This window comes from Mesorhizobium sp. M0340 (assembly GCF_040321535.1).
Classification (GTDB): Bacteria; Pseudomonadota; Alphaproteobacteria; order Rhizobiales; family Rhizobiaceae; genus Mesorhizobium.
The window spans coordinates 113899-169274 of record NZ_JAMYRR010000013.1 but is presented as its reverse complement, the minus strand read 5'-3'; the positions used below and the strand labels follow the sequence as shown (position 1 = coordinate 169274).

The following is a 55376-nucleotide window of genomic DNA, read 5'->3' as shown; positions in this document are numbered from 1 at the left end:
GCCGCCCGGTGACTGGCCGAGATCGCCGCGCAACATCGACACCACCGAATCCGGGAAGGCGATGTCCCGCGCCGGATTCTCGACATCGGCGACGGTCAGGTCCTGGCTGACCATCATCAGCGCCATGTCGCCGACGACCTTGGACGACGGCGTCACCTTGACGATGTCGCCGAACATCAGATTGACGTCGTGATAGGTCTGCGCCACTTCATGCCAGCGTGTCTCCAGCCCGAGCGAGCGCGCCTGTTCCTTGAGGTTGGTGAACTGACCGCCCGGCATTTCGTGCAGATAGACCTCCGATGCCGGCCCCTTCAGGTCGCTTTCGAAGGCTGCATATTGGTTGCGCACCGCCTCCCAGTAGAACGAGATGTGCCTGATCCATTGCGGGTCGAGACCCGGGTCGCGCTCGGTGCCTTTCAGCGCCTCGACGATCGAACCCAGGCATGGCTGCGAGGTGTTGCCCGATAGCGAATCCATCGCCGCGTCGATGGCGTCGACGCCGCTCTCCACCGCCGCCAGCACGGTTGCCGCCGACAGGCCGGATGTATCGTGGGTGTGGAAGTGGATCGGCAGGTCCGTCGCCTCGCGCAGCGCCTTGAACAGCACGCGGGCCGCCGCCGGTTTCAAAAGCCCGGCCATATCCTTGACGGCGATGATATGGGCGCCCGCCGCGTGCAATTCCCTGGCCAGGCCGACATAGTATTTCAGATCGTATTTGGCCCGCGCCGGATCGAGTATGTCGCCGGTATAACAGATCGCCGCTTCGATCAGCTTGCCCTCGGCGCCGACCGCATCCATGGCGACGCGCATGTTCTCGACCCAGTTCAGGCAGTCGAAGACGCGAAACAGGTCGATGCCGCCGGCAGCGGCCTGGCGGACGAAATGCTGGACGACGTTGTCGGGATAGTTGGTATAGCCAACGCCATTGGCGCCGCGCAGAAGCATCTGCAGAAGAAGGTTGGGTGCCGCCTCGCGCACTTTGCTCAGCCGCTCCCATGGGTCCTCGGTGAGAAAGCGCATGGCGACGTCGAATGTGGCGCCGCCCCAGCATTCGAGCGACAAAAGCTGCGGCAGAGCACGCGCATAGGTGCCGGCAATTCCGGCGATGTCATAGGTGCGCACACGCGTCGCGAGCAAGGATTGGTGCCCGTCGCGCATTGTCGTGTCGGTGACCAGCACCTCTTTTTGCTCGCGCATCCAGGCGGCGAATTTCTCCGGCCCGAGCACGTCGAACTTCTGCTTGCTGCCTTGAGGCACATTGCCGTTGAGATATGGCACCACCGGCGGCGCCGCATCGGCCTTTGGCTGCGGCCGGCCGCGCGTCTCGGGATGGCCATTGACCGAAACATCGGCAAGATAGTTGAGCAGCTTGGTCGCGCGGTCCTGCCGTTTCACGCTGGCGAACAGTTCCGGCGTCGTGTCGATGAACTTGGTGGTGTAGGAATTGTCGGCGAAGCTCCGGTGATTGATGATCGCCTCGAGGAAGGTGAGATTGGTCGCCACGCCGCGGATGCGGAATTCGCGCAGGGCCCGGTTCATGCGGGCGATGGTCTCGGCCGGCGTCGGCGCCCACGCTGTTACCTTTTCCAGCAGCGGATCGTAGAAGCGGGTGATCACCGCGCCCGAATAGGCGGTGCCCCCATCAAGGCGGATGCCGAAGCCGGTGGCACCGCGATAGGCGGTGATGCGGCCATAATCGGGGATGAAATTATGTTCGGGATCTTCCGTGGTGATGCGGCACTGCAGGGCGTGACCGTTGAGCCTGATGTCCTTTTGCGCCGGCACGCCCGATTCCGCCGTGCCGATGGCAAAGCCGTCGAGAATATGGATCTGCGCCTTGACGATGTCGATGCCGGTCACCTGTTCGGTGACGGTGTGCTCGACCTGGATGCGCGGATTGACCTCGATGAAATAGAATTTTCCGGTGTCGGCATCCTGCAGGAACTCGACCGTGCCGGCGCCGATATAGCCGGTTTGGCGCGCAATTCTCAGCGCGTAGCCGCAAAGCTCTTCGCGTTGTGACATTTCGAGATACGGCGCCGGCGCCCGCTCGACGACCTTCTGGTTGCGGCGCTGGATCGAACAATCGCGCTCGAACAGGTGCACGGCGTTGCCTTGGCGGTCGCCCAGCACCTGCACCTCGACATGGCGGGCGCGCTCGATCAGCTTCTCGAGATAGACCTCGTCCTTGCCGAAAGCCGCCTTCGCCTCACGCTTGCCCTCCATGACCTCGCGGGCGAGATCGGCCTCGGAGCGGATGGCGCGCATGCCGCGGCCGCCGCCGCCCCAGGATGCCTTGAGCATCACCGGGTAGCCGATCGTCCTGGCGAGTTCCCTTACCGCCGCCATGTCGTCCGGCAAGGGATCGGTAGCGGGAATTACCGGCACGCCGACTTCGATCGCGAGATTGCGCGCGGCGACCTTGTTGCCCAGCCTGCGCATCGTGTCGGGCTTTGGCCCGATGAAGATGATGCCGGCCTTGGCGCAGGCCTCGGCGAATTCCGGGCTCTCCGAGAGCAGCCCGTAACCCGGATGGATGGCGTCGGCGCCCGAAAGCCTGGCGACGCGGATAACCTCCTCGATCGACAGATAGCTTTCGATCGGCCCCATATCCCTGGCCAGATGCGGCCCGCGCCCGACCTGGTAACTTTCGTCGGCCTTGAAGCGATGCAGGGAGTATTTGTCCTCCTCTGCCCAGATCGCCACGGTTTTAAGGCCGAGCTCATTGGCCGCGCGGAAGACGCGGATGGCTATTTCGGAGCGGTTGGCGACAAGGATCTTCGAGATTGCCAAGGACAGGGCTCCGGACGCCGGGAAGGGAACTGCCGGACATGATTAGCGCGAAAATGCTGCAGTGCAAACAAAATCGAAAAGAGCATTAAACCGATTTAGTTTGATCTATCGCGTTGACGCATTGCGTGTCGATCCGGACAACGCCTGGGCAGTTCCGATCCAGGCTTTCGGGAACTCTCATAAAAAATGCCCGGCGCGAGGCGCCGGGCATTCTCATGTAGCAACGTCCGGTTATTTGCCGGGTTCGTTCTCGACATAGGTGTACTTGCCGTCGTCACCCTTCTTCCAGGTGTACATGACGTAGTCCGGACGGGTGATATCGCCCTTTGCGTCGTAGCCGATCTCGCCGATCGCAGTCTTCCAGGGGCCGGCCGACTTGATGGTCTCGGCTACCTTCTGAGCGTCATCGGCTGAGCCGGTCTTGGTGATGGCGGCCGCGATGATTTCCATCGCTGCGTAGGAGTAGAGCGTATAAGCCTCAGGCTCGAAGCCGGCCGCACGGAACTTCTCGACGAGTTCCTTGGCGTTCGGATTCTTGCGCGGATCCGGAGCGAACGTCATCAGCGTGCCCTCGACGGCGTCGCCGGCGATCGAGGCCAATTCGTTCGAGACGATGCCGTCGCCGGACATGAAGGTTGCCTTGAGGCCCTGGTCGGCGAGCTGGCGTATGATCAGGCCGGCTTCGGTGTGCAGGCCACCATAGTAGACGACCGAGACGCCCGCATCCTTCATCTTGGCGATGAGGGCCGAGAAATCCTTGTCGCCGACATTGATGCCTTCATACATGGCCTCAGTCACGCCGTTGGCTGCGAGCGCCTTCTTGGTTTCGTCGGCGAGGCCCTGGCCATAAGGCGTCTTGTCATGGATGACAGCGATCTTGGCATCCTTGAAGTTCGCGGCGAGATAGTCGCCAGCGACCTTGCCCTGCTGATCGTCGCGTCCGCAGGTGCGGAAGGTGTTCCACATGCCACGTTCGGTGAACTTCGGATTGGTCGCGGCCGGCGTGATCTCGAGGATGCCGTTCTCGGCGTAGACTTCCGATGCCGGGATGGAGACGCCGGAGTTGAAGTGGCCATCGACGTACTTGACGCCGTCGGCGACGAACTTGTTGGCGACCGAGATGCCTTGCTTGGGATCGGAGACGTCGTCGCCGACTTCAAGCTTGAGCTGCTGGCCAAGAACGCCGCCCGCCGCATTGATATCGGCGACCGCCTGTTCGGCACCCTTCTGAAGCTGGGCACCGAACGCTGCATTCGGACCGGTGATCGGACCGGCAACGCCGATTAGGATGTCAGCCCACGCGTTGCCGCTGAACGCGACAAGCGCGGTCAGTGCGACGGCGGACAAAAGTGACTTTTTCATTGAAACGCTCCCATTTACCGAGTGGGCGTGGATGTTGCTTTCATGCGATGCCCACTCTTGCTCGCAGAAAGAGTACTTTGCCGATTTTCAGGCACTTGTCACGCCGATTCATCCCTGAAACGCCGTTAATGATAAATGTCAACCTTTCGGTTTCCAGCTCAAAAGAGAGGCTCTTTCGTAAAGCCAATTATACTGCGTTACCATCTGGTTCGTGCGCGTGTATTGGTAGCCAATGAAGCCCAATATCATCAGCACGATGGTATCGACCACGTAGTAATGCAGCGAAAACATCGTTCCGCCGAACAGCGCATGATGGATGAATCTTACGCCGATGCCGAGCCCCAGCATATAGGCGAATAGCTGGGCGAAGCTGCGCCATGTCTGGGCACACGCCTTGCCCGTCATCCAGGCCGCCCAGCCGCCGAGCAGGCAGGTGACGAAAAAGAACTGCCAAATCGAGGGTTCCTCATAAAGAATGCCCTGCATGATGAAGACTCCTGAAACTCAGTGATGGCCGCCCTCGAGATAGGCGGCGCGCACTTCCGGATTGGCGAGCAGTTCCTTGCCGGTGCCGCTCATCGTCACATTGCCGTTGACCATGACATAGCCGCGCGTGGCGAGCTTCAGTGCGCCGAAGGCGTTCTGCTCGACCAGGAACACGGTCAGTCCCTGCGTGCGGTTCAGCTCGCGAATGGCGTCGAATATCTGCTTGACGATCAGCGGCGCCAGGCCTAGCGACGGCTCATCCAGCAAGAGCAGCTTCGGCCTTGCCATCAGCGCGCGGCCGATCGATAGCATCTGCTGCTCGCCGCCCGAAAGCGTGCCGCCACGTTGGCTGACGCGTTCCTTGAGCCGCGGGAACAGCGTAAAGACCCTTTCGACATCCTCGTCGTAATGCTTGAGACCGTCGAGGCTGGCGCCCATCTGCAGGTTTTCCATCACCGTCATGCGCGGAAAGATGCGCCGGCCCTCCGGCGACTGCGCGATACGCATGCGCGCGATCTCGTGGGTTGGCATCTGGGTGATATCGGTGCCGGCGAAGGTGATGGTGCCGGCACGAGCGCGCGGAGCACCGAAGATAGTCATCATCAGTGTCGATTTGCCGGCGCCGTTGGCGCCGATCAGCGCCACGATCTCGCCCTGTTTGACGGTGACGTCGACGCCGTTCAGCGCCCTGATGTTGCCGTAGTAGGTCTGGACGCCCTTGATATCGAGCAGCGTTGTGCCGGCCATTATTTCCGCCCCCCACGCCGATTAGAGGTGCCGGGAGTTTTCGACTTCGCCGGAGCCTTGCCCGGCTCTGCCGTGGAAGATTTCGCGGCCGATTTGGCTTTGGCCGGCGATCCGGACTTTGCAGCAGCAGCGCTCGACCTTGCATCGATCTGCCCGGCCTTCGAAGCGCCCTTTGACACTGTGACGCGTTCGCCCTCGCTATGGCCGACCGTATCGGCCACCGGTCCGGCAAGATAGGAAGACGATGTGCCCGGTCCATGCGCAGCATCCGGACCCGTATCCAGTTGCTCGATGACGTCCTCGTCGCCGACTTCAGTCAGTACCGTCTCGACGTCCTCGTCTTCGACGCCGAGATAGGCGGCGATGACGCGCGGGTCGGTTCGTACCGATTGCGGGTTGCCGTCGGAGATCTTGCGCCCGTATTCGAGCACGACGACATGGTCTGAAATCTGCATGACCACCGCCATGTCGTGCTCGATCAGAAGGATCGAGGTGCCGGTGTTGTCCTTGATGTCCATCAGCAGCGCATTGAGCGCCGCCGATTCCTTCGGATTAAGGCCGGCGGCCGGCTCGTCGAGGCAGAGAAGCTCAGGGCCGGTGCACATGGCGCGAGCAATTTCGAGCCGTCGCTGCGCGCCATATGGCAGATCGCCGGCAGGATCGTCAGCGCGGTCGACGAGATCGGCCTTCTCCAGCCAGTGCTCGGCGAGTTCAACCGATTCCGCCGAAGCCTGTCTGTATCCGCTATAACCGAACAGGCCGAGAATGGTATAGCCGGACGCCTTCATCAGCTTGTTGTGCTGGGCCACCAGCAGGTTCTCCAGCAGCGTCATGCCCGAGAACAGGCGGATGTTCTGGAAGGTGCGCGCCACCTTGGCACGCGCCGGGATCTCATGGTTCGGCAGGCGTTCAAGCAGGAAGGTCGAGCCGTCGCGCCGGTTGAGCGTGATCATGCCTTCCGACGGTTTGTAGAAACCGGTGATGCAATTGAACACGGTGGTCTTGCCGGCGCCGTTGGGACCGATCAGCGCGGTGATCTCGCCACGTTTGGCCTGGAACGACAAATCGCCGATGGCGACGAGACCGCCGAACTTCATCGACAGATGCTCGACCTGCAGGATGGCATCATTCACGGAGGGGCTCGCGTTCATCAGCCGTGTCCCTCCTTGGTGAAGGACCCGGACACCGCCCTGCGCACCTTGAGGAAGGCTGTCGGCTCGCGGCTGCCGACGAAGCCACGCGGCTTCCACAGCATGACGATGACCATGGCCATGCCGAACAACAGCATGCGATAAAGCTCCGGCGTGAAGTCGGGGCCGAACCCGGGTATGACCTTGATGTTGCCCCAACTCAGGCCGGTCTTGAGGAAATCCAGTTCGCGCAGGATTTCGGTGCCGCCGATCATCACCATGGCGGCGACGGCAATGCCGACCAGCGAGCCCATGCCACCAAGCACGACGATGGCAAGGATGATCGCCGATTCCAGGAAGACGAAGGATTCCGGGCTGACGAAGCCTTGCCGCGCCGCGAAGAACGAGCCGGCGAAGCCGCCGAACATCGCACCCGTGGCAAAGGCCGTGAGCTTGGTGGTGGTGGTGTTGATGCCGAGCGAGCGGCAGGCGATCTCGTCCTCGCGCAGCGCTTCCCAGGCGCGGCCGACCGGCAGGCGCCTGAGCCTCACCGTGACGAACGCGGTCAGCAGGCAGAGTCCAAGGATCAGGTAGTAGAGGAAGATCTTGTAGTAGGCACCGGACTGCGCGATGCCGAGCACCTTGGAGATGTAGTTCGGGTCGGAGACGTTGAACGACATCAGGCCGAAGAACGAGACCTTCGGGATGCCGGAAATCCCGGCCGAGCCGTTGGTCACTTCGCGCCAGTTGATGATCACCAGCCTTATGATCTCGCCGAAAGCGAGCGTCACGATCGCCAGATAGTCACCGCGCAGGCGCAACACAGGGAAGCCCAGCATCACGCCCCAGAATGCAGCCATCAGGCCGGCGGCGGGCAGCAGGATCCAGAAGGAAAGGCCGTAATGCGTGCCGAGCAGCGCATAGGCATAGGCACCGACGGCGTAGAAGGCGACATAGCCTAGGTCCAGCAGGCCGGCCAAGCCAATAACAATATTCAACCCCCAGGCCAGCATCACGTAGATCAGGATCTGGATGCCGAAATTGTCGACATACTTCAGCGAACCCTGGAAACCGGCCGCCATGGACCCGGCATATAGCGCCAGCACCAACACCACGATAATCGGGTACAGCGCCAGTGCGGTTATGCCCAATGCCGAGAAATGAGAATGAATGAAGGCCCGGAAACGATATATCAGCCAGGCTAGCGCATAGATGATTGCAAGTGCCCGCAGGAACCGCACAAAATCGGAAAGTTCCGGCCCTAAAGCCTCGGTCAGGAAGCCGCTGAGCGCGAGCAGAAGAACGGCGACGGCGAGCGCCACGATAAACGCGGGAAGGCGGAAGAATCGCGAAGCCAGGCTGACCGGCAGCAGGCCGGTGGCGACGTCGACGATCTTCTGGTTCGCCAGGAAGGGCTGGCCATAGGCGACATAAAGGAAGCGTCCGGCCATGGTGGCGATCACGACGCCGGCGAGCAAGCCCCAGCGCTGCACCAAGATCAGTTCGTTGGAGATGTTCTGGTCGGTCTTCAGGCCGATGAACAGCACGAACAGGCCAAGCGAGATGGCGCCGGCATAGAGCGCTTCGCGAAAAGCGCGCTGGACCGGGGTGGCGACGACGGTGCTTTCCGGAGACACGGTAACCGCCATGATCTCAGACCTTTTCGACTTCTGGCCGGCCGAGAATGCCGGAAGGCAGGAAGATCAGCACGATCGCCAGGATGGAGAAGGCGGCGACGTCCTTGTAGTCGATCGAGAAGTAAGCCGACCACATGCTTTCGATGAAGCCAATCATCAGCCCGCCGAGCACGGCGCCGGGCAGTGAGCCGATGCCGCCGAGCACCGCGGCAGTAAACGCCTTCACACCGGGCGTAAAGCCGTCGGAAAACACCACCACGCCGTAATACATCAGGAACAACGTGCCGGCGACGGCGGCGAGGGCGGCGCCCATGATGAAGGTGATCGAGATGGTGCGATCGACGTCGACGCCGAGCAGTGCGGCCATCTTGCGATCCTGCTCGCAGGCGCGCTGCGCCCGGCCGAGCGAGGTCTTGTTGACCAGGTACCAGAACACCGCGAGCAGGACTATGGTGACCAGGACGATGATGATCTGCTTCAGCGAGACGCTGATGCCTTCGATGTTGTAGACCGTGGACACCATTGGCGGGACCGGCTTGTTGCGCGGCCCTTGCGTCACCTGGACGAAATTGGACAGCGCAATCGACATGCCGATCGCAGTGATCAGCGGCGCCAGCCGGAATGAACCACGCAAAGGCCGGTAGGCCACCTTCTCGATCGTCCAATTATACAGGCTGGTCAGCAGCATCGCGACGATCATCATGATCAGCAGCGCAACGACGATCGGCAGCGAATAGAACAACGCACCGAGGATAAGGAAAACGATGAGTGCGGTGAAAGCGCCGATCATGAAAATGTCGCCATGGGCGAAATTGATCATGCCGATGATGCCGTAGACCATCGTATAGCCGATCGCTATCAGCCCATAGATCGATCCCAGCGTCAGCCCGTTGATAAGCTGCTGGACAAAATATTGCATGCTGTCGTGGCTCCCCTGGAATGTCGCCCATGCAGACGCATTCCTTTTCGTATTTTCCCTAGTCGTAAAGTTTCGAGCCCGGATTGCAACGTGATTTTTCGATCATTACGCGTGTTTTCGCCGCACGTCGTCCGATTGCCCGTTTTGTTCCCGTCCGCCCCCTGGACCATCGCGGACCCTACCATTGGCCTAACGCAATGTCTTTGACGATTCAATCGCAGCATGCGCCCCATGTCGAAGAAATCGCCGTCAAAATAAGTTGATGAGCGGGATCGTTGCGCCGTCGAAGGCAATCCGTTTGCGCTCTCTTTCTTTCCCTTGCGTCAGCGTTTTCTCTATTTGACGACGAAGCCGTGTGCAAACGGGTCGCGGTCGTCGATGAAGATCGTGTTCAATCCAGTCATCCGCGCCCACCCGCCGATCGACGGAATGATTGCCGGCTTGCCGGCGACGGTGACCTCTTTCTCCACCCTGCCCTTGAACAGCGACCCGATGATCGATTCATGGACGAAGTCGTTGCCGACCCCAAGCTTGCCCTTGGCGTGAAGCTGCGCCATCCGCGCCGAGGTGCCGGTGCCGCAGGGCGAGCGGTCGATTGCCTTGTCGCCGTAGAAGACGGCGTTGCGGGCATCGGCTTGCGGGTTGGCCGGCGCGCCGGTCCACAATATGTGCGACAGCTTGTCGATGCCCGGATTCTCCGGGTGGACGAAGGAATATTTCTCGTTGAGCCGCTGCCGCACCACCGGGCTCCAGGCGATCAGCTCGCCGGCCGAATGGTCGGCCATGTCGCGATAGTTCTTTTGCGGTTCGACGATGGCGTAGAAATTGCCGCCGTAGGCGACATCGACGCTGACCTCGCCGAGCCCGGGGCATTCGACCGTCAGTCCCTCGGCATAGAGGAAGGACGGCACATTGGTGATGCGCACCTCCTCGACATAATCGCCGACTTGGCTGTACTCGGCGACGACCACGCCCGCCGGCGTATCCAACCTGAGCACGCCCGGCGTCTTCGGTTTGATCAATCCATTTTCGACGGCAAAGGTCACCGTGCCGATGGTGCCGTGGCCGCACATCGGCAGGCAGCCCGAGGTTTCGATGAACAGGATGGCGATGTCGCAATCCTCGCGCGTCGGCGGATAGAGGATCGAGCCGGACATCATGTCATGGCCGCGTGGCTCGAACATCAGGCCGGTGCGGATCCAGTCGTATTCGGCCAGGAAATGCGCTCGCCGCTCCATCATCGTCGAGCCGTTGAGCAGCGGTCCGCCGCCGGCAACCAGCCGCACCGGATTGCCGCAGGTGTGGCCGTCTATGCAGAAGAAGGAATGCTTGGCCATGCCGGCTCCCAACTGAATGTCTTCGATCTCAAAACCGTTGCGGGCTGAACGGACCGAGATCGAGCGATGGACTCTGCCCGAGAACGAGCTCGCGGATCAAGCGTCCGGTCGCCGCGGCCTGGGTCAGGCCGAGGTGACCATGGCCGAAACCGTACACCACCGACGGCGTTTTTTGCGACTGCCCGATCACCGGCAGCGAATCCGGCAGCGACGGCCGGAACCCCATCCATTCGCGCCCATTGGCCGGATCCAGTCCCGGCAGGAATTTCTGCGCCTTTTCGAGCAGCGCTTTCGAGCGCGCATAATTGGGCGGCCTTTCAAGCCCGCCGAGTTCGACCGCACCACCGACGCGCAGGCCCGTCTCGAGCGGCGTGATGACGAAGCCATGCCCGGAAAAGATCAATTGCCGCCTTACGTCGAAGGCAGTCTTCGGCAGCGTCGTGTTGTAGCCACGCTCGGTCTCCAGCGGGATTCCGTCGCCGAGATGTCTCGCCAGCAGGTGCGACCAGGCCCCGGCAGCGATGACGAGATGCTTCGCCCGTCGCCTCGTGCCGCCGGCCATGGTCAGGATCGCGCCGTCCTGTCCCGCCTCGACACGCTCGATCCGGGCCCTTTCGAACCCGGCGCCCAACCTCTCGGCATAGGCCCATAACGCCTTTCCAAGCCGCTTGGGGTCGGCGACGGTTTTCCACCCCGGCACGAACGTTCCCTTGACGAAGCGCGGCGACAGACCGGGCTGCAAGGCGGCGAGAGCGCTCCCCTCGACATGGCTGAAGCCGATGCCGAAGCGCTGCCTTGCCGCCCAGCCGGGCAGTGAGGCTTTGAACTCGGCTTCGCTTTCGTAGAGTTCGAGCGAGCCGTCCTCGTGCAGCATCGGCCGTGTGCCGGAACGGTCGAGCAAACCCATCCATTCCGCCTCCGCGAGCTTCATCATCCCGGCCTGTGCGGCAAGGCCGGCTTCATAGCGGTCGCTTCGGCCGGCGCGCCAGAAGCGGACCAGCCAGGGCAGCAGCTTCAGCAGATAGGCGGGTGGGATGCTGAGCGGGCCGAGCGGGTCGGCGAGCCATTTCGGCAGCTGCCTGATCATCCCCTTGTGGGCGAGCGGCAGCACGTCGGAGAAGGCAAAGGCGGCGGCATTGCCGGAACTGGTCTCCTCGCAGATCCCCGTCCGATCGAAGATCGTGACGTTTCGCCCCGCCTCGGCCAGAAATGCGGCAGCGCAGATGCCGATAATGCCGCCACCAATGATGGCGACATCGAGCGTAGCATTGTCATTCATTGCCATGCGCCGCGCTGCACATCTGCAAACACCCTCGAAGGCACTGGATCAGAATGCCGGCAGTTGCGGCCGCACGGCCAGCGCATCCCTGACGACCTTTTCGACTGCCTTGCGCCGCTCGCCCGACAATGGCTGGCGCGGCATGCGCACGCGGTCGTTGGTGTTGATCGCCAAAACTTCGGCGAGCTTGATGTTCTGCACCAGATAGGTCGAGACGTCGAGGTCGAGCAGCGGCCGGAACCAGCGGTAGATCTTCAACGCCTCCTCGCGGCGGCCCTGTCTCATCAGCTGGTAGATGGCGACGGTCTCGCGCGGGAACGCGGTGACCAAGCCCGCCACCCAGCCGATGGCGCCGACCGACAGCGCCTCAAAGGCGAGATTGTCGACGCCGGTGAACAGGTCGTAGCGGTCGCCGAGGCGGTTGATGATCTCGGTCGAGCGGCGGATGTCGTCCGAGGACTCTTTTATGGCGACGAAGCGCTGGTCCTTGGCCAACTCCTCCATCTGGTCAACGGTGACGTCGACGCGATAGGCAAGCCGGTTGGAGTAGATCATCACCGGCAGGTCGCCGGCCGCGGCGACGGCGCTGAGTGCCGCGACCGTCTCCTCGGCATTGGTATGGTAGATCGGGCTCGGCACCACCATCAAACCGTTGGCGCCTTCCTTGGCGGCGCGGCGTGCGATCGCCGCCGCCTCGCGTGTACCGGCCTCGTTGACCGTCAACAGCACCGGTTTTTTGCCGGCGATCTTCTGGGCGGTCTTCAGCACCGCGATCTTCTCGTCATGCGACAGCATCGGGCCTTCGCCGAGCGACCCGCAGACGATGATGCCGTCACAGCCGGCCTCCATCTGCAGCGCAAAGCAGCGCTCCATCTCGGCATGGTCGAGGCCGTCGTCCTCGGTGAATTTGGTCGTAACGGCGGGGAAGACTCCGGCCCACATGTCGATCGCTCCATCTGATATATCAGTCGTATATTTCTTAAGAAGCCGGCTGTCAACGTTGAATCCGATATGATATATCAACAATATATCAGGAGAAGCCGCATTGGTATATGACAGCCCGGGCTCCGAGTCGGCAACTGCGAAGGCCTACCGCAGGCTCGAGCACATGATCGTAACTCTCGAGCTGGCGCCGGCGAGCTTCATCACCGAGGGGGCGCTGATCGACAGGCTCGGCCTCGGCCGCACCCCGGTTCGCGAAGCGATCCAGCGGCTGGCTTGGGAGGGGCTGCTCGAGGTCCGGCCGCGCGCCGGCATTGCCATTGCCCCGCTGCACCCCGGCGACTGGCTGCGTGTCCTCGACGCCCGCCGTGGCGTCGAGGTGGTGCTTGCCCGCTCGGCCGCTCGCTTCGTCACCCGCGAGGCCGCCGACCTGTTCCATGACGCTGCCCTTGCCATGCAAAAGGCGGTGATTTCGGAAAATGTGTTTTACTTCATCCAGGCCGACAAGGCGCTCGACGAGGCGCTGGCGCTGGCTGCCGACAACCCGTTCGCCGCGCGCCTGGCGGCGCCCTTGCAAACCCACAGCCGCCGTTTCTGGTTCCGCTACAAGGCCGATACCGGCTTGGCCGAATCCGCCGAGCATCATGTCGCGCTGATCCGCTCGATTCTAGCCGGCGACGAGGAGGCCGCGGCCAAGGACGCCAAGCGCCTGATGGCACTATTGCGCGGCCATGCCGAGGCAGCTGCCACACGCTGAGCCTGTCATTTCGTCATGCGCCCTGGCCGGGCAGGGCCATCACGTTTTCCCAATTGTCGCCGGCCGCGACGATGCAGCTTCTGCCGGCGACATCGGTGACGACGATACTCCAGGTTCCGGTCTCGGCGACAAAGACTTCCATGACCGCCTCATGACCGATCAGCCCCAAAGCAAACTGCCTTTCCTGGAACTTCTCGCTCAAATGGGCGACGAGCTCGCCATGTTCAACGCAGTATTGATATTGCGCGCTTGCGGTGTTCGTACCCACCGCCAATGCGCCAGCAAGAACCAGGGTTTTCACCCATCCCAACAGCGATTTGTGTGCCATAGGCACCTCCTTTGCCATCACGTTCCGGCAAAGGAGGGGTTTGACAGCCTCACTTTGCCGGAGCGATCCAGGCCGGTTCCGACGTCATCATCATCGCGTCGTTCCTTTCTGTGTTCCGGTCTGCCATCGGTGGGAACGATTCCAGATGTTCCCATTATGTTCCAGATATATGGTATCGGCAATGGAAAAGCGCAAGCAGGCGCCCAAGCGGGCGCCTGCAGATCCGTTTTACGGTTCTCGCCGAAAGAATGGGCAGGCTGCGCGGCCATGCGAGGCCGCTGCTACGCGCGAGCGTGGAACCTCATCAGGTGCCTGGCAGCGCCGCTATCGTCATCGCGCTCTCCCAGCCTTCGCCGACTGAAATCACGCAGCTTTGGCCTTTTGTGTCGCTGGCGAGGATGGTCCATGTGCCCTTGTCGGAAACGAAGACTTCAAGCACCACATTCGGATTGACGACGCCGACCGCGCTCGGGTTTTCATGAAACTTCTCGCCGAGCGCCTTGACCATATCGGCGCGTGCCGCACATTGCTCGGCAGCCATTGCCGGGACGGCGGAAAGGGCCATCGCAGCGCAAGCTACAGTCGCCATGAGACGTGTCATCTGACACCTCCTTTGCGCCGGACGATATCCCCGGAGCCGTCACCAGCGCCGTTGGTTGATCTGCCAGCGTCTGCTTCGCGGCAGGACTGCAACCTAAGAAGATTGCTGCCTTCTTGGTTCCATCACATTAGTGTTCATGCCGATGAAGATCGCGACAAAAAAGACCCGGGTCGAGCCCAGGCCTTCTTTTGCTTTCCGCGATCTGGATCAGTTCATCGTCGGGATGATGAACTCGGCGCCATCCTTCACGCCGGCCGGCGCGCCCGAAGCCGAAGGCGAGGACGCGCAGACAGAAACCGTCCGGCTAATTCATCGTCGGGATGACGAATTCGGCGCCATCCTTCAAGCCGGCCCGCGCGCCCGAAGCCGAAGGCGAGGACGCGCAGACAGAAACCGTCCGGCTAATTCATCGTCGGAATGACGAACTCGGCGCCATCCTTCACGCCGGCCCGCGCGCCCGAAGCCGAAGGCGAGGACGCGCAGACAGAAACCGTTCGGCTAATTCATCGTCGGAATGACGAATTCGGCGCCATCCTTCACGCCGGACGGCCAGCGCGACGTCACCGTCTTGGTCTTGGTGTAGAAGCGGAACGCGTCCGGCCCGTGCTGGTTGAGGTCGCCGAAGGAGGACGCCTTCCAGCCGCCAAACGTATAGTAGGCGATCGGCACCGGGATCGGCACGTTGATGCCGACCATGCCGACCTGGACCCGCGAGGCGAAGTCGCGCGCCGCATCGCCGTCGCGGGTGAAGATAGCGACGCCATTGCCCATCTCGTGCTCGTTGGCGAGCCTGATCGCGTTCTCGTAGGTCGGTGCGCGCACCACCGACAGCACCGGCCCGAAGATCTCTTCCTTGTAGATGCGCATGTCGGCGGTCACATTGTCGAACAGGCAGCCGCCCATATAGTAGCCGTTCTCGTAACCCTGCATGGAAAAGCCGCGTCCATCGACGACCAGCTTGGCGCCTTCCTTGACGCCGGTGTCGACATAGGACTTGACCCGCTCCAGCGCCTGCGCCGTGACCAGCGGGCCGAAATCGGCGGAAGAATCCGTCGACGGACCGACCTTCAGGCTCTCGACGCGCGGCACCAGTCTTTCCATCAGCCGGTTGGCGGTGTCGTTGCCGACCGGAACGGCCACCGAGATCGCCATGCAGCGCTCGCCGGCCGAGCCGTAGCCGGCGCCGATCAGCGCGTCGACGGTCTGGTCCATGTCGGCATCCGGCATGATGATCATGTGATTCTTGGCACCGCCGAAGCACTGCACGCGCTTGCCGGCCGCGCAGCCGCGCGAGTAGATGTACTGGGCGATCGGCGTCGAGCCGACGAAACCGATGGCCTTGATGTCGGGATCGTCGAGGATGGCGTCGACCACTTCCTTGTCGCCATTGACGACATTGAGGATGCCCGCCGGCAGGCCGGCCTCGATGAACAGTTCGGCAATGCGCATCGGCACGCCCGGGTCGCGCTCGGACGGCTTGAGGATGAAGGCATTGCCGCAGGCGATGGCCGGCGCGATCTTCCACAGCGGGATCATTGCCGGAAAATTGAACGGCGTGATGCCGGCGACGACGCCGAGCGGCTGGCGCATCGAATAGACGTCGATGCCGGGGCCTGCGCCATCGGTGAACTCGCCCTTCATCATGTGCGGCGCACCGATGCAGACCTCGACCACTTCGAGGCCGCGCTGGATGTCGCCCTTGGCGTCGGCGATGGTCTTGCCGTGTTCGCGCGCCAATATCTCGGCCAGCGCGTCATACTCCTTGGCGATCAGCTCGAGGAACCGCATCAGGACGCGCACGCGCCGCTGCGGGTTGGTCGCCGCCCAGCCGGGCTGTGCCGCCTTGGCGTTTTCGACCGCCGCGCGCAATTCCGCCTGCGAAGCCAGCGCCACCGTGCCGCGCACCGTGCCGTCCATCGGCTGCATGACGTCCTGCTTGCGGCCGCTGGTTCCGGCGACGCGCTTGCCGCCGATGAAATGACCGTATTCGATCATGGTCTCTCTCCCTGGTTCGTGATTAGGCATTGTCCGCCTTTGCGAGAGCGATGGCAACGCGAGCGAAAACGCAACCGTTGTGCAGAAAATAGATAGCGGTGAATATCTGTGCATCAAATGGCGCAAATGGTAGGCTGCGCCTGATATGGTGGAACTTTCAGGTTGAGCTTCTTCACACCCCTCCTCTGTCCTGCCGGACATCTCCCATGAACTGGGATGATGCCCGCATCTTCCTTGCCGTGGCGCGGGCCGGTCAGATCCTCGGCGCCGCCAGGCGGCTGGAGCTTAACCACGCGACCGTCTCGCGCCGCATCGCCGCCCTCGAGGATGCGCTCAGGACAAAACTGTTTCGCCGGCTTACCACCGGCAGTGAGCTGACGCCGGCGGGCGAGCGTTTCCTCGAGATCGCCGAACGCATGGAGGGCGACATGATCGCCGCGCGCTCGACTGTTTCAGGCGAAGGCGACGACGTGTCGGGCACCGTGCGGATCGGCGCGCCAGACGGTTTTGGCGTCGCCTTCCTGGCCAGGCGCCTCGGCGCGCTGACCGCTCTGCACCGTGAACTCACCATCCAGCTGGTGCCGGTGCCACGCTCCTTCTCTTTGTCACGGCGCGAGGCCGACATTGCCATCACCGTCGAGCGGCCGACGGAAGGCCGCCTGGTGGCGGGAAAGCTGGTCGACTACACGCTCGGCCTGTTCGCGTCGCGTGCCTACACCGACACCCATGGCCTACCCCGAACCGCCGCCGAGCTAGGGCAGCATACGCTGATCGGCTACGTGCCGGATCTGATCGTCAGTCCCTCGCTCGACTACGCGGCCGAATTCAGCGCCGACTGGCGCACCAGCTTCGCCATTTCCTCCGCGCTCGGCCAGGCCGAAGCGGTGCGTTCCGGCGCCGGCATCGGCATACTGCACACCTTCGTTGCCCGCTCGATGCCGGAGTTGGTGCCCCTCGATATCGTCGCACCCATCCGCCGCGCCTACTGGCTGGTCTATCACGAATCGGTCAGGCCGCTGCGCCGCGTCCAGGTCGTCTCGAGCTTCATCACCAAGGCCGTCGAACGGGACAGGGGTTTGTTCGCGTGAACCCTATCGGCAGGCGGCTGCCTTAAGCTGCCGGGTCTTACTTGGCGTATCGTCCCGGCCCGAGATCGCCGACGTCGATGTCCGGCACCCGGCTGGAGATGATGTCGGCTAGAACCTTAGCCGAGCCGCAGGCCATGGTCCAACCGAGTGTGCCATGGCCGGTATTGAGATAGAGATTGGAGAAATCGGTGCGGCCGATCAGCGGCGGCCCGTCCGGTGTCATCGGCCGCAGACCGCACCAGAAGGTCGCCGATCGCATGTCGCCGCTGCCCGGGAACAGGTCGCCGACCGAATGTTCGAGCGTGCGGCGCCGCGATTCGTGCAGCCGCAGGTCGAAGCCGGAAATCTCCGCCGTGCCGCCGACCCGGATACGATCGCCGAGCCGGGTGATCGCTACTTTGTAGCTCTCGTCCATCACGGTCGAGACCGGTGCGGCGGCGGCGTCCTTGATCGGCAGGGTGATCGAATAGCCCTTGACCGGGTAGACCGGGATGGGCCGCTTCAGCGTGCGCATGAACCGCGCCGAATAGCTGCCCATCGCCATCACATAAGCATCAGCGACCATCCAGCCCTTGCTGGTGCTGATGTTGGTGATGCGATCGCGCTTCTTGACGACGCGTCGTATCTCCGTGTCGTATTCGAAGGTGACGCCGCGTGCCGCGCAAAGCTCGGCAAGCCTGTCGGTAAACATCTTGCAGTCGCCGGTTTCGTCGCGGGGCAACCGCAGGCCACCGACGAATTTTTCGCGCACGCCGGCCAGCGCGGGTTCGGCCGCAATGCAGCCGTCGGGGTCGAGGACCTCGTAGGGGACGCCATAGGTCTTCAGCACCTCGACATCGCCGCCGACGCCGTCGAGCTGCTTTTGCGTTCGGAAAAGCTGCAGCGTGCCCTTGGCGCGCTCGTCATAGGCGATGCCGGTCGCCTCGCGCAGCACCTTCAGCGTGTCGCGGCTGTACTCGGCCAGCGGCACCATGCGCGCCTTGTTCAGCGCGTAGCGTTCAGCCGTGCAATTGCGCAGTATCTTGACCAGCCATATCCACATATGCGGATCGAGGGCCGGTCGCACCACCAGTGGGCCGTGCTTCATCAAAAGCCATTTGATGGCCTTCAGCGGAACGCCGGGCCCGGCCCAGGGCGAGGCATAGCCAGGCGAGATCTCGCCGGCATTGGCAAAGCTGGTTTCCAGCGCCGGGCCTTTCTGGCGATCGATCACGGTCACCTGATGGCCGGCCTCGGCAAGAAAATAGGCGGTCGTGACCCCGATCACGCCGCCGCCCAGCACGAAGATCTTCATCGTTTGGTTCTCCGCGGCGGCATCTCGTCGGGATTCGAGACCGGGATCATCGCCGCCTTCTGTCTGCCGGATTCTGTGGCGTCAGCCAAGTGCCGATGCTCAGGGAAAAGACATGCGTGAGGACAACAAGCTTGCGCCCTAGCAATTCACATAGCGCCGGTGGAAACGGTGGCCGAGGCTGGTCAAGACCTCGTAGCCGATAGTGCCGGCCTGGCCGGCTACCTGGTCCACTGTCTGCGACGACGGCCCGATTAGTTCAACGAGGTCGCCGGCCTTCAGCTTGCCGGGCGGCAGTGCGGAAATGTCAAGGATGATCGTATCCATTGAAATCCGACCGACGAAGGGCAGCCGCACATTTTCGAACCAGGCAGCGGAAGCGGCGCGACGATGCCAGCCATCGCCGTAGCCGAGCGAAATCGTCGCCGCGGCAAGCGGGGCCTTGGCATGGAAAGTGTGGCCGTAGCCGACACCGGCGCCGGCCTCCAGCATCCGCATCTGGATGACCTTGGCCTGCAATCGCACCACCGGCAGCATCGGATTGTCCTTCGCCGGCGTCGGATTGACGCCATAGAGAGCGGCACCCGGACGAACGAGGTCGTAGTGATAGCGCTGCCCGAGAAAAATGCCTGATGAATTGGCAAGGGAAGCCGGCGCTTCCGGCAGCATTCGGCGCAGCCGTTCGAATTCCAGCCGCTGCCGCTCGTTGGCCGGTTGCTCGGGTTCGTCGGCGCAGGCGAGATGGCTCATCACGAAGGTCAGTTCGACACCGTCGAAGGCCTGTGGATCCCGCGCGACTGCCTTCACCTCGGACGGCGTCATGCCGAGCCGCGACATGCCGCTGTCAACCTGGAGGGCGGCCGGCAGCTTACGGCCCACCCGTCCGGCCATTTCGCGCCATGCCGCGAGTTGGCTGGCGCTGTTGAGTACGCTGCAAAGCCCTGCTGCAACCGCTTCCCTTTCCGCACCCGGCGGAATGCCGTTCAGCACATAAATGGCTGGGTCTGAGCCGAGCGCCTTGCGCAGCAAGATGCCGCCGGCCAAATGCGCAACAAAGAAGGTATTACAGCCCTCAGCCATCAGTGCCGCCGCCACCGGTGCCGCGCCAATCCCGTAACCGTCGGCCTTGACCACTCCAGCACAGCTGACGCCGCCCAGCCGCGCCTTCAGCCGCCGGTAATTCTCACGGATGGCGCCGAGATCGATGGTCAGGATTGCCCCCGCCGCCGCTTCGCTGATCGGCTCGCTCGGGGCGCCAGCCTGCCGTGGAGCAACGGCCTGCGGAAGAGATTTGCTGGAGATGTCGTTCATGCCGACCTGTTTTAGCGGAAGGCCAGTGGCTACGCCACCAAATGCCGGAACGCTGCCACCACGTCTTCGTAGACCTTGCGCTTGAACGGCACGATCAGGCCCGGCAATTCCAGCATCGGCCGCCACGCCCACCGGTCGAACTCGGCCTTGTGGCCACCCGGTGGCGGATTGATCGCGATCTCGCTTTCGTCACCGTGGAAGCGGAAGGCAAACCATTTCTGCGTCTGGCCGCGATACCGTCCCTTGAAGGCGACGCCGACCAGATGCGCCGGCAGGTCGTAGTTGATCCAGTGCGGCGCCTCGGCCAGCAGCGACACCGAGCGCATGCCGGTCTCTTCGTAGAGTTCGCGCGCCGCCGCGGGCAGCGGCTCCTCGCCATCGTCGATGCCGCCCTGCGGCATCTGCCAGAGCTGCGTCGTTCCAGCGAATTCGCTGTCCGGCTCGGCAATGCGACGGCCGACCCAGACCAGGCCGTCGCCATTGAGGACCATCACCCCTACGCAGGGCCGGTAGGGCAGTGTCTCGGCGTCAACGAGCTTGTTCTTTGCCATCTCAGCCTTTTTCCGGATCTATGGCCACCGCCGAAATCGGCACGATCTCGATGCCGCGCTTCTTGGCCTCGGTCACCCAGGAAGACACGGTATCCACCGTCAGGTCGAAAGCCGAGCCGATGCCGACGGCAAACCCTTTCGCCCGCGCCGTCGCTTCCAGCCCATCCAGTTTCTTCAATATGGCGCCGCGGTCCTGCACCGCGTCGATCGCCGTATCGCCGCCGACGAACGGCACGCCGTCCTTCAGCGCCAATTCGGGTGCCAGGCTGCGCGCTGAGGAACCGTCATCGACATAGGCGAGGCCACGCTTGCCAAGCTCGGCCATCAATGGCCCCATTGCCGTCGCGTCGGCCGAAAAGCGGGCGCCCATATAGTTCATGACGCCGGTGTAGTTGGTCGTTCGCGACAGCGCCCAGCGTAAATTCTTCAAATTCTCGTCCGGCGTCGCAGCCACGGTCAGCGTGTTGCGGCCGGGATTGACGTTCGGATAGTCGAACGGCTCGAGCGGCACCTGCATGATGACCTCATGGCCGCCCTGCCGCGCCACCTGCATCCAGCGGCCGATGCTGTTGCCTTGCGGCGCGAAGGCCAGCGTCACCTCCGCCGGCAGCTTGGCGATGGCTGCCTGCGTGCCGGTCTGCGACACGGCAAGACCGCCGATGACGAGCGCCACGCGTGCACCGCGTGCGCCGGACCACGGCCGTGCATAGACATCGAACGGGCGCCGGCCGTCGGCGGCGCGGATCGGCAGCGGACCGGTCTCGCTGGCCTCGATCAGTGCCTTGTCGGGAATGTGCGCGATCCTGAGGTTCTGGCCGATCGTCGAAGGGTCGCGGATGACGATGGCCGCCTCGGGTGGACCATCGCCCTCCTCGGTCGGGACATGGATGATCTGCGGACCGCCCGTCTTCGGCCCGCTTATGTTGGCCCCGCTTGCGTTGCTTGGCGCTGCCGTTTCGGGCGTCGCCTTGGCTGGCGCCGCGGCGGTATCCGCCGCCGCCGACGTCTTCGGCGTCGAGACCGCTACTTCCTGCAGCTTCCGGAACGGCTTGTCGCGCAAGGCGATCGCGCTGGAGACGCCGACCATCGACAGCACGACAAGCGCGGCCGCGACCGCACCGGCGCTGATCCCGCTGCCCGAGCGCGACGGCCGGATCGCCTGTCCGAGAGGTCGTTCTATGTCCTTGCCGATATCAGCCAAGCCCGCACCCCCGGCGTGCATCCCCGAAGTAAAACCTTCTCCGGAGGCGCAAGATCCAAAATGTCGGCGCGTCCCCTTGCTTCACTGGACGCGCAGCATGCCGGCCGCAGCCCCGAATCAAACTGCCGGAGCCTCGCGGCCCCGGCAGCATCGCATCGCTTCGCTCAGGCAGCCAGACCCGTTTGGCCCGGCTTGCCCGCCCTTACTGGTTCAACACGGCCTTTTGCGGATTCGGCGGGAACGCCGGATCGGTCTTCTGGCCGCGCAGCAGCTGCTCGGCATAGATGAGCTGCAAATCGTCCTTCGGCTCCGGCGGCACATAGGCTGCCGAACCCGAACCGGTCGTGCCTTCGTCGGCGCCCTTGATATGGCCCTTGAGGTCGGATTCGCCGCGCGTCAGATCCCTGCCCTGCAGTTCCGCCGGCAGCGGCTGGTCGACCTTGATGTCAGGCGTGATGCCCTTGCCCTGGATCGACTTGCCGGACGGCGTGTAATAGAGCGCCGTCGTCAGCCGCAGCGCCCCGTTCTCGCCAAGCGGGATGATGGTCTGCACCGAACCCTTGCCGAAAGACTGCGTGCCGACCACCGTGGCGCGGCGCAGATCCTGCAGTGCGCCGGCGACGATTTCCGAGGCACTGGCCGAGCCGCCATTGACGAGCACGATCAGCGGCTTGCCGCCGATGTCGTCGCCGGCCCGTGCGTCGAAGCGGGTGACGTCCTTCGGATCGCGGCCGCGCGTCGAGACGATCTCGCCACGATCGAGGAAGGCATCCGACACGCTCACCGCCTGGTCGAGCAAACCGCCCGGATTGAGGCGCAGGTCGAGCACGTAGCCCTTGAGCTTGTCGTTCGGCACCTGCTTCTTGATGGTGTCGATGGCATTCTCGAGGTCGTCATAGGTCTTTTCGGTAAAGGAGGTGATCTTCATGTAGCCGATGTCGTTTTCGACCCGGAACTTGACCGCCTTGACCTTGATGATGTCGCGCACGACGGTCAGTTCGATCGGCTTGTCGGCGCCCTGGCGCAGGATGGTGAGCTTGATCGGCGTGTTGACCAGCCCGCGCATCTTCTCGACGGCGTCGTTGAGCGTCAGGCCGCGAACCTCCTCGCCGTCGATCTTGGCGATATAGTCGCCGGCGAGCACACCAGCCTTGGCGGCCGGAGTATCGTCGATCGGCGTGATCACCTTGACCAGGTCGTTCTCCATGGTGACCTCGATGCCGAGGCCGCCGAACTCGCCCTTGGTTTGAACGCGCATGTCCTGCGCTTCTTCGGCGTTCATGTAGGAGGAGTGCGGGTCGAGCGAGGACAGCATGCCATTGATGGCATTTTCAACCAGCGACTTGTCGTCGGGCGGCGTCACATAATTCGCCCGCACCCGTTCGAAGATATCGCCGAAGATCGCCAGTTGCTTATAGGTCTCGGAGCCCGCAGCCTTCGCCGTCGAGCCGGGCGCGCCATAGACCAGGCTCATCGCCGATGCACCCATCAGCGCACCGGCAAACAGAAGCGACAGTTTCCGCATCATTCACGTCCTTCCAGAAAAACGGTCCGCCCACCATGGGGCCGGATCGACGGGTTTTCCATCCTTGCGGAACTCGACATAGAGCTCCGGCGTGGCATTTCCATTCTTCGATGCCGAGGTGCTCGCCACCCGGGCCTCTCCCATCGCGCCGACCGGCTCACCTGCGAGCACCGACTGGCCAGACGCGACGCTGATTCTGCTCATCCCCGCCAGGACGACATGATAGCCGTCACCCGCATTCAGGATCAAGAGTTGACCGTAAGAGCGGAAAGGCCCCGCATAAAGCACATTTCCATCCGCCGGTGCTGTGACGATGGCTCCCGATTGTGTCGCAACCATGTCACCGAGCATCACCGCGCCGTTACCGTCGTTGGCGCCGAAGCGCCGCTTGATCCTGCCGGTGACCGGCAGCGCGATCTGCCCTTGCAGCGCGGAAAACGGCGCGGCAGCGGTGAGCCTGTTGCTCTCCGGCACCGGCAGCGAGGCCAATTCCGTCGACGCCGCAGCCGATGCCGGGCCCTTGTCGGCGTCGGCCGTCTTTTGCTCGGCTGCCTTGGCCGCATCCGCCGCCTTGCGGGCCCTATCGGCCTCGAGCGAGGCGATCAGTTCTTTCAGGCTGCCGGCCTTGGCCGCCAACGTCGCGGACCGCTGCTTTTCGGCGGCCAGCGCGGTTTGCGTATCGGCGGCGAGCTTCTGCTTGGCTTCGAGCAGCATGCCGAGCCGCTTTTTTTCCGCCGCCTGCTCGCCGATCGCTGCCGTCAGCCGCGCCCGCTCGGCCTCGATCGAGGCCGTCACCCGCGACTGCTCCTTGAGGTCGGTCAGCAACATGTCGGTCTGCTGGCGCAGTTCCGGCACCACGGCACCGAGCAGGATGGCGCTGCGCACCGACGACAATGCGTCCTCCGGCTTGACCAGGATCGCCGGCGGCGGATTGAGCCCCATGCGCTGCAGCGCGCCGAGCACTTCGGCCAGAACGTCGCGTCTGGCGGCCAGTGAGGCGCGGATCTTCTGCTCCTGCGCCTTAAGCCCTTCCAGCTTGCCGCCAATGTCCTCGATGTCCTGGCCGAGCTTCTGCTCGGTCATCGCCGACTGGATCAGCGCCGCGGTGATCGAGGCGTGGTCCTTCTTGACCGCCGCGATGTCGGCGGCGAGCTTGGCCAGCCGCTCGGACGACAGCGTGATCTCTTTCGATACTTTTTCGTATTCGGCGCGGCTCTGGTCCGGGTCGGGCGCCAGGTCGAGCGTGTTCTCAGCCCGCGCGACGCCGAGCGAAAGCGCGATCGCCGCCACGGCGATGCCGTAGCGCACGCGCCAGGAGCCCGTTCGTGATTTCCAGTCTTCAGACATTGAAGCCTAACTCTATGCGCGGCTTCGTTAACGAACCATCAACCATGTTCGAGCCCCGGCCGCCATCCGCAAACCCATGAGCCCAAACTCTTGATGAGCATTAGGGCAAAAATCCGGGCGGCTGGCATCAATTCGCCGACCGAGCCGACTTCATGAACGATGGTAGGGGTGACCGGAAAGGATCGTTGCCGCCCGGTAAAGCTGCTCGCCCAGCATTACCCGGACCAGCTGATGCGGCCAGGTCAGCGCGCCGAGCGACACCGTCAGATCAGCCAGGTCGCGCAGCGACTGGTCATGGCCGTCGGCGCCGCCAATGGCGATCACCAGCGCCTTGCGCCCGCCATCGCGCAGCGAGCCTATGCGGCCGGCGAAATCCTCGGAGGAAAGGTTCTTGCCGCGCTCGTCCAGCAGCACCAGCGCCGTGCCCGGTTGCAAGTGCGTCTGCAGCTTCTGGCCTTCCTCGCGCCGGCGCTCATTGGCCGTCTGCGCGCGGCCTTCGGCAATCTCGACGATCCCGGCGAATTCGAGGCCTACGGCAGGACCGCTCTTCGCAAAACGCTCGAAATAGCGATCGGCCAACTGCTTCTCGGGGCCGGCTTTCATTCGGCCCACGGCATGAACGGTAATCTTCATCCTTGCCTCGACGAGCCGCTGATGCATGTCGGACAACGACATGCATCAAGACGAGTACGGCTCAGTGGAGGGTCTCCTCTTCGAGATCGGGCGCCTGCCACATCTTTTCGAGATTGTAGAAGTCGCGGACCTCGGGACGGAAGACATGGACGATGATGTCGCCCGAATCGATCAGGACCCAGTCGGCGCCAGCCAGTCCCTCGACGCGCGCCGTGCCGAGCCCGGCATCCTTGAGCGCCTTGAGGAGGTGATCGGCGACAGCCGAGACATGACGGTGCGATCGGCCCGATGCGACGACCATGTAGTCGCCGAGGCTCGATTTCCCCTGAATGTCGATTGAGACGATGTTTTCGGCCTTGGAGTCTTCCAGACTGGCAAGGACTGTCTTGATGGCGCGGGACACGGCGTCGTTTACGCTGATCCCGGCCGGCGAAGGCACGATGTCGGCCTTCTTCCGAAGTGCTGTTCTCAGTGTATTTCCTTTCGCAGCAAGAACAACCAAATCACCTTCAAAATCAGGTGACACTGCTTAGATAGGCAGAGTTAGGTTGCAGTTTCAAGACACCGCTCGCAAGCAGGCGCCCGGCAGCGGCCGAATATGAGGCTTTCCGAGCGAGAAAATCGGAACCGCCTCGCCCCGCGGCGGTTATCGACTCATCCACGAACCGGAATCCCGACATGCCGATCGATCCCCAGAACGCTCTCCTCACCGTGCAATCCGGCCTGGCGCAACTCAGCACGCTGATCGTCTCCTACTCGCTTTCGGCGGTCGGCGCCGTCATCCTGCTGGTCATCGGCTATATCGTCGCCGGCCTCGCCGAGCGTTCGATCTATGCCGGCCTCGGCCATATCCATGGCTTCGACGAAACGCTCCGCCATTTCTTCTCGCAGGTCGTCCGCTACGCCATCCTCGGGCTGGTCGTGATCATGGTTCTCGGCCAGTTCGGCGTGCAGACCGCTTCGATCATTGCCGCCATCGGTGCCGCCGGCCTGGCCATCGGCCTGGCCCTGCAAGGCACGCTGCAGAACATTGCCGCCGGCATCATGCTGCTGGCGCTGCGGCCGTTCCGCATCGGCGAATATGTCGAGGTCGGCGCCATATCCGGCACCGTCGAGGAGATCGGGCTGTTCGCTACAACGCTGAGGACGGTCGAAGGCGTCTACGTGCTTGCACCCAACTCGACCCTATGGAACCAGCCGGTCCGCAACTTCACCCGCAACGGTGTGCGTCGCGGCGACATCACGCTCGGCATCGGCTCGTGGAACGACATCGACTTCGCGCAAAAGACCATGCTTGGCGTTGCCGCCGCCGACCGGCGTGTCAGGCGGCAGCCTGCGCCGATCGCCTTTGTCGCGACCGTCGGCGACAGCACCGTCGCCATCACCTTGCGCTACTGGACGGCGGCTGCCGACTTCTTCGCCACGCAGATCGACCTCACCAAGAGTGTCAAGCAGGCGTTCGATGCCGAGGGCCTTTCGGTCCCGGCGCCGGCACCGAAAGCGCCGCAGGCGGATGCCTCAGCCACACGGCAATAGAGCATTTGAAGCCAGCTGGAGGGTGTTCAAATTTCTTCGCGCCCGCGTTGACCTTCGGGCGCGAAGGCGAGATCGACGGGCAACGGCGCCTGCGCCGTCATCGGCGCGAAACTGCCGGTCTCGGTGGCGGGCACGGGCCGCACCATGACGACTCGCCAAAGAACGAACAGGCAGTAAGCGGCGGCAATGACGATTGCCACATAGATGAAGGCCTGCGTGCCGTATACGGCGGAAAGCCCGGTCACGATGCCGGGCACGACGAAGCCGGAGAGCGACCAGGCGAACAAAAGCGAGCTCGACAGCGCCACCATGTCGTCCTTGCCGGCGCGATCGCCGGCATGGGCGCTGGCCAGAGAGTAGATCGATTCCGAGGCGCCGTCCCAGACCACGTAGATGACGAGCAGCGCCACCAGCGCGCCGCCGTCGAAACCGAGGGCAAACAGGCCCGCCGCGGCGGCAAGCGCCGACGCCGCGATCAGCACGAAGCGCCGGTCGGTGCGGTCGGAAATCCAGCCGAGCGGGATCTGCAGGATCAGCGTGCCGACCGGCATTGCCGAAAGCAGCAAGGCGACGTCGGCCTGGCTGTAGCCCTTGGCCGTGGCATGGATCGGCGCAAAGCCCGAGATCGTCATCGACAGGCCGCCGACGGCAAGCATGCCGGCAACGCCGACCGGCGAGATCCGCCAGGCGCGGCCGAGCGCCACGGACGCCGCTTGTGGCGCTGGTGGCTGCGCGAGCCGCGTCAGCCCGACGGGAAGGATCGACAGCGCGGTGAAGGCAATGCCGATCAGCGGCGCGTCGGCCGCGCGGATATCGATCAACGCCAGCGTCGAATAGCCGACGCCGAGTCCGGCGACATAGGCAACGTAGAAGATAGCCATGACCCGGCCGCGGATGGCGTTGGCGACGACATCGTTCAGCCAGCTCTGCGCGACGATGAACAGGCCGCATATGGCAAAGCCGTAGAGCGCCCGTGCAGCGATCCACGGCAAGGGATGCGGCCCGGCGCCGACCGCGGCGTTGGACAGCACGATGAGTGCCGACAGCACCATGAACACGCGCGCATGGCCGACACGCCGCACCAGCGGCCCGGTCAGGATGCAGCCGGCGAGGCCGCCAGCCGAAAGGCCGGTGACGATCAGCCCCGCCCAAGTCGGATCGAAGCCCGCGGCGCCGAGCCGGACTGGGATATAGGCGAACATGAGGCCATTGCCGACGGCGATCAGCGCCATCGACAAGAGGATACTGGCAATGGCGATCGAGCGGGCCGGCTGCCCTAGACCGTTCTTGTCCTGGTCGCGCTCGAGAATCGTCATGACCGAGGATCGCCCATCAAGCTGGTCAAGGCAGCGGCAAAAGCGACATCAGCGGTCTTGCCTTCCGTGTCGGCTCAGCCCCTTGCTACCTTGCGGATCGCGCTCGACGACAGCGACGAACGAGGGCCGTGGATGAAGGTCCAGGCCGGCGCGTCCATGCGGGCGAGCCGCGGCGCGTCGCCCTCGTCTACGCGGGCATAGTCGAACGTCTTGGCGACCACAGACGACAGGAACGACAGTGTCGCGCCCGGCCGGTCGACCACCGCGATCGGGAACGTCATGACGATGCGGCGCCAGCGCTGCCAGCGGTGGAAGTCGCGAAGCGAGTCGGCCCCCATGATCCAGACGAAATCGACGCCGGGGTTACGCGCCTTGACCAGCGCCAGCGTATCGGCGGTGAAGCGGACGCGGTGGGCCGCCTCGAAGGCGGTGACCTTGATCTTCGGGTTCTTGGCGATCTTTTCGGATAGCTCCAGCCGCTTGGCCAGCGGTGCCAGGTCACCGGCATTCTTGAGCGGGTTGCCGGGCGTCACCATCCACCACAGCTGATCGAGCGCAAGGCGTCTGAGCGCGATCTCGGCGACCAGCGCATGGCCGGCGTGCGGCGGGTTGAACGAACCGCCGAACAGCCCGACCGCCACGCCTTTCCCGGCATGCGGCATCTTGAGGTAGCGCGGAGGGACGGGATGCTCGGAAGGGGATAGCATCGTGCTAAGCACCCCCCTTGCGGAGGAGATGTCCGGCAGGACAGAGGGGGGTGGCTGGGCGCAAACTTCAAGCCCTAGCGGCGAAAAAGGTCAAGGCCTCACCTGTCCCGACCCGCGTACGCGGTATTTGAACGACGTCAGTTGCTCGACGCCGACCGGCCCGCGCGCATGCATCTTGCCGGTGGCAATGCCGATTTCGGCGCCCATACCGAACTCACCGCCATCGGCAAACTGGGTCGAGGCGTTGTGCAGAAGGATCGCCGAATCGATCTCGCTGAAGAACCGTTCGACGGCCTTTGCATCCTCGGCGATGATCGCCTCGGTGTGATGCGATGAAAAATTCTCGATATGCTCGATCGCGCCGGCAACGCCGTCGACCAGCTTCACCGCAATGATGGCATCGAGATATTCGGTCACCCAGTCTGCATCGGTCGCGGGTTGGGCATCGGCATAAAGCTTCAGCACCTCGGCATCGGCATGGATCTCGCAGCCTGCCGCCTGTAGGGCCCCGAGGATCGGCACCAGGTGCGTGCCGGCGACGGCACGGTCGACCAGCAGCGTCTCGGCAGCACCGCACACCCCGGTGCGCCGCATCTTGGCATTGACCGCGATCTTGACCGCCATGTCGAGATCGGCCGATCCGTCGATATAGAGATGACAGATGCCCTCGAGATGCGCGAAGACCGGCACCCGTGCCTCGTTCTGCACACGCTCGACCAGCCTGCGGCCGCCGCGCGGGATGATGACCTCGAGATTGCCGGAAAGCCCTTTCAGCATTTCGCCGACGGCGGCGCGATCGGTGGTCGGCACCAACTGTATGGCATCCTCCGGCAGCCCGGCTGTCTTCAGCCCCTCGACCAGGCAGGCATGGATCGCGGCGGAAGAATTCGCCGAATCCGAGCCGCCGCGCAGGATCACCGGATTGCCCGCCTTGAGGCAGAGCGCGCCTGCATCGGCGGTCACGTTCGGCCGGCTCTCATAGATGACGCCGACGACGCCAAGCGGCGTGCGCACCCGTTCGATATGCAACCCGTTCGGCCGCTCCCAGGCGGCAATGACATCGCCGACCGGATCGCGCAACCCGGCGATTTCATTGATCCCGTCTGCCATGGCGCGGATGCGGGCGGGATCGAGCTTCAGCCGATCTATGAAGGAGGCGGAAAGCCCGGATTCGTGACCATTCGAAACATCGATGGCGTTAGCATCGAGAATGTCCTGCTCACGGGCGATGATGGCGTCGGCCATGGCGAGGAGCGCGGCATTCTTGGCAGCAGTGTTCGCAATGACCAGCGGTCGGGCGGCAGCGCGCGCCTTGCGGCCTATCCGTGTCATCAAACTGGCTACATCATCGCCTTGGTGTTTGTTCAGCATTTGACCGATCCAGTGAAGCTGGTGGATTTACACGCGGGCAGCCTTCGCGGCAATGGCCGCAAATTTGAGGAAGCAGAATGAAGACAGTTATCCTCGTTGCTCTCGGCGCGATGCTCATACCGACAAGCCTCCGTGCCGCGGACTACTGCGACGACAAATTTGAACCTGGAGAGAGCCCCGACGGCAAGGCCATGCTTATGGTAAGCTCGATGATGTCCCTCGCACTCGCTGAGCGCTATTGCGGCGCGCCACCGACACCGCTTTCCCAGATCAACGTCGTTGTTGAAGAGTTGCATGGATGTGGGCCGCGCGCTCGGCTTGAGGCGGAATTCAAAAAAGGATGGAAGGGGCAGAAGCAATGACGACTGACGCGCTCATCCGCGATCTCGTCGCCGAAGACGACAAGGATGTTCCCCAAGCCGAAGTGGATCGACGTGCCAAGGCTGGCATCGAAGCGGAGTTGGGAGGTTGCAGCGAACTTCTGAAGATATACCAGGACTTTCAGGATCGATATCGCAACCCACCCAAATGGCCGCATGAGCCTGACCAGTAGCGCGCCGTCAATGGCGGGCTGCATCTCCGTCGGCCGCGCCGCTCACCACGAGGTCGTCGCGGTGGATCATCGCCGAACGCGCCTCGTAGCCGAGCACGGTTTCGATCTCGGTCGTCTTCAGGCCAGCGATCCTTACGGCATCGGCGGCATCATAGGCAACCAGCCCGCGCGCTATCTCGCGGCCCTCGGGCGACAGGATGGCCACCGTATCGCCGCGCGCAAAATTGCCGCTGACCAATTTGACGCCGGCCGGCAGCAGCGACTTGCCGGAGAGCAGCGCGCTGATCGCGCCGGCATCGACGGTCAGCCGTCCTGCAGGTTCGAGCTGCCCGGCGATCCAGGTCTTGTAACCCTTGACCGGATTGGCGCTCGGCCGGAAGAAGGTGGCGCGCTCGCCGCGCTCGATTGCCAGCAGCGGCGACAGCCGCGTGCCCGATGTGATGATCATGGCGGTGCCGGCGGCGGTGGCGATCTTGCCGGCGTCGAGCTTGGTGCGCATGCCGCCGCGCGACAATTCCGAAGCGGCAGCACCCGCCATTGCCTCGATGTCGGGAGTGATGCGGTCGACGACGGGAATGAACCGAGCTTGCGGGTCACGCGCAGGCGGTGCCGTGTAGAGCCCGTCAATGTCGGAAAGCAGCACCAAAAGGTCGGCGCCCATCATAGTGGCGACGCGCGCCGCCAGCCGGTCGTTGTCGCCATAGCGGATTTCCGATGTCGCCACCGTGTCGTTCTCGTTGATGACCGGCACTGCCGTCATCTTGAGCAGCGTCGAGATCGTCGCCCGCGCGTTGAGGTAGCGGCGGCGCTCTTCGGTGTCGCCGAGCGTCAGCAGGATCTGGCCCGATTTCAAGCCATTCTTGCCGAGCGCATCCGACCAGGCGCCGGCCAAGGCGATCTGCCCGACGGCAGCAGCGGCCTGGCTCTCCTCGAGCTTCAGCGCTCGCTTGCCGAGGCCGAGGATGGTGCGGCCGAGCGCAATCGCCCCGGAAGACACGACGAGAATTTCGGCGCCGCCATTGGCCAGCACGGTGATGTCGTCGGCAAGCGAGGCCAGCCAGTCGCGCTTCAGGCCCGTCGTGCGGTCGACAAGCAGCGCCGAGCCGATCTTGACGGCAATGCGCCGATAATTTTTCAGCGATTGCGCGGCCATGGCTATGTGTTCCAGCGCGTCTCGACCGGCGCAGCGACAGCTTCGCGGGCCTCCGCCACCACAGCCATCAGCGCGCGCAACACCGCCTCGACGCCTTCGCCGGTGACAGCAGAAAGCAGCATCGGCGCGCGGCCGGCGGCGCGTTTCAGCGAGGCGGTCTTTTTCTTGCGTGCGTCGGCATCGAGTATGTCGACCTGGGAAAGCGCGACGATTTCGACCTTGTCGGTTAGGCCGTTGCCGTAGGCTTCGAGCTCGGCACGCACGGTCTTGTAGGCCTTGGCCGGATTTTCTTCCTGCGCCGAGACAAGATGCAGAAGGACGCGCGTGCGCTCGACATGGCCAAGGAAGCGGTCGCCGATGCCGACCCCTTCATGCGCGCCTTCGATCAGGCCGGGAATGTCGGCGATGACGAATTCGCGCCCGTCGATGCGGGCCACGCCAAGGCCCGGATGCAGGGTGGTGAAGGGATAGTCGGCGATCTTCGGCTTGGCCGCGGTGACCGCCGCCAGGAAGGTCGACTTGCCGGCGTTGGGCAGCCCGACAAGGCCGGCATCGGCGATCAGCTTCAGCCTGAGCCAGATGTTGAGCTCTTCGCCTGGCAGTCCGGGATTGGCGCGGCGCGGCGCCTGGTTGGTCGAGGTCTTGAAGTGCTGGTTGCCGAAACCGCCATTGCCGCCCTTGGCCAACAGAAAGCGCTGGCCGACGACCGTCAGATCGCAGATCAGCGTCTCATTGTCCTCGGCAAAGACCTGTGTTCCGGCCGGCACTTTCAGCGTTACGTCGGCACCCTTGGCGCCGGTCATGTTGCGGCCCATACCGTGCGTCCCGGTCTTGGCCTTGAAATGCTGCTGATAGCGATAGTCGATCAGCGTGTTTAGTCCGTCGACTGCCTCCACCCAGACATCGCCGCCGCGGCCACCGTCGCCACCGTCCGGACCGCCGAACTCGATAAACTTTTCGCGGCGGAACGACACCGAACCGGCGCCGCCGTCGCCGGAGCGGATGTAGACCTTGGCTTGATCGAGAAATTTCATCGGATTGTATGGTTTCTGTTATTGGCTTTGCGGGATTGCTCTAAACCAAGGCGGGTCGAAGGGCGAGGGCCGTTTTTACTACTGTAACGTCGCGCGTATCTCTGGACGCGTAGCCTTTGGTTGACCCTTGCCGAAAATCGATCTTCGGCTTTCCAAGCGCGAGATGTCGGAATGAAGCTGGTAACTTACAATATCCACTACGGCGTCGGTCTCGACGGCCGGTACGATGTCGGCCGTATCGCCGACGCCGTGCGCGGCGCCGACGTGATCGCGCTGCAGGAGGTCTCCCGCGCCAACCCGAAGAATGGCGGCCGCGACATGGTGGCCGAACTCGGCGAGGCGCTGCCCGACTATTTTGCCGTTTACGGCAGCAATTTCGAAGCCGACGCTGGCTCGCGCTTGGAGAACGGCCGCGCCATCACGACCACCTTCCAGCTCGGCAACATGCTGCTGTCGGGGACGCCGATCCATCTGTCGCGCAATCTCCTTTTGCCGCGCAGCCGCAGTTTCGAAGCAATGAACTTCCAGCGCGGCGCGCTGGAGGCGCTGATCGAAACGCCGCTTGGTCCGATCCGCTTCTATTCCACCCATCTCGACCACCGCAGCCCGGTTGAACGCCTGAGCCAAATCCGCTTTCTGCGCGAACGCCTATTAAACTACCCGCTCGAGGGCGGCGGGCTCTCCGGCGTCGCCGAGATCGGCTTGCCGGACCTGCCTTGTCCTGAAGCCTTCGTCGTCATGGGCGACTTCAACATGCTCGCCGGATCGCCGGAGCACGTCGAACTCGCCGGCCAACCCGACCATGAATTCGGCATGCCGGTGACCGCCGACCTCGCCGTCGATGCCGCCGTGCGCCTCGGCGCTGCCGGCGCCGATCTCGTCACCTGGGTCGACCCCAAGCGGCCGGGCGATACCAGCCGCTACAAGCGCATCGACTACATCTTCACCAGCGCTTCGCTTGCCAAATCGCTGAGGCGCCTGTGGGTCGACCGGCAAGTGGCCGGTTCGGATCACTTGCCGGTCTGGGTCGAGATGGCGTGATGTCAACGTTGGTCCGCAATCTTTCGCGCCGAGGTGTGTCGAGATTCAGGTCAGGCCGTGCCGAGAGTGGTGGCTTCCGAGAACCGGAGCGGAGCGTACTTAGAGTACGTGAGCACCGGAAGCGCAGGAAGCCGCCATTCGCAGGCCGGCATCACCTGAATATCGACATGCCTCAAAAATGCACCCAGTTCCTGAGACTGGTCCAGGTCTTGCGATCGAGGCGGTAGCGTTCGACCGGCACCTGACCGGCAACGATCGAATTCAGCATGCCCTGGCCGGCATACTGGAAGCCGCATTTGTGGATGACGCGGCGCGAGGCCGGATTGATAACCCGCGTCGAGGCGTGCAGCACCTGGATCGTGGTTCTCTGGAAGGCAAGGTCGACCAGTGCGTGCGCTGCCTCCGTCGCGTAGCCGCGTTTCCAGTACGGCTCGCCGATCCAGTAGCCGAGCTCCAGCCCGCGATCCGTTGTGTTGAGTCCGGCACAGCCGACGAAGGTCTCGGTGCCGGCCAGCGTCAACGCATAGGCGATTCCAGCCCGGCGCGATGCCGTCATAGCCAGGAAAGCGCGTGCCTCCGCCTCGCCATAGGGATGCGGCATGCGAGCCAGCATTTCCGCGACATGGCGGTTGTCGGCGAGCGCCACCAATTGCTCGATGTCGCTTTCACGCGGGGCACGCATGACCAGCCGCTCGGTCGCGAGCACCGGGCAATCTATCGTGTAACTTTCGTCGTCTGAGTCTTCCGCTTCGGCAACCATGTCAGTCCTCCAGGCAAGAAAAAAGGGAGATGGAAACCCATCTCCCCTGATCCTTTTCCTGGCTTGGCCAGACACCGGTCCCGAGATGGGTGCCGGTGTTCTCGTGCGGAACCGGCTACTCCGCTGCCTTCGTCATCGGGTTCACCGATACGTAGGTTCGGCCATTGGCTTTTTTGTTGAAGGTGACTGCGCCAGCTTCGAGCGCAAACAGCGTGTGGTCCGTGCCAATGCCGACATTGGTGCCGGGATGCCACGTCGTGCCACGCTGACGAATGATGATGTTGCCCGGAATCACGGCTTCGCCGCCAAACTTCTTCACGCCGAGTCGCTTGGAATGGGAGTCGCGACCGTTGCGCGACGATCCGCCAGCTTTCTTGTGTGCCATCTAACTACTCCGATGCGCCGTGAGGCGCCTAAACGATCTTATGAACGCGTTCGCGTTCCGTTTCAAGTCCGATCCGGCGACGATTGCGCCGGTTCGTTTTACTTTTTCGCCAATTCCTTGGCCTGCTCGCGCCAGTCCTTGATCTGGTCGGCGCTGAACGGCATGTGCTCGTCGATCTTGGCGACATCCTTGTCGGACAGTTTCGCGATCTGTGCGAAGGTCGTGATGCCCTGTTCGTTGAGCTGGCCGGCTGCAACCGGACCGATGCCCTTGATCACGGTCAGATCGTCGGGTTCGCCCTTCGGTGCCTTGAACAGCGGAGCGGCGGTTTCGGTTGCCTTGGCCTCGGTCGTCTCAGCCTTGGCTTCCTTCTTCGGCGCAGCCTCTGCCTTGCCTTCGGCCTTCGGCGCGGCTTCAGCCTTCGCCTCGGTCTTGGCTGCAACCTCGGCCTTCGCTTCGGTCTTGGCGGCGGCCTTCTTCGCCGGCTTGGCGCCATCCAGCAGGATCTCGGCGATCCTGACGGTGGTCAAAAGCTGGCGATGGCCGATCTTGCGGCGCGAATTCTGCCGGCGGCGCTTCTTGAAGGCGATGACAGTGCGGTTCTTGCCCTGTTCGACGACTTCGGCGGTGACCAAGGCGCCGTCGACGAACGGCGCACCGAACGTGACGTTCTCGCCCTCGCCATGCGCGAGCACCTGGCCGATCTCGACGATATCGCCGACATTGGCTTCGAGTTTTTCGATCTTCAGGAGATCGTTGGCGGCAACGCGATACTGCTTGCCGCCCGTTTTGATGACTGCGAACATTTTTTGCCTTTCGCTGTTCGGTCGGCCTTGATGAACCGCCTAAGGCGGTTCGGCCGTCTTTTTGTCAGTCTGCGGGTTCAAAAAACAAGCGGCGCGGAAGATCCCTCCACGCCGATTGCGCGCTGTCCCTAACCGAAGGTTCGGTTTGAGTCAAGGCAAGCGCCGCGGGCAAGCTGCAAACGGGTTGAGCCCAGTCCTTGCAAATATCGAGCAGCGGCTGCCGGAGGCTCGAAGGAAGCAGGGACAGAAGCTGCGGCGACGGGGCAGATTGGCCCTTGTAACCTGCCTGTCCAGCCGTTATCTAGTGCGCCGCGCCGGCAACGGCGGACCATGACCGCGGAGAGGTGGCAGAGTGGTCGAATGCACCGCACTCGAAATGCGGCATGGGTGCAAGCCCATCGGGGGTTCGAATCCCTCCCTCTCCGCCACTTCCGAATGGTACGACCCGAGCCATAGATAACTGCATCTCTCATCGCGCCGGTAATGGCTTAAGATCGCGGCCTATGCAGCCTTCCGCCGCAATTGGCTCACACTTAGCCACACCGCCGAAACCAGAAAGTAGAGGGCGCCTACTGCGGCATAGCCGGCCACGTTGCTGATGGATGGCGGCATCGGCATCCGCGCCTGCACGATGAAAAAGGTGCCTGCCAGCGCTGATTGCCCTCCGCTCAGGATCATCGCCCACTGTGCACCAGAGCTCTTCCAACGGCGGACAGCGGTGCCGAGTTGAAGCAGGCCGGACAGGATCGCCCATAGGCCGAACACCCCGAGCACCCAATTCATGCTCATCTTCAGCGCAACAACGACCGCGAGCGTTGTCGCCACACTGACCACGACGTTGATGGTCTGCGTGCGATTCTGTCCCAATCCTCCGCTGCGCGATGCGTCGACAAAATTGGCCAGGGCATCCCATGCAGGATAAGCCACGAGTAACACCGCCGCGATCTCCCCGGAATTCTGTCCCACCGTAAAGGCAGCCGCCACCCAGGCAGCCGAGAACGCCGTCCGAGCGAAGTAATAGAGCTTGAGCCATTGTTCCTGGCTGGCACGGGAAAGATCGCGATTGTGAACCGTCATTGGATGTCCTTTCGACTAGTAGGTAGAGAGTCTTGACGAACGTCGCGGAGCCGTTACGGCTATGGTTGGTTGAGATCTTAGTGTCGTATGTGGAGGGAACGCGGAGCGAGCCGCTCCAGGAGCGGGCCTGTTATGACGCCGAATATCGTCGGGTCGCCATAGGCCCGTGCCGAAAGCATCGCGCCGTGGACAGTCGCCATGAACGCTTCAGCCTCGGCGCGAGGGGTACTCATCAGTTGAAATTGGCCGCGCCGCGCGCCGCGCTCCAGCACGGATGTAAGCCAAGCCGACAGGGAGCGGAAATGCGCCCGGACCTCAAGGCGGACTTCCTCGGGCAGAACGGGGAGCTCGCTTGCCAACAGCGCGCAGATACAAAACGGGGCGCTGGCGTCCGCAATGCAGGCTTCCCAATACCCGGCATAGATCCGCAACTGTTCGAGCGGATCGGATTCGTGAAGTTCGACATTTGCCATCCCCGCTTCAGCTTCTTCCCGATACCGCGCAACCAGCGTCCGAACCAGATCGACTTTGCTTGGGAAATGGTGATGGATGCTCGCCTTACGGATCCCGACCACAACAGCGATGTCGGCATAACTGAAACCGTTGTAGCCGCCAGCGACGATCAGAGAACGCGCACAAGCCAGGATGTCGTCAGAGGTGGTAGACAAGTTGCTCATGCCCATACCTACCTTCTGGTAGGATGGCCGTCAAGCCTACTTGCAAAGCGAGTAGCGTGAAATTGGGTGGCTTTGGCGTAGACGTCATTCGATCTTCGTTGATCTCGGCTCGCCATAAATTCAGAAAGCGCCGGGTGTTTGTCGATCGAGGTAGCCATCCCACTTCGGGGAGGAGGGCAACGCCCTCCGGTCGACCGGATCATTGCGATCGCCGGGCGGCACTAGGCGTTTGCACCGACTGCGCTATCTCCCCATCGTTAGCCTTGTTCTATCGCTGGTTGAAGACTGGGAGGTTTCCATGGATCGGCGACTATTTTTGACAGGAATGTTTGGCATTGCCGGGGCCGCGGCCCTTGCAAGCACAGTTCGGCCAATCAACGCAGTGGCCGGCGTTCCAACTGCCAGAAGCGGCATTCTCGATGAACTCGAGGCGCCGGATGTCGAGACCTTCGACGACGACGAAACTCAAGCCGAGTTGCAACCAGTCTATCATCGCCGGTGGCACCGGCCGCGTCGGCGCCGCCGGCGTGCTTGGAGAAGGGTCTGTCGCGTCTACTGGCGAAATGGCTATCGGCGCAGGCGGTGCTTCCGCAGGCGCGTGTGGGTCTGGTTTCGATTCTAGCAACTGGCCGGCTTGAACCCTGGCCATTGCGGCCGGGGTTTTCGCCTCAGGCGGCCGTTAGCGCCCTTGGAGAGTTTGTCTAAGGGCGCCCGAGGAGGCTGACGGTGTTTGCAGGTTTCAGAGCCACCAGCTTGCGACTGGACGATACGACCATTTTCGCTAGGGTCGGCGGCACCGGTCCGCCGCTGCTGCTTCTTCACGGTTTTCCAGAAACGCATCTGATGTGGAGGGATATCGCCGCAGCCTTGGCGCCCCGCTTCACGGTGGTCGCCGCCGACCTTCGAGGCTATGGGCAAAGCGGATGCCCGGTTTCATCTGCCGATCATAGCCCATACGCCAAGCGCGCCATGGCCGGCGACATGGTTCAGGCCATGAAGCAGCTGGGGTTTGAGCGGTTCATGGTTGCCGGGCATGACCGTGGCGGGCGGGTTGCCTATCGCGTGGCGCTCGACCATCCCGACAAAGTGCTCAAAATCGCCGTCCTCGACATCATCCCCACCGCCGCAACATGGGATCGGGCGGATGCCAGACTGGCGCTCGGCTTCTGGCCCTGGAGCCTTCTTGCCCAGCCGGAGCCCCTGCCGGAGCGTCTGATAGGCGCGGCTCCCGATGCCGTCGTCGACGATGCAATAACGCAGTGGGGATCGTCGGCGAAAATGGTCTCCAAAGAGGTCAGGGACGCCTATGTTGATGCGCTTCGCGATCCCGCGCATATTCACGGCATCTGCGAAGAGTATCGCGCCGCTGCGACGATCGATCGTGAACATGACGCGCTGGGACGAGGCAAACGGTCGTCGCATCGAGTGTCCGCTACTGGCGCTATGGAGTGGCGAAGGCGGCCTGGAGAACTGGTACACGAGAGAAGGCGGGCCGCTGGCTATCTGGAGGAAATGGGCCGACAGAGTGGAAGGACGCGCTGTCCAAGGCGGGCACTTTTTCCCAGAAGAGCACCCCGGCAAGATCGCAGCGGTTCTCTCGGAATTCTTTGAAGACAAACAGGACGGTCAGCACAGAGTATTGTAGAGGTCACATGCTTCAGTTACGCGGAACCTCGGGAGCGCTTCGCGGCCTGAGATCGAGAGCCCTCCGAAAATCCGCCTGTCCGGCATCAACGTGCTTGATAAGGGAATGAAGGCGATCTCCACGGCCGCGCCTCTGATGTGCAGCCTGATGTTTGTCGGAAGTTGCGCATCGCCTTTGCCCGCATCCTTTGATGCTGCGAAATACGACAAGATGAGTTGCGTCGAGCTCAACGTGGCGATGGGCGCTGTCGCCGACGAAATGTCGGCGACAGCCATCGCTCGTGGCAAAGTCGTCCACACCAACATTCCGGGCTGGCTGTTGGGAGGGCAGCGTGTCGCCTCGACCGTGGCTGCCCGCCAGAGTGCGAAGATCGAGCGCTTGCGGCAGCAGGAGGCTGCGATTGCGGCGGCGAGGCGAAGCAGGTGCTGATTGCGTCACTGAAGTGGGTCTTCAGCCCGCCACACCAGATTGATGCGCAGCGATCGCGCCGAGGAATATCTCGCCGAAATCCTTGAGCTTGGCGGCGCCGACACCGTTGACCGCGGCGAAGGCGTCCAGATCACGCGGGCAGCGTTCGGCCATATCGATCAGTGTACGATCCGAAAAGATCACGAAGGCCGGCACCTGGCGTTCCCGGGCAAGACGCAGCCGTACAGCCTTGAGCGCGGCCAGCAGCACCGAATCCAGACCTTCCGTGCCTGCTGCGGTATCCTGTGCGGTCCGTATCTTGCCTCGCGATGGCTGGCGCGCGTCCACGCGATACCGGAACGATGCCTCGCCCCGAGCCAGCGCACGGCCCTTCTCGGCAATGGCGAGGCCGCCATGGCCGGTTGAGTCCAATGTCAGAAACCCTCCCGCGACGAGCTGGCGGACCAGCGACAGCCACACATTTTTCTTGTGCGCGACACCGGTGCCGAAGCTGGCAAGCCTGTGGTGGTTCCTGTCCAGGACCTTCTCGGTTTCATGGCCGAGCAGAACATCGACGACATGGGCGGCGCCAAAGCGCTCGCCGGTCTGTGCGATCGCCGCCAGGATGATCCGCGCCTCCGCCTCGCCATCCGCATGCGGCCCCTGGTCGAGGCAGTTGTCGCAATTGCCGCAAGGCGAAGCACTCTCGCCGAAATAGCCAAGCAGGATCTGACGGCGGCACTGCGTCGTCTCGCAATAACCGATCAGCGTATCGAGCCGGCCATGCGCGCGCCTTTTGTGCTCAGCCGGCGCGTCCTCGTCTTCGATGAAAAGCCGGCGCATGCGGATATCGCCGAGACCGAAGAGCATATGTGCCTCGGCCGCCCGCCCGTCGCGGCCGGCCCGTCCGATTTCCTGATAATAGGCCTCCAAGCTGCCCGGCAGGTCGGTGTGGAAGACATAGGCGACGTCCGGCTTGTCGATCCCCATGCCAAAGGCGATGGTCGCCACCATCACCACACCGGACAAGGTCATGAAAGCGTTTTGATTCGCTTCACGCGCGTCCTTGCTCATTCCGGCATGATAGGCGAGCGCGCGTACGCCGTTCCGCTCCAGGAACGCCGCCATCTCTTCGGTCTTTTTGCGCGACAGGCAATAGACGATCCCGCTGCGGCCTGCATGGCGCTGCACGAAGTTTAGCAATTGGCGCTTGCTGTCCTGCTTGGGCTCAATGCCCAGCTTGATGTTCGGTCGGTCGAAGCCGAGCACCACCGTATCGACGCGCCCGTCGAACAGTTGCGCGGCAATGTCGGTGCGCGTCGTCTCGTCCGCCGTCGCCGTCAGCGCAATGATCGGCACTTTCGGGAAGATATCACGTAGTCTCGACAATTCTTCGTATTCGCGCCGGAACGCCGGTCCCCATTGCGAGATGCAATGTGCCTCGTCGATGGCGATCAGCCGGACATCGAGCTTGGTCAACGCCTCGAGCATTCGCACGGTCATCAGCCGCTCCGGTGCAAGATAGAGCAGGCGCGTCTGGCCTGCGGCGACACGACGCCATGCAGCGACATTGGCATCGCGGTCGAGCGAGGAATTGATCGTATCGGCCGCCACACCGGCAAGCCGCAATGCGGCGACCTGATCCTGCATCAGGGCCACCAGCGGCGAAACGACAATGGTGAGCCCGCCCAGCACCAGCGCCGGGACCTGGTAGCAGAGCGATTTGCCGGCGCCGGTCGGCATGACAGCCAGCACATGATGCCCGGCCAGCAGCGCCTCCATCACGGCCGCTTGGCCGAGACGAAAATCATCGAAGCCGAATACATCCTTCAGGACGCGCCGCTTGGAATCCTCCACCGGGACGCTCGCCGCTATCTGCATTTAGGGAACTTTCGGGGATACGACCTGCCGAAATTCGCCGGCGAATCGCCAGGTGGTTGCCTGGACAGCAGATTCGAACATTTATCGACCCCTCTGGTCCTGTCCGCGGCACCGCCCAAGGCGAACTTCTCTCTCATTGGCCGATATCAGACCGTCCTTCCAGCCCCTATTCGCTTTGGCTGTGAATATCGCACCGCCTCGGAGCGGTTAATCCTATCTTCACCATCATTCGGCAGGTTCAGGTTCTGCGGTGATGTTTTGAGTACCGCGGCGCCACAAGCGCCCAGGCAACACGCCCGCGTCTCTCCGGAGGCGCGGGTTTTTTCGTTCTGAGAACCGGCTGCCTGATCTTCGGGCCCGCAGCTCAGTCGAGGAAATCGGCGCGGTGCGGCGTAAAGCTGTCGACCAGTCGTCCCGCCTGCAGCGCCTTGACGCCATGGACAAGGTTGGAAGGAACGATGAAGCTGCTTCCAACTTCCAGGATCTCGGTCCTGCCGTCGATGGTGACCTCGAAGCGCCCTTCGGCGACGTAGCTCGCCTGGACGTGCGGGTGCGAGTGCAGCGCGCCGACGCCACCCTTGTCGAAACCGAACTCGACCATCATCAGCTCGTCCGTGTGCAGGAGCACGCGTCTGCGGTTGCCATCCGGCGTCGGCGTCCATGCGCCCTCACCGGCATGCGAGAAGATTTTGGTTCCGGTCATCGCCAAACTCTCATCTTTGGTTGTTCATCGCGCCAGCCAGCCGCCGTCCACCGGCATCACCGCGCCATGCATATAGTTCGATGCCGGCGCCAGCAGGAAGACGGCTGCGTCGCCGATGTCTTCCGGCGCGCCCCAGCGCCCGGCCGGAATGCGCGCCAGGATCGACGCGCTGCGGTCGGGATCGGCGCGCAGCGCCTCGGTGTTGTTGGTTTCGATATAGCCCGGCGCAATACCGTTGACATTGATGCCTTTTGCCGCCCATTCGCATGCCAGCAACCGGGTGATGCCGAGCACGCCGTGTTTGGAGGCGGTGTAGGAGGCGACACGAATGCCGCCCTGAAAGCTCAGTACCGAGGCGATGTTGACGATCTTGCCACGCCGTCCCGGCTCGGCAAGGACGCGCCTGGCAAAGCGCTGGCCGAGGAAGAACACCGTCTTGAGATTGACGCCGATGACGTCGTCCCAGTCGGCTTTGGTCAAGTCGACCGCGTCGGCACGCCGGATGATGCCGGCATTGTTGACCAAGCCGTCGAGCGGCCCCGTATCATCCCAGACGCGGTCGAGCATCGCCTGGGCAGCGGCATCGTCGCCAAGGTCGCAGCGGACCGCCTCGAAGCGGCCGCCGGCCGCCGCAATCTTCTCCGCCGTCTCGTCCATCGCCGACCGGCCAACGCCGACCACCGCGCCACCGGCGCGCGCGATCGACACGGCGATGCCCTGGCCGATGCCGGTATTGGCGCCGGTAACGAGGATGCGCTTGCCGGCAAGGCTGAACGCAGAGAGGTCGCTCACCTGAGCTCCTCCATCATTACCAGGTCAACGTCGGTATAGTCGACATTGTCGCCGGCCATCGCCCAGATGAAGGCGTAGTTCGAGGTGCCGGCGCCCGAATGGATCGACCATCCCGGCGACAGCACCGCCTCCTCGTTTCGTATGACGAGATGGCGCGTTTCGTCCGGCTCGCCCATGAAATGAAACACCCGCGCCGCCTCCGGCAGATCGAAATAGAGATAGACTTCCATGCGCCGATCATGCACATGGCATGGCATGGTGTTCCAGACCGAACCGGAGGCAAGCTGCGTCATGCCGACGACAAGCTGACAGGTCTTTACCCCATCGGCATGGATGAACTGGAAGATCGAGCGCTCGTTGGAGGTCGCCTGGCTGCCGAGATCGAGCCGCTTGGCATCGCCGATGCGGATCAGCCGGTTGGGATGGCCCTGATGCGCCGGCGCGCTGAGCAGGTAGAATTTAGCCGGCGCCGCCGGATTGGTCGCAGCGAACGATACCTCATCCGTGCCCATGCCGAGATAGAGCATGTCGCGCGCCTGCAGCTCGTAGGATTGACCGCCGGCTTTCACGATGCCGGCACCGGCGATATTGACGATGATCATCTCACGGCGGTCGAGAAAATTCTTGGTCCCGGTCGGCTTGATCGCCTGCAGCGGCAGCGGTGTACCGGCGGGCATGGCGCCGCCGACGATCATGCGGTCGTAGTGGGTGTAGGTCAGGCCGATGCGGCCGGGTCGGAACAAGTCCTCGATCAAAAAATTGTGTCGCAGCTCGTCCGTTCCCATGGCAGCGGCAGAAACAGGATCGATGGCGAAGCGGGAGGTGAAATCCGTATGATTGTCAGTGTGATTCATTGCTGTCCCATGGGGCTGCCTCAATTGCTTATTCAGTGCCCGCGGCCTTGACCGAATCGGCATAAAAAACCTGGCGCGCGTGCAGGCGCTCGCGATAGCGCTGCTGGCTGGCACCGAGATGCGCGCGCATCGCCTCCCGGGCCGCCTCGGCATCGCCTGCCGAGATGGCCTTGAGGATTACCAGATGCTCACGTTGCAGGCCGCGCTGATAGGCGTCCGATTGGGCGATCTCGGTCGACCATGGCGAGGTCACGTCGCAAGGAATGGCGCGCCGGCCGAGCACGTCGAGCATCTCGACATAGAACGGATTGTTGGTGGCGCTGGCGATTGCGCGGTGGAAAGCAAGGTCGGCCGGTCCCGTCGGCTCGCTGTTGAGGAGCAGCCGTTCGAATTCGAAGAAGGCTTCCTGGATCGCCGCTTCCTGCGCGGCGTTGCGGCGGATGGCAGCGAGCCCGGCGGATTCGATCTCGATCGCCAACCTGACTTCGAGCACGTTGAGGGCGATCGAATCCTTGCTGCCCATCTCCGCTGCAAGAGCACCGAATGCTGTCGAGATATGCTCGGTGACGAAGACCCCGGCGCCTTGGCGCGGCTCGACCAGGCCGTCCGCGGCAAGTTTGGCCAGCGCTTCGCGTATCACCGTGCGGCTGACCCCGAAGGTCTCGGTCAACTGGCCCTCGGTCGGCAGCTTCTGGCCTGGCTGGATCTCGCCCGCCTGCAGTTGCTTGCGGATCGCCGCAACGACGGTTTCCGAAAGTTTCGGTCTTCGTTCGACGCGGAGGCCGGCTGCGGTGTCTGAGGCCATGTCGCACCTCCTATTTGAAGACGCTCGGCAGCCACAGCGAAATGGCCGGAATGTAAGTGACGAGCCCCAGCACCACGAGACCTGCGCCATAGAACGGCCAGATCGAGCGCATCGATTCCCAAACGGATATCTTGCCCACTGCGCACGCCACGAACTGCACCGCGCCCACCGGCGGCGTGTTCAGCCCGATGCCGAAATTGAGGATCATGATGATACCGAAATGCACCGGATCGACGCCGTAGGCCTGCGCCACTGGCAGGAAGATCGGCGTGCAAATGATGATCGTCGGCCCCATGTCCATGAAGGTGCCGAGGAACAGCATCAGGAGGTTGAGCAGGAGAAGCACGACCAGCGGATCGTCCGAGATCGCGTTCATGGAGGCGATGAGCGCTGCCGGCACTTTCAGGAAGGCCATCAACCAGGAGAACGCCGCCGCCATGCCGATGATGAGCAGCACCATGGCCGTGGTGCGCACGGCGCCGTAGGTGGCATGAACGAAACCTTGCCAGGTCATCTGCCGGTAAACGAAGATGGTCACCAGCAACGCATAGATGACGGCGATACAGGAACTCTCGGTGGCGGTGAAGACGCCCGATCGCACGCCGCCGAAGATGATCGCGATCAGCAGCAGGCCGGGCACCGCAACGGCGAAAAGATGCGCAACGGCGGTGAAGCCCGGAAACGGCTCGGTCGGATAGCCGCGGGAGCGCGCTACGATATAGGCGGTCACCATCAGCGACAGGGCCAATAGCAGGCCCGGGATGATACCGGCCGTGAACAGATCGGCGATGGAGATCTTTCCGCCTGCCGAGATCGAGTAGATGATCATGTTGTGCGACGGCGGCAGCAGCAGCGCGATCAGCGCCGCCATCGACGTGACGTTGACGGCGTAGTCCGCTCCATAGCCGCGCGCCTTCATCTGCGGGATCATCAGGCCGCCGACCGCCGCTGCCTCCGCCACCGCGGAGCCCGAAATGCCGCCGAACAGTGTGGCGGTGGCGATGTTGACCTGCCCGAGGCCGCCGCGCAAATGACCGACGAGCGAGCCGGCGAAGGCAACGATCTTGCTGGCGATGCCGCCGCGCACCATCAAGTCGCCGGCGTAGATGAAAAACGGAATGGCCAGCAGCGAAAAGACGCTCATGCCGGAATTCAGTCGCTGGAATACGATGAGCGGCGGCAGGCCCATATAGAGGACGGTGGCAAGGCTTGCGACGCCGAGGCAGAAAGCGATCGGCGTGCCGATAAGCATCAGCAGGGTGAAGACGCCGAACAGAATCCAGAGTTCCATGGCGTCAGACCTTCACGTTCGCGGTGTCGAGTTCGGCCGCGACTTCGGCCGGCGGCAGTTCATCGAGGGCATCGTCGATCGGCGCGCCGGACAGGCGAAGCACGATGCGCTCCAGCGTGAAGAGCACGATGAGCGCTCCTCCCGCGACAAGCGGGACGTAGTCCCAGCCCCCCGATATGCCGAGTGACGGCAAGGTAGAGCCCCAGGTCAATGCGACCAGCTGGCTGCCATACCAGATCATGCCGATGCCGAAGACGAGCGCGACGAGGTCCGAAATCATCCGCAGCCAGCGCTTGCCGCCTTTCGGCAGCACGTAGAGCAGGACGTCGAAGCCAAGATGGTAGTTCTCGCGCACACCGACGGCAGCGCCGAGGAAAATGAACCAGCTCATCAGCATCACCGAGCCCGGCTCGGTCCAGCTCGGCGAGCGGTTCAGAACATAGCGGCCGAACACCTGCCATGCGACGAAGGCGGTCATCAGCACCAGCCCGATGCCGGCGATCGACAGCGCCGCCGTGCTGACGCGCGACATCACTTGCGCGACGCCGGACAGGAGCGGTCTTGGTTTTGGGCTGGAAGTCACCGGTTTTCTCCGCAAGAGGATGGCGGCGCGGAATGTCCGCGCCGCCGCTTGATCACTGCACGGCCTTGATGGCTTCGACCATGGCCTTCAGCTTGTCGTCCTTGACGTGCTTCTCATAGACCGGCCCCATCGCGTCGATGAAGGGCTGCTTGTCCGGCGTCGTGATCTGCGAACCCGCCGCCTCGACCTTGGCGCGCGATTCCTTGACCTTGGCGGTCCACAGCTCGCGCTGCTTGGCGACGCTTTCCTTGGCGGCCGCCTTGAAGATCGCCTGGTCTTCCGGCGTCAGCTTGTCCCAGCTCGACTTCGCCATGACGAAGGCTTCCGGCACCATCGTGTGCTCGTCGAGCGAATAATACTTGGCGACTTCCGCGTGCTTGGCAGTGTCGTAGCTCGGAAAATTATTCTCCGCGCCGTCGATGACCCCGGTCTCGATCGCCGAATACACTTCGCCATAAGGCATCGGTGTCGCGTTGGCGCCGAGTGCCGCCACCATGTCGACGAAGATGTCGGACTGGATGACGCGGAACTTCATGCCGGCCATATCGGCTACAGTGTTGATCGGCTTCTTCGAATTGTAGAAGGAGCGGGCACCGCCGTCGTAAAACGCGAGCAACACCAGCCCGACCTGGTCGAACGCTGCCGCGATCTGGTCGCCGATCGCCCCGTCCATGACCTTGTGCATATGCTCTTCCGAACGGAAGATGTAGGGCAGCGAGGGCACGGTGGTCTCGGGGATGAGCCCGTTGAACGGCGCCATCGAGACGCGGTTGAGGTCGATCACGCCGGTGCGCACCTGCTCGATCGTGTCCTTTTCCTCGCCAAGTTGCGCGGAAGGGTAGATCTCGACCACATAGCGGCCGGCGGTGCGCTCCTTCACCAGCTCGCCGAAATATTTGACCGCCTCGACCGTCGGATAGCCATCCGGGTGGGTGTCGGACGAGCGCAGGACCGTCTGGGCGCTTGCCGATCCGGCCAGCAGTGCGGCGGCAACTAGCGTAGCTCCCGCCAGTCTAGAAAAATGCAGCATTGGTTTCCTCCCGTTTTTGAAACGATGGCGGCAAGCGCCGTTAGAGCCGGTACGCCTTTTTCGCGAGCGTATAGGCAAGTTCCTGCGCCAGCTCGTGCGCCTCATCTTCGCCGAGCCGATGCTCAGTGACGAGACGCGCCAGAAAAGCGCAATCGACCCGGCGCGCCACATCATGGCGGGCCGGTATGGATGGAAAGGCGCGGGTGTCGTCGTTGAAACCGACGGTGTTGTAGAGACCGGCGGTTTCGGTGGTCATCTCACGGAACCTGCGCATGCCTTCGGGGCTGTCGTGGAACCACCAGGCCGGCCCGAGCTTCAATGCCGGGTAGACGCCGGCGAGCGGCGCCAGCTCGCGCGCATAGCTGGTCTCGTCGAGGGTGAAGAGGATGACGGTGAGGTCGCGCTCCAGCCCGACGCAGTCGAGCAGCGGCTTCAGCGCCGTCACATAATCGGTGCGGGTCGGGATGTCGAAGCCTTTGTCCCTGCCGAACTTCTGAAAGATAGAAGGCGAATGATTGCGCCATGAGCCGGGATGGATCTGCAGGACCAGCCCGTCGTCGCGACTCATCTTGGCCATCTCGGTCAGCATCTGGGCGCGAAACAATTTTCGCTCGCGCTCGTCGTCCGAGCCCCGGCGGATACGGTTGAACAGCTCCGCGGCGGCGGCATCCGAAAGATTGGCGGTGTCGGCCGTCGGATGGCCGTGATCGGAGGACGTCGCACCGAAACTCTTGAAGAAGGCGCGCCGCTGGCGATGCGCATCGAGATAGCCGGTCCAGCTGCCGGTGTCGCAGCCGGTGATGTCGCCAAGCCGGTCGAGATTGGCTGAGAAGCCTTCGAAATCGGGATCGACGACGGCATCCGGCCGGTAGGCGGTGACGACGCGGCCCTGCCAGCCGCTGTCGCGGATCGTTCGATGCCATTGGAGATCGTCGAGCGCGCCCTCCGTCGTCGCGATGACCTCGATGTTGAAGCGCTCGAACAGCGCCCGAGGGCGATAGTCTTCACGCTGCAGCAGCGTCGCGATCGTGTCGTAGTGGCGGTCGGCTGTCTTGGCATTCAGCGGCTCGCCGATACCGAACAGATGGGCGAGCACATGGTCGAACCACAGCCGGGTCGGCGTACCCCGAAACAGGTAATAATGCTCGGCGAAGCGCCGCCAGATCGTTCTGCCGTCGGTCTCCACCGGCGAGCCGTCAAGCGTCGGCACCCCAAGCTCCTCAAGCCGAACGCCCTGGCTGAACAGCATGCGGAAAATGTAGTGGTCCGGCACGATCAGCAATTGCGCCGGATCGGGAAACGCCTCGTTGAGCGCATACCAGCGCGGATCGGTGTGGCCGTGCGGGCTGACGATCGGCAGATCCTTGACGGCGGCGTAGAGATCGCGGGCCAGCGAAAGCGGGCGCGCCTCGGCGGCAAACAGCAAATCCGGATCCGTCAATGCGGCCACGTAAATCCTCCCAACCCGGACATCGGTAGGGTCGGAAAGAAATAATGTCAACATACAAAAACTGGGTTGTTGTATGATGACTTTTCGTCGGCCATTGCCCATTGTGCGTGACGGCATCGGGTGTTACGCCGCCTGCCAGCAGGGACCCAACAATCTCGATCAGACACGTGGCGCAATGACCAATAGACGCCTTTCCAACAGCACGCTGAAGGCACTGCCGGCTTCGGTCGCGGTTCCGCGCTACGCCCGCGGCGGCGTCGCACCGGGCATCGTCCATCTCGGCGTCGGTGCGTTCCATCGCGCCCATCAGGCGGCCTATGTCGACGACTGCCTGGCGGCGGGAGAGGCGGACTGGGGCATTGTCGGCGTGTCCTTGCGCAGTCCAGACACGCGCGACGCACTGGCGCCGCAGGATGGTCTCTACACGCTGGCGATCAGGAGCAGCATCGGCGAAGAGCTGCGCGTCATCGGTTCGATCCTGTCGCTGCTGGTGGCGCCGGAAGATCCGGCTGCGGTGCTCGCCGCTCTGACAGATCAGCGCACCCGCATCGTCACGCTCACGATCACCGAAAAGGCTTATCTGAGAGCAGCCGGCGGCGGTCTGGACAGCACCCATCCGGACATCGTCCATGATTTGGCTAACCCGCAAATGCCACGGACGGCGCATGGTTTTCTCACCGAAGCGCTGTCGCGCCGCCGTTTCGCCGGCATCAAGCCCTTCACCGTGCTCTGCTGCGACAACCTTCCGGCCAATGGCGCTACGCTGCACCGCCTGCTGGTCGAATTCGCAGCACTGCGCGATCCCGGCCTTGCCGGGCACATCGCCGACGGCGTCGCCTTCCCGTCAAGCATGGTCGACCGCATCGTGCCGGCGACCACCGATGCCGACCGGGCGCGTATCGCCGTCGAGCTCGGCGTCGAGGATGCCTGGCCGGTGATGACCGAGCCGTTCTGCCAATGGGTGGTCGAGGATGATTTCCCGGCAGGCAGGCCGGTCTGGGAAAAGTTCGGCGTCACCATGGTCGGCGACGTCGGGCCCTTCGAGGACATGAAGCTGCGGCTGCTCAACGGTTCGCATTCGGCAATCGCCTATCTCGGCCTGCTCAGCGGCTTCGACACGGTCGACCGCGCCTTTGCCGATCCGGCGATCCGGCAATTCGTCGACGGACTATGGGCCGAGGCTATCCCGACACTGCCGCAGGACGCCGGGCTCGATACGGCCGGCTACACGGCCCAGCTCGCCGAACGCTATTCGAACACCGCGCTCGCCCATCGCACGGCGCAGATCGCCAATGACGGTAGCCAGAAGCTGCCGCAGCGCATAGTCGCCTCGGCCCTCGATCGACTGAGCGCCGGTGACCCGCCCGCGCATCTCATGCTGGTGGTGGCGGCCTGGATCGCCGCTTGCGAGGCGCGCGGCAAAACCTTGCCGGAAGCCCATTTTACCGACCCGATCGACACTCCGCTTACGGCGCTCGGCAGCCGGCCGGCTGATGAAACGGTGACAGCGATATTCGATCTCGCCGGCTTCGCCAAAGACCATTCCCACCGCATGACACTGATCGATCTGACAGCAGCCCATCTCGAGCGCCTGCGGCGGGGCGGACCTGCCGCTGCCTTCGCGGCGCTTGGCATACGGAGTGAGAAGCCATGAGACAAACCTGGCGCTGGTTCGGGCCAGACGATCCGGTGACGCTTGCTCATGTCCGTCAAGCCGGCGCCGTCGGCATCGTCAGTGCGCTGCATCACCTCAATGACGGCCGCGCCTGGCCGGCGGACGAGATCGCCAGGCGCAAGGCCGACATCGAGGCAGCAGGCCTGACCTGGGATGTGGTCGAGAGCATCGTCGTTCATGAGGACATCAAGACCCGCAGCGGCAACTGGCGCACCCTGATCGACAATTACAAGGCGTCGGTCCGCTCCGTCGCCGCCGCCGGGATCAATACCGTCTGCTATAATTTCATGGCGATCACCGACTGGACGCGCACAGACCTCGATTATCCCATGCCGCATGGCGGCACGGCGCTGCGCTTCGATGTCGTCGAGCTCTGCGCCTATGACGTCTTCATCCTTGAGCGAGAAGGGGCGGAGGCCGATCACCCGCCGGCCCGCGTCGAGGCCGCGCGTGTGCGACTGCAAGGGATGAGCGACAGCGACAAGGCAAGGCTGGAGCGCAACCTGATCGGCTGGGTCCCGGCGCGCGAATTCATCTTCGATCGGGCAAGCTTCCGCCGCGCCCTCGACCTCTACAAGGACGTCTCCACCGAAGGCCTGCGCGAAAACCTGTTTGCCTTCCTGCGCGAGATCGTGCCGGTGGCCGAAGAGGCCGGCGTAAGGATGGCGATCCATCCCGACGATCCACCTTTTTCGCTGTTCGGCCTGCCGCGCATCGTTTCCAACGCCAATGATGCCCGCGCGCTGCTCGACGCCGTCGCTTCGCCGGCCAACGGGTTGACGCTGTGCACCGGCTCCTACGGCGCGGGCGCGCAGAACGATCTGCCGGCAATGGCCAAGGCCTTCGCCGAAAACATCCATTTCGCCCATCTGCGCAACGTCACCAAGGAGCCAGACGGCTCCTTCCACGAAGCCGAGCACCTCGACGGCGACACCGACATGGTGGCGGTCGTGTCGGCGCTGATTGGCGAAGAGCGGCGGCGCAAGGCGGCAGGCAGGGCGGACTGGCAGATCCCGATGCGTCCCGACCATGGCCACGCCATCGTCGACGACATCGGCAAGAAGGTGAACCCCGGTTATTCCTGCATCGGCCGCCTGAAGGGCCTCGCCGAACTGCGCGGCGTCATGCGCGCAGTGGAAATGTTGACCTAAGCAGGTAAGCAAAAAGCCGGACGAGGCCCGGCTTTCAAAAACCCGTGAATGACGTTCGCTTTACGCCGGCAACAGCGCGCCTTCGAGCGTGGTGAGTTGGCTAAGGAACTGCTCGGCCTTGCTGCGGGTCTGATCGTCCTTGGCGTCGGCGGCGTCTTCTTTTGCTTCTTGGATGCGGCGGGCAAGGTCGGCGCGGTCGATGTCGCCGACGGCCACAGCCGATTCCGCCAGCAGCGTGCAGCCGGCCGGAACGATGTCGGCAAAGCCGCCGAACACCACATAGCGCTCTTCCTTGCCTTGCGCGGTCTTCAGCGTAACGACGCCCGGCTTGATTGTGGTCATGACCGGGGCGTGATGCGCCATGACAGTCATCTCGCCTTCGGCGCCCGGGATGACGACGGATTCGACTTGCTCGGAAACCAAGAGGCGCTCCGGCGAGACCAGTTCGAATTTGAAAGCTTCAGGCATGATCAATTTAGCGAGTAGGGAATAGGAAACTAGGCAGTAGCAACTGGCCCTAACCGGCCCACATCACGCAACTGCTATTTCCTAACCACTACTGACTACTCCCTATTCCCTAAATTAAGCCGCTTCGGCGGCCAGGCGCTGTGCCTTCTCGACCGCTTCCTCGATGCCGCCGACCATGTAGAAGGCCGCCTCCGGCAGATGGTCGTAGTCGCCGTTGCAAAGGCCCTTGAAGCCCTTGATGGTGTCGGCGAGGTCGACCAGCTTGCCCGGTGCGCCGGTGAACACTTCGGCGACGAAGAAGGGCTGCGACAGGAAGCGCTCGATCTTGCGGGCGCGGGCAACCGTCTGCTTGTCCTCTTCCGACAGCTCGTCCATGCCCAGGATGGCGATGATATCCTGCAGCGACTTGTAGCGCTGAAGAATCGACTGCACCTGGCGGGCGACCTGGTAATGCTCTTCGCCGACGACCATCGGGTCGAGCATGCGCGAGGTCGAATCGAGCGGATCGACGGCGGGATAGATGCCCTTTTCCGAAATCGCGCGGTTGAGCACGGTCGTCGCGTCGAGGTGGGCGAACGAGGTCGCCGGTGCCGGGTCGGTCAGGTCGTCGGCCGGCACATAGATCGCCTGCACCGAGGTGATCGAGCCCTTGGTCGTCGTGGTAATACGCTCCTGCAGCGCGCCCATGTCGGTGGCCAGCGTCGGCTGGTAGCCCACGGCCGAAGGAATGCGGCCTAGCAGCGCCGACACTTCCGAACCCGCCTGCGTGAAGCGGAAGATGTTGTCGACGAAGAACAGCACGTCCTGGCCCTGGTCGCGGAAATATTCGGCAACCGTCAAGCCGGTCAGGCCGACGCGGGCGCGGGCGCCCGGCGGCTCGTTCATCTGGCCATAGACGAGCGCCGCCTTGGATCCTTCGCCGCCGCCCTTCTTGTTGACGCCGGACTCGATGAACTCGTGATAGAGGTCGTTGCCTTCGCGGGTGCGCTCGCCGACGCCGGCGAACACCGAGAAGCCGCCATGCGCCTTGGCGACGTTGTTGATCAGTTCCTGGATCAGCACCGTCTTGCCGACGCCGGCGCCGCCGAACAGGCCGATCTTGCCGCCGCGGGCATAGGGGGCCAGCAGGTCGAGCACCTTGATGCCGGTGACCAGGATCTGCGCTTCCGTCGACTGCTCGACATAGGTCGGCGCCGGCTGGTGGATCGAGCGCATCTCGATGCCGTCGACTGGGCCTGCCTCGTCGACCGGCTCGCCGATGACGTTAATGATGCGGCCGAGCATGCCCGGGCCGACCGGCACGGTAATCGGTGCACCGGTGTCATAGACGTCCTGGCCGCGGACCAGCCCTTCGGTCGAGTCCATGGCGATGCAGCGCACAGTGTTCTCGCCCAGATGCTGGGCAACCTCGAGCACCAGGCGATTGCCGACGTTGATCGTCTCAAGCGCGTTCAGGATCGCCGGCAGATGTTCGCCGAACTGGACGTCGACAACGGCGCCGATGACCTGCCGAACCTTGCCGGCCAGGCCGGTTTTCTTGATGGTGGCGGCCGGCGTATTCACAGCGGCGGCCTTGGTTGCTGCCGCCTTCTTGGCCGGAGCGGCCTTGCTTGCCGCCGCAGCCTTTGCTGGTGCCGCGGCCTTAGGGGCTGCCGTCTTCGGGGTCGCTGCTTTCGCCATCGTCTTTACCCTTTTCGTCTCTTTGTTTCTCACACGCTTGAGGTCGATGACCTCCTTGCGAGCGTGCCTAGAGCGCCTCGGCGCCCGAAATGATTTCGATCAATTCCTTGGTGATCTGCGCCTGCCGCTGGCGGTTGTAGGTGATCGACAATTTGTTGATCATGTCGCCGGCGTTGCGCGTCGCATTGTCCATGGCGCTCATCTTGGCGCCCATCTCGCCGGCAGCATTCTCGAGCAGCGCGCGAAAAACCTGCACGGAAATGTTGCGCGGGATGAGATCGGAGAGGATTTCGCCCGGCTCCGGCTCGTATTCGTAGACAGCGCTGCCGCCATCCTTCACTTCCGCGGCAGCCGAAGGCGCGCCCGCCGGGATAATTTGCTGCGCGGTCGGGATCTGGCTGATCACCGACTTGAACTGCGAATAGAACAGCGTGCAGATGTCGAAGCCGCCTTCGTTGAACAGGTGGATCACCTTCTTGGCGATGGCATCGGCATTGACGAAGCCCAGCGTCTTGACCTCGCGCAGATCGACACGCTCGATGATCAATGCCCCGTAGTCGCGGCGCAATATGTCGAACCCCTTCTTACCGACGCAGATGATCTTGACCTGCTTGCCGTCGGCCAGAAGCTTGCGGATGTGGTCGCGGGCAAAACGGGCGATCTGCGAATTGAAGCCGCCGCACAGACCACGTTCGGCCGTGCAGACGACAAGCAGATGCACGTCGTCCTTGCCGGTGCCGGTCATCAGCGCCGGGGCATCGCCGCCGTCGCCGATCGCCTGGGTGATGTTGGCCAGCACCGCGCCCATGCGCTCCGAATAGGGACGCGCCGCTTCCGCCGCTTCCTGCGCGCGACGCAGCTTCGCCGCGGCGACCATCTGCATCGCCTTGGTGATCTTCTGCGTCGCCTTGACCGAGGCGATACGGTTACGAAGGTCTTTTAACGAAGGCATGCTTCAAACCTGATCCCGTCCGTCCTGCTCAAGCAAAGGTCTTGGCGAAGGCGTCGATTTCTGCCTTCAGCCTGGCGCGCAGATCGTCGGACAGCGCCTTCTCCTTGCGGATGCCGTCGAGCACGTCCTTGCCGGCCGAGCGCATATGCGACAACAGGCCATGCTCGAATTTGCCCACCTGGTTGATCGCAAGCTTGTCGAGATAGCCATTGACGCCGGCGAAGATCACCGCGACCTGCTCCTCGACTTTGAGCGGCGAGAATTGCGGCTGCTTCAACAGCTCGGTCAGGCGCGAGCCGCGGTTGAGCAGGCGTTGCGTGGCGGCATCGAGG

At 63.3% G+C, this 55376-nt stretch carries 54 protein-coding genes, 1 tRNA gene and 1 pseudogene (2 of these 56 only partly in view); 12 read left to right on the top strand and 44 right to left on the bottom strand.

Annotated elements, in window-relative coordinates; all coding sequences use genetic code 11:
* The 10 genes and pseudogenes from pyc to NKI79_RS19735 all read right to left on the bottom strand — a co-directional run.
* On the bottom strand, positions 1-2793 hold the 5' portion of the coding sequence (pyc, locus tag NKI79_RS19780) for a pyruvate carboxylase (RefSeq protein WP_352803581.1). 666 nt of this gene lie to the left of the window's left edge; the window shows 2793 of its 3459 coding nt (coding positions 1-2793); it begins with the start codon at positions 2791-2793; its stop codon lies off the left edge, out of view.
* A 231-nt stretch (positions 2794-3024) separates the two neighbouring features.
* Positions 3025-4155 carry a branched-chain amino acid ABC transporter substrate-binding protein gene (locus tag NKI79_RS19775; RefSeq protein WP_254816422.1) on the bottom strand — a complete coding sequence of 377 codons (1131 nt, stop codon included), beginning with the start codon at positions 4153-4155 and terminating at the stop codon, positions 3025-3027.
* Between the two features lie 138 nt (positions 4156-4293).
* Entirely contained in the window at positions 4294-4641 is a 348-nt protein-coding gene (locus NKI79_RS19770; RefSeq protein ID WP_254816421.1) for a DUF6867 family protein, read from the bottom strand.
* An 18-nt stretch (positions 4642-4659) separates the two neighbouring features.
* A complete protein-coding gene (locus NKI79_RS19765) occupies positions 4660-5388 on the bottom strand; it encodes an ABC transporter ATP-binding protein (protein WP_352504920.1) in 729 nt (242 codons plus the stop codon).
* Between the two features lie 8 nt (positions 5389-5396).
* A pseudogene (locus NKI79_RS19760) lies at positions 5397-6539 on the bottom strand (ABC transporter ATP-binding protein); the annotation flags it as partial.
* Entirely contained in the window at positions 6539-8167 is a 1629-nt protein-coding gene (gene livM, locus NKI79_RS19755) for a high-affinity branched-chain amino acid ABC transporter permease LivM (protein WP_352751239.1), read from the bottom strand. The pseudogene NKI79_RS19760 and the gene livM, both read right to left, overlap by 1 nt.
* Before the next feature lie 4 nt (positions 8168-8171).
* The gene (locus tag NKI79_RS19750; protein WP_254816418.1) at positions 8172-9074 is read right to left on the bottom strand and encodes a branched-chain amino acid ABC transporter permease; all 903 of its coding nucleotides are present in this window, start codon (positions 9072-9074) and stop codon (positions 8172-8174) included.
* 335 nt (positions 9075-9409) lie between these two features.
* Complete coding sequence (locus tag NKI79_RS19745) at positions 9410-10411, bottom strand: 4-hydroxyproline epimerase (protein ID WP_352803578.1); 1002 nt, start codon at positions 10409-10411, stop codon at positions 9410-9412.
* 28 nt (positions 10412-10439) lie between these two features.
* A complete protein-coding gene (locus NKI79_RS19740; protein ID WP_352803575.1) occupies positions 10440-11690 on the bottom strand; it encodes an NAD(P)/FAD-dependent oxidoreductase in 1251 nt (416 codons plus the stop codon).
* A 48-nt stretch (positions 11691-11738) separates the two neighbouring features.
* The gene (locus tag NKI79_RS19735) at positions 11739-12632 is read right to left on the bottom strand and encodes a dihydrodipicolinate synthase family protein (RefSeq protein ID WP_352504915.1); all 894 of its coding nucleotides are present in this window, start codon (positions 12630-12632) and stop codon (positions 11739-11741) included.
* 166 nt (positions 12633-12798) lie between these two features.
* Between NKI79_RS19735 and NKI79_RS19730 the strand changes: the two genes are divergently transcribed.
* Complete coding sequence (locus tag NKI79_RS19730; protein ID WP_502895519.1) at positions 12799-13389, top strand: GntR family transcriptional regulator; 591 nt, start codon at positions 12799-12801, stop codon at positions 13387-13389.
* A 13-nt stretch (positions 13390-13402) separates the two neighbouring features.
* Here NKI79_RS19730 and NKI79_RS19725 read toward each other — a convergent pair whose 3' ends face one another.
* Positions 13403-13735 carry a hypothetical protein gene (locus NKI79_RS19725; protein ID WP_352801632.1) on the bottom strand — a complete coding sequence of 111 codons (333 nt, stop codon included), beginning with the start codon at positions 13733-13735 and terminating at the stop codon, positions 13403-13405.
* 286 nt (positions 13736-14021) lie between these two features.
* The gene (locus tag NKI79_RS19720; RefSeq protein WP_352479612.1) at positions 14022-14318 is read right to left on the bottom strand and encodes a hypothetical protein; all 297 of its coding nucleotides are present in this window, start codon (positions 14316-14318) and stop codon (positions 14022-14024) included.
* Between the two features lie 136 nt (positions 14319-14454).
* Here NKI79_RS19720 and NKI79_RS19715 point away from each other — a divergent pair, with 136 nt between their 5' ends.
* Positions 14455-14739: a hypothetical protein gene (locus NKI79_RS19715; RefSeq protein WP_352803569.1), complete on the top strand. Its 285-nt coding sequence runs from the start codon at positions 14455-14457 to the stop codon at positions 14737-14739.
* A 77-nt stretch (positions 14740-14816) separates the two neighbouring features.
* Here NKI79_RS19715 and NKI79_RS19710 read toward each other — a convergent pair whose 3' ends face one another.
* The gene (locus tag NKI79_RS19710; protein ID WP_352803566.1) at positions 14817-16313 is read right to left on the bottom strand and encodes a CoA-acylating methylmalonate-semialdehyde dehydrogenase; all 1497 of its coding nucleotides are present in this window, start codon (positions 16311-16313) and stop codon (positions 14817-14819) included.
* A gap of 206 nt (positions 16314-16519) precedes the next feature.
* Here NKI79_RS19710 and NKI79_RS19705 point away from each other — a divergent pair, with 206 nt between their 5' ends.
* Complete coding sequence (locus NKI79_RS19705; protein ID WP_352803563.1) at positions 16520-17401, top strand: LysR family transcriptional regulator; 882 nt, start codon at positions 16520-16522, stop codon at positions 17399-17401.
* Between the two features lie 37 nt (positions 17402-17438).
* Here the strand turns inward: NKI79_RS19705 and NKI79_RS19700 are convergent, their stop codons facing one another.
* From NKI79_RS19700 to rsfS, 8 genes are all read right to left on the bottom strand, one after another.
* Entirely contained in the window at positions 17439-18767 is a 1329-nt protein-coding gene (locus NKI79_RS19700; protein WP_352803636.1) for a D-amino acid dehydrogenase, read from the bottom strand.
* Between the two features lie 66 nt (positions 18768-18833).
* Entirely contained in the window at positions 18834-20003 is a 1170-nt protein-coding gene (gene alr, locus NKI79_RS19695; protein ID WP_352803560.1) for an alanine racemase, read from the bottom strand.
* Positions 20004-20032: 29 nt separating this feature from the next.
* The gene (locus NKI79_RS19690) at positions 20033-20554 is read right to left on the bottom strand and encodes an RNA pyrophosphohydrolase (RefSeq protein ID WP_292658495.1); all 522 of its coding nucleotides are present in this window, start codon (positions 20552-20554) and stop codon (positions 20033-20035) included.
* A gap of 1 nt (position 20555) precedes the next feature.
* The gene (locus NKI79_RS19685) at positions 20556-21755 is read right to left on the bottom strand and encodes a divergent polysaccharide deacetylase family protein (protein WP_352803557.1); all 1200 of its coding nucleotides are present in this window, start codon (positions 21753-21755) and stop codon (positions 20556-20558) included.
* Positions 21756-21957: 202 nt separating this feature from the next.
* Positions 21958-23283 (bottom strand): S41 family peptidase, encoded by a 1326-nt coding sequence (locus NKI79_RS19680; RefSeq protein WP_023719673.1) that lies wholly within the window; start codon positions 23281-23283, stop codon positions 21958-21960.
* Positions 23284-24627: a murein hydrolase activator EnvC family protein gene (locus NKI79_RS19675; protein ID WP_352803554.1), complete on the bottom strand. Its 1344-nt coding sequence runs from the start codon at positions 24625-24627 to the stop codon at positions 23284-23286.
* Between the two features lie 150 nt (positions 24628-24777).
* Positions 24778-25260: a 23S rRNA (pseudouridine(1915)-N(3))-methyltransferase RlmH gene (rlmH, locus tag NKI79_RS19670; protein WP_352701338.1), complete on the bottom strand. Its 483-nt coding sequence runs from the start codon at positions 25258-25260 to the stop codon at positions 24778-24780.
* A gap of 61 nt (positions 25261-25321) precedes the next feature.
* Entirely contained in the window at positions 25322-25699 is a 378-nt protein-coding gene (rsfS, locus tag NKI79_RS19665) for a ribosome silencing factor (protein ID WP_023678068.1), read from the bottom strand.
* 239 nt (positions 25700-25938) lie between these two features.
* Between rsfS and NKI79_RS19660 the strand changes: the two genes are divergently transcribed.
* The gene (locus NKI79_RS19660; RefSeq protein WP_254816404.1) at positions 25939-26796 is read left to right on the top strand and encodes a mechanosensitive ion channel family protein; all 858 of its coding nucleotides are present in this window, start codon (positions 25939-25941) and stop codon (positions 26794-26796) included.
* A gap of 26 nt (positions 26797-26822) precedes the next feature.
* Here NKI79_RS19660 and NKI79_RS19655 read toward each other — a convergent pair whose 3' ends face one another.
* The 3 genes from NKI79_RS19655 to NKI79_RS19645 form a co-directional block, all read right to left on the bottom strand.
* Positions 26823-28112, bottom strand: coding sequence for an MFS transporter (locus tag NKI79_RS19655; RefSeq protein ID WP_352803552.1), 1290 nt, complete (start codon positions 28110-28112; stop codon positions 26823-26825).
* Between the two features lie 74 nt (positions 28113-28186).
* Positions 28187-28774 carry a nicotinate-nucleotide adenylyltransferase gene (locus tag NKI79_RS19650; protein WP_352479636.1) on the bottom strand — a complete coding sequence of 196 codons (588 nt, stop codon included), beginning with the start codon at positions 28772-28774 and terminating at the stop codon, positions 28187-28189.
* A 135-nt stretch (positions 28775-28909) separates the two neighbouring features.
* Complete coding sequence (locus NKI79_RS19645) at positions 28910-30190, bottom strand: glutamate-5-semialdehyde dehydrogenase (protein WP_352803549.1); 1281 nt, start codon at positions 30188-30190, stop codon at positions 28910-28912.
* A 77-nt stretch (positions 30191-30267) separates the two neighbouring features.
* Here NKI79_RS19645 and NKI79_RS19640 point away from each other — a divergent pair, with 77 nt between their 5' ends.
* Both NKI79_RS19640 and NKI79_RS19635 read left to right on the top strand, forming a co-directional pair.
* Positions 30268-30552 (top strand): hypothetical protein, encoded by a 285-nt coding sequence (locus NKI79_RS19640; protein WP_352479601.1) that lies wholly within the window; start codon positions 30268-30270, stop codon positions 30550-30552.
* Positions 30549-30743, top strand: a complete 195-nt coding sequence (locus tag NKI79_RS19635) for a hypothetical protein (protein ID WP_352803546.1) — start codon at positions 30549-30551, stop codon at positions 30741-30743. Before NKI79_RS19640 ends, NKI79_RS19635 begins: the two co-directional genes overlap by 4 nt.
* Before the next feature lie 7 nt (positions 30744-30750).
* Here the strand turns inward: NKI79_RS19635 and proB are convergent, their stop codons facing one another.
* On the bottom strand, positions 30751-31896 hold the full coding sequence (proB, locus tag NKI79_RS19630; RefSeq protein ID WP_352479599.1) for a glutamate 5-kinase: 1146 nt from the start codon (positions 31894-31896) through the stop codon (positions 30751-30753).
* A gap of 2 nt (positions 31897-31898) precedes the next feature.
* Positions 31899-32930 (bottom strand): GTPase ObgE, encoded by a 1032-nt coding sequence (obgE, locus tag NKI79_RS19625; RefSeq protein WP_352803543.1) that lies wholly within the window; start codon positions 32928-32930, stop codon positions 31899-31901.
* 171 nt (positions 32931-33101) lie between these two features.
* Between obgE and NKI79_RS19620 the strand changes: the two genes are divergently transcribed.
* Positions 33102-33971 (top strand): endonuclease/exonuclease/phosphatase family protein, encoded by an 870-nt coding sequence (locus NKI79_RS19620; RefSeq protein WP_352803540.1) that lies wholly within the window; start codon positions 33102-33104, stop codon positions 33969-33971.
* Between the two features lie 172 nt (positions 33972-34143).
* Here NKI79_RS19620 and NKI79_RS19615 read toward each other — a convergent pair whose 3' ends face one another.
* The 3 genes from NKI79_RS19615 to NKI79_RS19605 all read right to left on the bottom strand — a co-directional run bounded on the left by NKI79_RS19615 (position 34144) and on the right by NKI79_RS19605 (position 35922).
* Positions 34144-34731, bottom strand: coding sequence for a GNAT family N-acetyltransferase (locus tag NKI79_RS19615; protein ID WP_254820471.1), 588 nt, complete (start codon positions 34729-34731; stop codon positions 34144-34146).
* A 115-nt stretch (positions 34732-34846) separates the two neighbouring features.
* The gene (gene rpmA / locus NKI79_RS19610) at positions 34847-35116 is read right to left on the bottom strand and encodes a 50S ribosomal protein L27 (RefSeq protein ID WP_023678077.1); all 270 of its coding nucleotides are present in this window, start codon (positions 35114-35116) and stop codon (positions 34847-34849) included.
* Between the two features lie 98 nt (positions 35117-35214).
* Positions 35215-35922: a 50S ribosomal protein L21 gene (locus NKI79_RS19605; protein ID WP_352803537.1), complete on the bottom strand. Its 708-nt coding sequence runs from the start codon at positions 35920-35922 to the stop codon at positions 35215-35217.
* A 338-nt stretch (positions 35923-36260) separates the two neighbouring features.
* On the opposite strand from NKI79_RS19605, the gene NKI79_RS19600 reads away from it, so the two are divergent.
* Positions 36261-36350, top strand: a tRNA-Ser gene (locus NKI79_RS19600).
* A gap of 73 nt (positions 36351-36423) precedes the next feature.
* On the opposite strand, the gene NKI79_RS19595 is transcribed toward NKI79_RS19600, so the two are convergent.
* Together NKI79_RS19595 and NKI79_RS19590 are read right to left on the bottom strand one after the other, a co-directional pair.
* The gene (locus NKI79_RS19595) at positions 36424-36999 is read right to left on the bottom strand and encodes a DUF308 domain-containing protein (RefSeq protein ID WP_352479595.1); all 576 of its coding nucleotides are present in this window, start codon (positions 36997-36999) and stop codon (positions 36424-36426) included.
* A gap of 77 nt (positions 37000-37076) precedes the next feature.
* Entirely contained in the window at positions 37077-37676 is a 600-nt protein-coding gene (locus NKI79_RS19590) for a TetR/AcrR family transcriptional regulator (protein ID WP_352803635.1), read from the bottom strand.
* An 843-nt stretch (positions 37677-38519) separates the two neighbouring features.
* Between NKI79_RS19590 and NKI79_RS19585 the strand changes: the two genes are divergently transcribed.
* Entirely contained in the window at positions 38520-39287 is a 768-nt protein-coding gene (locus NKI79_RS19585; protein ID WP_352803632.1) for an alpha/beta fold hydrolase, read from the top strand.
* A gap of 139 nt (positions 39288-39426) precedes the next feature.
* Positions 39427-39750, top strand: coding sequence for a hypothetical protein (locus tag NKI79_RS19580; protein ID WP_352803534.1), 324 nt, complete (start codon positions 39427-39429; stop codon positions 39748-39750).
* Between the two features lie 21 nt (positions 39751-39771).
* Here the strand turns inward: NKI79_RS19580 and recQ are convergent, their stop codons facing one another.
* The 9 genes from recQ to uxaC all read right to left on the bottom strand — a co-directional run bounded on the left by recQ (position 39772) and on the right by uxaC (position 49118).
* On the bottom strand, positions 39772-41610 hold the full coding sequence (recQ, locus tag NKI79_RS19575) for a DNA helicase RecQ (RefSeq protein WP_352803533.1): 1839 nt from the start codon (positions 41608-41610) through the stop codon (positions 39772-39774).
* Positions 41611-41974: 364 nt separating this feature from the next.
* Positions 41975-42313, bottom strand: a complete 339-nt coding sequence (locus NKI79_RS19570) for a cupin domain-containing protein (protein ID WP_352803531.1) — start codon at positions 42311-42313, stop codon at positions 41975-41977.
* 24 nt (positions 42314-42337) lie between these two features.
* Positions 42338-43105, bottom strand: coding sequence for a 2-dehydro-3-deoxy-D-gluconate 5-dehydrogenase KduD (kduD, locus tag NKI79_RS19565; protein ID WP_352504895.1), 768 nt, complete (start codon positions 43103-43105; stop codon positions 42338-42340).
* The gene (gene kduI / locus NKI79_RS19560; RefSeq protein ID WP_352803529.1) at positions 43102-43959 is read right to left on the bottom strand and encodes a 5-dehydro-4-deoxy-D-glucuronate isomerase; all 858 of its coding nucleotides are present in this window, start codon (positions 43957-43959) and stop codon (positions 43102-43104) included. Before kduI ends, kduD begins: the two co-directional genes overlap by 4 nt.
* A gap of 28 nt (positions 43960-43987) precedes the next feature.
* A complete protein-coding gene (locus tag NKI79_RS19555) occupies positions 43988-44764 on the bottom strand; it encodes a FadR/GntR family transcriptional regulator (RefSeq protein WP_254820462.1) in 777 nt (258 codons plus the stop codon).
* A gap of 10 nt (positions 44765-44774) precedes the next feature.
* Entirely contained in the window at positions 44775-46055 is a 1281-nt protein-coding gene (locus NKI79_RS19550) for a TRAP transporter large permease (protein ID WP_352803527.1), read from the bottom strand.
* Between the two features lie 4 nt (positions 46056-46059).
* A complete protein-coding gene (locus NKI79_RS19545; protein WP_352803629.1) occupies positions 46060-46587 on the bottom strand; it encodes a TRAP transporter small permease in 528 nt (175 codons plus the stop codon).
* A gap of 103 nt (positions 46588-46690) precedes the next feature.
* Positions 46691-47668 carry a TRAP transporter substrate-binding protein gene (locus NKI79_RS19540; RefSeq protein WP_352479586.1) on the bottom strand — a complete coding sequence of 326 codons (978 nt, stop codon included), beginning with the start codon at positions 47666-47668 and terminating at the stop codon, positions 46691-46693.
* A 40-nt stretch (positions 47669-47708) separates the two neighbouring features.
* A complete protein-coding gene (gene uxaC, locus NKI79_RS19535; RefSeq protein WP_352803524.1) occupies positions 47709-49118 on the bottom strand; it encodes a glucuronate isomerase in 1410 nt (469 codons plus the stop codon).
* A 175-nt stretch (positions 49119-49293) separates the two neighbouring features.
* On the opposite strand from uxaC, the gene NKI79_RS19530 reads away from it, so the two are divergent.
* Together NKI79_RS19530 and uxuA are read left to right on the top strand one after the other, a co-directional pair.
* Positions 49294-50772, top strand: a complete 1479-nt coding sequence (locus NKI79_RS19530) for a mannitol dehydrogenase family protein (RefSeq protein WP_352803522.1) — start codon at positions 49294-49296, stop codon at positions 50770-50772.
* Complete coding sequence (gene uxuA / locus NKI79_RS19525; RefSeq protein WP_352701323.1) at positions 50769-51944, top strand: mannonate dehydratase; 1176 nt, start codon at positions 50769-50771, stop codon at positions 51942-51944. Before NKI79_RS19530 ends, uxuA begins: the two co-directional genes overlap by 4 nt.
* Positions 51945-52004: 60 nt before the next feature.
* Here uxuA and NKI79_RS19520 read toward each other — a convergent pair whose 3' ends face one another.
* The 4 genes from NKI79_RS19520 to atpA all read right to left on the bottom strand — a co-directional run.
* Positions 52005-52412, bottom strand: coding sequence for a F0F1 ATP synthase subunit epsilon (locus NKI79_RS19520; protein WP_352701322.1), 408 nt, complete (start codon positions 52410-52412; stop codon positions 52005-52007).
* Between the two features lie 114 nt (positions 52413-52526).
* On the bottom strand, positions 52527-54092 hold the full coding sequence (gene atpD, locus NKI79_RS19515) for a F0F1 ATP synthase subunit beta (protein WP_254820455.1): 1566 nt from the start codon (positions 54090-54092) through the stop codon (positions 52527-52529).
* Between the two features lie 67 nt (positions 54093-54159).
* Entirely contained in the window at positions 54160-55044 is an 885-nt protein-coding gene (locus NKI79_RS19510) for a F0F1 ATP synthase subunit gamma (RefSeq protein WP_352801579.1), read from the bottom strand.
* Positions 55045-55072: 28 nt separating this feature from the next.
* A protein-coding gene (atpA, locus tag NKI79_RS19505; RefSeq protein WP_254820453.1) for a F0F1 ATP synthase subunit alpha crosses the window boundary here: on the bottom strand, positions 55073-55376 show its 3' portion. The gene runs 1226 nt beyond the window's last position; only the last 304 of its 1530 coding nucleotides appear in the window; its start codon lies off the right edge, out of view; the stop codon is at positions 55073-55075.

Bases quoted from the DNA above. Each gene is read 5' to 3' on its own strand.
- NKI79_RS19775 (WP_254816422.1), bottom strand. From the start codon at position 4,155: ATGAAAAAGTCACTTTTGTCCGCCGTCGCACTGACCGCGCTTGTCGCG.
- NKI79_RS19770 (WP_254816421.1), bottom strand. From the start codon at position 4,641: ATGCAGGGCATTCTTTATGAGGAACCCTCGATTTGGCAGTTCTTTTTC.
- NKI79_RS19765 (WP_352504920.1), bottom strand. From the start codon at position 5,388: ATGGCCGGCACAACGCTGCTCGATATCAAGGGCGTCCAGACCTACTAC.
- livM (WP_352751239.1), bottom strand. From the start codon at position 8,167: ATGGCGGTTACCGTGTCTCCGGAAAGCACCGTCGTCGCCACCCCGGTC.
- NKI79_RS19750 (WP_254816418.1), bottom strand. From the start codon at position 9,074: ATGCAATATTTTGTCCAGCAGCTTATCAACGGGCTGACGCTGGGATCG.
- NKI79_RS19745 (WP_352803578.1), bottom strand. From the start codon at position 10,411: ATGGCCAAGCATTCCTTCTTCTGCATAGACGGCCACACCTGCGGCAAT.
- NKI79_RS19740 (WP_352803575.1), bottom strand. From the start codon at position 11,690: ATGAATGACAATGCTACGCTCGATGTCGCCATCATTGGTGGCGGCATT.
- NKI79_RS19735 (WP_352504915.1), bottom strand. From the start codon at position 12,632: ATGTGGGCCGGAGTCTTCCCCGCCGTTACGACCAAATTCACCGAGGAC.
- NKI79_RS19730 (WP_502895519.1), top strand. From the start codon at position 12,799: ATGATCGTAACTCTCGAGCTGGCGCCGGCGAGCTTCATCACCGAGGGG.
- NKI79_RS19725 (WP_352801632.1), bottom strand. From the start codon at position 13,735: ATGGCAAAGGAGGTGCCTATGGCACACAAATCGCTGTTGGGATGGGTG.
- NKI79_RS19720 (WP_352479612.1), bottom strand. From the start codon at position 14,318: ATGACACGTCTCATGGCGACTGTAGCTTGCGCTGCGATGGCCCTTTCC.
- NKI79_RS19715 (WP_352803569.1), top strand. From the start codon at position 14,455: ATGCCGATGAAGATCGCGACAAAAAAGACCCGGGTCGAGCCCAGGCCT.
- NKI79_RS19710 (WP_352803566.1), bottom strand. From the start codon at position 16,313: ATGATCGAATACGGTCATTTCATCGGCGGCAAGCGCGTCGCCGGAACC.
- NKI79_RS19705 (WP_352803563.1), top strand. From the start codon at position 16,520: ATGAACTGGGATGATGCCCGCATCTTCCTTGCCGTGGCGCGGGCCGGT.
- alr (WP_352803560.1), bottom strand. From the start codon at position 20,003: ATGAACGACATCTCCAGCAAATCTCTTCCGCAGGCCGTTGCTCCACGG.
- NKI79_RS19690 (WP_292658495.1), bottom strand. From the start codon at position 20,554: ATGGCAAAGAACAAGCTCGTTGACGCCGAGACACTGCCCTACCGGCCC.
- NKI79_RS19680 (WP_023719673.1), bottom strand. From the start codon at position 23,283: ATGATGCGGAAACTGTCGCTTCTGTTTGCCGGTGCGCTGATGGGTGCA.
- NKI79_RS19675 (WP_352803554.1), bottom strand. From the start codon at position 24,627: ATGTCTGAAGACTGGAAATCACGAACGGGCTCCTGGCGCGTGCGCTAC.
- rlmH (WP_352701338.1), bottom strand. From the start codon at position 25,260: ATGAAGATTACCGTTCATGCCGTGGGCCGAATGAAAGCCGGCCCCGAG.
- NKI79_RS19660 (WP_254816404.1), top strand. From the start codon at position 25,939: ATGCCGATCGATCCCCAGAACGCTCTCCTCACCGTGCAATCCGGCCTG.
- NKI79_RS19655 (WP_352803552.1), bottom strand. From the start codon at position 28,112: ATGACGATTCTCGAGCGCGACCAGGACAAGAACGGTCTAGGGCAGCCG.
- NKI79_RS19650 (WP_352479636.1), bottom strand. From the start codon at position 28,774: ATGCCGCATGCCGGGAAAGGCGTGGCGGTCGGGCTGTTCGGCGGTTCG.
- NKI79_RS19645 (WP_352803549.1), bottom strand. From the start codon at position 30,190: ATGCTGAACAAACACCAAGGCGATGATGTAGCCAGTTTGATGACACGG.
- NKI79_RS19640 (WP_352479601.1), top strand. From the start codon at position 30,268: ATGAAGACAGTTATCCTCGTTGCTCTCGGCGCGATGCTCATACCGACA.
- NKI79_RS19635 (WP_352803546.1), top strand. From the start codon at position 30,549: ATGACGACTGACGCGCTCATCCGCGATCTCGTCGCCGAAGACGACAAG.
- proB (WP_352479599.1), bottom strand. From the start codon at position 31,896: ATGGCCGCGCAATCGCTGAAAAATTATCGGCGCATTGCCGTCAAGATC.
- obgE (WP_352803543.1), bottom strand. From the start codon at position 32,930: ATGAAATTTCTCGATCAAGCCAAGGTCTACATCCGCTCCGGCGACGGC.
- NKI79_RS19620 (WP_352803540.1), top strand. From the start codon at position 33,102: ATGAAGCTGGTAACTTACAATATCCACTACGGCGTCGGTCTCGACGGC.
- NKI79_RS19615 (WP_254820471.1), bottom strand. From the start codon at position 34,731: ATGGTTGCCGAAGCGGAAGACTCAGACGACGAAAGTTACACGATAGAT.
- rpmA (WP_023678077.1), bottom strand. From the start codon at position 35,116: ATGGCACACAAGAAAGCTGGCGGATCGTCGCGCAACGGTCGCGACTCC.
- NKI79_RS19605 (WP_352803537.1), bottom strand. From the start codon at position 35,922: ATGTTCGCAGTCATCAAAACGGGCGGCAAGCAGTATCGCGTTGCCGCC.
- NKI79_RS19595 (WP_352479595.1), bottom strand. From the start codon at position 36,999: ATGACGGTTCACAATCGCGATCTTTCCCGTGCCAGCCAGGAACAATGG.
- NKI79_RS19590 (WP_352803635.1), bottom strand. From the start codon at position 37,676: ATGAGCAACTTGTCTACCACCTCTGACGACATCCTGGCTTGTGCGCGT.
- NKI79_RS19585 (WP_352803632.1), top strand. From the start codon at position 38,520: ATGTGGAGGGATATCGCCGCAGCCTTGGCGCCCCGCTTCACGGTGGTC.
- NKI79_RS19580 (WP_352803534.1), top strand. From the start codon at position 39,427: ATGAAGGCGATCTCCACGGCCGCGCCTCTGATGTGCAGCCTGATGTTT.
- recQ (WP_352803533.1), bottom strand. From the start codon at position 41,610: ATGCAGATAGCGGCGAGCGTCCCGGTGGAGGATTCCAAGCGGCGCGTC.
- NKI79_RS19570 (WP_352803531.1), bottom strand. From the start codon at position 42,313: ATGACCGGAACCAAAATCTTCTCGCATGCCGGTGAGGGCGCATGGACG.
- kduI (WP_352803529.1), bottom strand. From the start codon at position 43,959: ATGAATCACACTGACAATCATACGGATTTCACCTCCCGCTTCGCCATC.
- NKI79_RS19555 (WP_254820462.1), bottom strand. From the start codon at position 44,764: ATGGCCTCAGACACCGCAGCCGGCCTCCGCGTCGAACGAAGACCGAAA.
- NKI79_RS19550 (WP_352803527.1), bottom strand. From the start codon at position 46,055: ATGGAACTCTGGATTCTGTTCGGCGTCTTCACCCTGCTGATGCTTATC.
- NKI79_RS19545 (WP_352803629.1), bottom strand. From the start codon at position 46,587: ATGTCGCGCGTCAGCACGGCGGCGCTGTCGATCGCCGGCATCGGGCTG.
- NKI79_RS19540 (WP_352479586.1), bottom strand. From the start codon at position 47,668: ATGCTGCATTTTTCTAGACTGGCGGGAGCTACGCTAGTTGCCGCCGCA.
- NKI79_RS19530 (WP_352803522.1), top strand. From the start codon at position 49,294: ATGACCAATAGACGCCTTTCCAACAGCACGCTGAAGGCACTGCCGGCT.
- uxuA (WP_352701323.1), top strand. From the start codon at position 50,769: ATGAGACAAACCTGGCGCTGGTTCGGGCCAGACGATCCGGTGACGCTT.
- NKI79_RS19520 (WP_352701322.1), bottom strand. From the start codon at position 52,412: ATGCCTGAAGCTTTCAAATTCGAACTGGTCTCGCCGGAGCGCCTCTTG.
- atpD (WP_254820455.1), bottom strand. From the start codon at position 54,092: ATGGCGAAAGCAGCGACCCCGAAGACGGCAGCCCCTAAGGCCGCGGCA.
- NKI79_RS19510 (WP_352801579.1), bottom strand. From the start codon at position 55,044: ATGCCTTCGTTAAAAGACCTTCGTAACCGTATCGCCTCGGTCAAGGCG.